The sequence below is a fragment of the Nocardiopsis mwathae genome (genome assembly GCF_014201195.1).
GTDB classification, from domain to species: domain Bacteria; phylum Actinomycetota; class Actinomycetes; order Streptosporangiales; family Streptosporangiaceae; genus Nocardiopsis_C; species Nocardiopsis_C mwathae.
The window spans coordinates 5620811-5676311 of the sequence record NZ_JACHDS010000001.1; the positions used below are offsets into that span (position 1 = coordinate 5620811).

57 protein-coding genes, 1 pseudogene and 1 CRISPR repeat array (2 of these 59 cut by a window edge) are annotated in these 55501 nt (G+C 70.7%); of the genes and pseudogenes, 33 read left to right on the forward strand and 25 right to left on the reverse strand.

The window, feature by feature from the left end:
* The 4 genes in view from HNR23_RS24655 to HNR23_RS24670 are tightly spaced (each overlapping or abutting the next) and all read left to right on the forward strand, a layout consistent with a single transcriptional unit that may run on beyond the window.
* A protein-coding gene (locus HNR23_RS24655; RefSeq protein WP_184079192.1) for a roadblock/LC7 domain-containing protein crosses the window boundary here: on the forward strand, nt 1-186 show its 3' portion. Its footprint begins 249 nt before the window's first position; only the last 186 of its 435 coding nucleotides appear in the window; its start codon lies beyond the left edge, outside the window; the stop codon is at nt 184-186.
* Nucleotides 183-542: a DUF742 domain-containing protein gene (locus HNR23_RS24660; RefSeq protein WP_184079194.1), complete on the forward strand. Its 360-nt coding sequence runs from the start codon at nt 183-185 to the stop codon at nt 540-542. Before HNR23_RS24655 ends, HNR23_RS24660 begins: the two co-directional genes overlap by 4 nt.
* Nucleotides 523-1146: a GTP-binding protein gene (locus HNR23_RS24665; protein WP_184079196.1), complete on the forward strand. Its 624-nt coding sequence runs from the start codon at nt 523-525 to the stop codon at nt 1144-1146. Before HNR23_RS24660 ends, HNR23_RS24665 begins: the two co-directional genes overlap by 20 nt.
* Nucleotides 1143-2423 (forward strand): cytochrome P450 family protein, encoded by a 1281-nt coding sequence (locus HNR23_RS24670; protein WP_184079198.1) that lies wholly within the window; start codon nt 1143-1145, stop codon nt 2421-2423. Before HNR23_RS24665 ends, HNR23_RS24670 begins: the two co-directional genes overlap by 4 nt.
* A gap of 78 nt (nt 2424-2501) precedes the next feature.
* On the opposite strand, the gene HNR23_RS24675 is transcribed toward HNR23_RS24670, so the two are convergent.
* The 4 genes from HNR23_RS24675 to HNR23_RS24690 all read right to left on the reverse strand — a co-directional run bounded on the left by HNR23_RS24675 (nt 2502) and on the right by HNR23_RS24690 (nt 6593).
* Entirely contained in the window at nt 2502-3719 is a 1218-nt protein-coding gene (locus tag HNR23_RS24675) for a cytochrome P450 (RefSeq protein ID WP_184079200.1), read from the reverse strand.
* Between the two features lie 264 nt (nt 3720-3983).
* Nucleotides 3984-5126 carry a fructose-1,6-bisphosphate aldolase/phosphatase gene (fbp, locus tag HNR23_RS24680; RefSeq protein WP_184079202.1) on the reverse strand — a complete coding sequence of 381 codons (1143 nt, stop codon included), beginning with the start codon at nt 5124-5126 and terminating at the stop codon, nt 3984-3986.
* Nucleotides 5127-5243: 117 nt separating this feature from the next.
* Entirely contained in the window at nt 5244-5618 is a 375-nt protein-coding gene (locus HNR23_RS24685) for a CBS domain-containing protein (protein ID WP_184079204.1), read from the reverse strand.
* Nucleotides 5619-5702: 84 nt separating this feature from the next.
* A complete protein-coding gene (locus tag HNR23_RS24690) occupies nt 5703-6593 on the reverse strand; it encodes a universal stress protein (protein ID WP_184079206.1) in 891 nt (296 codons plus the stop codon).
* Between the two features lie 264 nt (nt 6594-6857).
* Between HNR23_RS24690 and HNR23_RS24695 the strand changes: the two genes are divergently transcribed.
* Nucleotides 6858-7148 carry a hypothetical protein gene (locus tag HNR23_RS24695; protein WP_184079208.1) on the forward strand — a complete coding sequence of 97 codons (291 nt, stop codon included), beginning with the start codon at nt 6858-6860 and terminating at the stop codon, nt 7146-7148.
* Between the two features lie 302 nt (nt 7149-7450).
* Here HNR23_RS24695 and HNR23_RS24700 read toward each other — a convergent pair whose 3' ends face one another.
* The 8 genes from HNR23_RS24700 to HNR23_RS24735 all read right to left on the reverse strand — a co-directional run bounded on the left by HNR23_RS24700 (nt 7451) and on the right by HNR23_RS24735 (nt 10861).
* Nucleotides 7451-8047, reverse strand: coding sequence for an alkaline shock response membrane anchor protein AmaP (locus HNR23_RS24700; protein ID WP_184079210.1), 597 nt, complete (start codon nt 8045-8047; stop codon nt 7451-7453).
* Between the two features lie 61 nt (nt 8048-8108).
* On the reverse strand, nt 8109-8714 hold the full coding sequence (locus HNR23_RS24705; protein ID WP_184079212.1) for a DUF6286 domain-containing protein: 606 nt from the start codon (nt 8712-8714) through the stop codon (nt 8109-8111).
* Between the two features lie 109 nt (nt 8715-8823).
* Nucleotides 8824-9243: an Asp23/Gls24 family envelope stress response protein gene (locus HNR23_RS24710; RefSeq protein ID WP_184079214.1), complete on the reverse strand. Its 420-nt coding sequence runs from the start codon at nt 9241-9243 to the stop codon at nt 8824-8826.
* 76 nt (nt 9244-9319) lie between these two features.
* Nucleotides 9320-9490 (reverse strand): hypothetical protein, encoded by a 171-nt coding sequence (locus tag HNR23_RS24715; protein WP_184079216.1) that lies wholly within the window; start codon nt 9488-9490, stop codon nt 9320-9322.
* 18 nt (nt 9491-9508) lie between these two features.
* Nucleotides 9509-9802 (reverse strand): hypothetical protein, encoded by a 294-nt coding sequence (locus HNR23_RS24720; RefSeq protein WP_184079217.1) that lies wholly within the window; start codon nt 9800-9802, stop codon nt 9509-9511.
* The gene (locus HNR23_RS24725; protein ID WP_343070709.1) at nt 9783-10169 is read right to left on the reverse strand and encodes a hypothetical protein; all 387 of its coding nucleotides are present in this window, start codon (nt 10167-10169) and stop codon (nt 9783-9785) included. Before HNR23_RS24725 ends, HNR23_RS24720 begins: the two co-directional genes overlap by 20 nt.
* Nucleotides 10144-10632 (reverse strand): Asp23/Gls24 family envelope stress response protein, encoded by a 489-nt coding sequence (locus tag HNR23_RS24730; protein ID WP_184079219.1) that lies wholly within the window; start codon nt 10630-10632, stop codon nt 10144-10146. Before HNR23_RS24730 ends, HNR23_RS24725 begins: the two co-directional genes overlap by 26 nt.
* Before the next feature lie 31 nt (nt 10633-10663).
* Nucleotides 10664-10861 carry a CsbD family protein gene (locus HNR23_RS24735; RefSeq protein WP_184079221.1) on the reverse strand — a complete coding sequence of 66 codons (198 nt, stop codon included), beginning with the start codon at nt 10859-10861 and terminating at the stop codon, nt 10664-10666.
* A gap of 258 nt (nt 10862-11119) precedes the next feature.
* On the opposite strand from HNR23_RS24735, the gene HNR23_RS24740 reads away from it, so the two are divergent.
* The 4 genes from HNR23_RS24740 (at nt 11120) to HNR23_RS24755 (ending at nt 14245) form a co-directional block, all read left to right on the forward strand.
* Nucleotides 11120-11671, forward strand: coding sequence for an RNA polymerase sigma factor (locus tag HNR23_RS24740; protein WP_184079223.1), 552 nt, complete (start codon nt 11120-11122; stop codon nt 11669-11671).
* Nucleotides 11662-12210, forward strand: coding sequence for a hypothetical protein (locus HNR23_RS24745; RefSeq protein ID WP_184079225.1), 549 nt, complete (start codon nt 11662-11664; stop codon nt 12208-12210). The genes HNR23_RS24740 and HNR23_RS24745 overlap by 10 nt, the downstream gene beginning before the upstream one ends.
* Nucleotides 12211-12335: 125 nt before the next feature.
* Nucleotides 12336-12857, forward strand: coding sequence for a GNAT family N-acetyltransferase (locus HNR23_RS24750; RefSeq protein WP_184079227.1), 522 nt, complete (start codon nt 12336-12338; stop codon nt 12855-12857).
* 272 nt (nt 12858-13129) lie between these two features.
* Nucleotides 13130-14245: a DNA glycosylase AlkZ-like family protein gene (locus HNR23_RS24755; protein WP_184079229.1), complete on the forward strand. Its 1116-nt coding sequence runs from the start codon at nt 13130-13132 to the stop codon at nt 14243-14245.
* Nucleotides 14246-14367: 122 nt separating this feature from the next.
* Here HNR23_RS24755 and HNR23_RS24760 read toward each other — a convergent pair whose 3' ends face one another.
* The 5 genes from HNR23_RS24760 to HNR23_RS24780 all read right to left on the reverse strand — a co-directional run bounded on the left by HNR23_RS24760 (nt 14368) and on the right by HNR23_RS24780 (nt 21818).
* A complete protein-coding gene (locus tag HNR23_RS24760; RefSeq protein WP_184079231.1) occupies nt 14368-15534 on the reverse strand; it encodes an FAD-dependent monooxygenase in 1167 nt (388 codons plus the stop codon).
* Nucleotides 15531-16118, reverse strand: a complete 588-nt coding sequence (locus HNR23_RS24765) for a TetR/AcrR family transcriptional regulator (protein ID WP_184079233.1) — start codon at nt 16116-16118, stop codon at nt 15531-15533. The genes HNR23_RS24760 and HNR23_RS24765 overlap by 4 nt, the downstream gene beginning before the upstream one ends.
* Before the next feature lie 180 nt (nt 16119-16298).
* On the reverse strand, nt 16299-17279 hold the full coding sequence (locus tag HNR23_RS24770; protein WP_184079235.1) for a pirin family protein: 981 nt from the start codon (nt 17277-17279) through the stop codon (nt 16299-16301).
* A gap of 325 nt (nt 17280-17604) precedes the next feature.
* Nucleotides 17605-20826 (reverse strand): ATP-binding protein, encoded by a 3222-nt coding sequence (locus tag HNR23_RS24775; RefSeq protein ID WP_184079237.1) that lies wholly within the window; start codon nt 20824-20826, stop codon nt 17605-17607.
* Between the two features lie 146 nt (nt 20827-20972).
* Nucleotides 20973-21818, reverse strand: a complete 846-nt coding sequence (locus HNR23_RS24780; protein ID WP_184079239.1) for an ABC transporter permease — start codon at nt 21816-21818, stop codon at nt 20973-20975.
* A 122-nt stretch (nt 21819-21940) separates the two neighbouring features.
* On the opposite strand from HNR23_RS24780, the gene HNR23_RS24785 reads away from it, so the two are divergent.
* The 3 genes from HNR23_RS24785 to HNR23_RS24795 are packed head-to-tail and all read left to right on the forward strand — an operon-like array spanning nt 21941 to nt 24451.
* The gene (locus HNR23_RS24785) at nt 21941-22552 is read left to right on the forward strand and encodes an NADPH-dependent FMN reductase (protein ID WP_246421856.1); all 612 of its coding nucleotides are present in this window, start codon (nt 21941-21943) and stop codon (nt 22550-22552) included.
* 46 nt (nt 22553-22598) lie between these two features.
* Nucleotides 22599-23612 carry an ATP-binding cassette domain-containing protein gene (locus HNR23_RS24790; protein WP_184079241.1) on the forward strand — a complete coding sequence of 338 codons (1014 nt, stop codon included), beginning with the start codon at nt 22599-22601 and terminating at the stop codon, nt 23610-23612.
* Nucleotides 23609-24451 (forward strand): ABC transporter permease, encoded by an 843-nt coding sequence (locus tag HNR23_RS24795; protein ID WP_184079244.1) that lies wholly within the window; start codon nt 23609-23611, stop codon nt 24449-24451. Before HNR23_RS24790 ends, HNR23_RS24795 begins: the two co-directional genes overlap by 4 nt.
* 62 nt (nt 24452-24513) lie before the next feature.
* Here HNR23_RS24795 and HNR23_RS24800 read toward each other — a convergent pair whose 3' ends face one another.
* The 5 genes from HNR23_RS24800 to HNR23_RS24820 are packed head-to-tail and all read right to left on the reverse strand — an operon-like array spanning nt 24514 to nt 30523.
* Nucleotides 24514-25557: an ABC transporter substrate-binding protein gene (locus HNR23_RS24800; RefSeq protein ID WP_184079246.1), complete on the reverse strand. Its 1044-nt coding sequence runs from the start codon at nt 25555-25557 to the stop codon at nt 24514-24516.
* Nucleotides 25554-26390: an ABC transporter ATP-binding protein gene (locus HNR23_RS24805; protein WP_184079249.1), complete on the reverse strand. Its 837-nt coding sequence runs from the start codon at nt 26388-26390 to the stop codon at nt 25554-25556. The genes HNR23_RS24800 and HNR23_RS24805 overlap by 4 nt, the downstream gene beginning before the upstream one ends.
* The gene (locus HNR23_RS24810; RefSeq protein WP_184079251.1) at nt 26387-27556 is read right to left on the reverse strand and encodes a FecCD family ABC transporter permease; all 1170 of its coding nucleotides are present in this window, start codon (nt 27554-27556) and stop codon (nt 26387-26389) included. Before HNR23_RS24810 ends, HNR23_RS24805 begins: the two co-directional genes overlap by 4 nt.
* 4 nt (nt 27557-27560) lie before the next feature.
* Nucleotides 27561-29321: a prolyl oligopeptidase family serine peptidase gene (locus tag HNR23_RS24815; protein ID WP_184079253.1), complete on the reverse strand. Its 1761-nt coding sequence runs from the start codon at nt 29319-29321 to the stop codon at nt 27561-27563.
* Nucleotides 29321-30523 carry a hypothetical protein gene (locus HNR23_RS24820; protein WP_184079255.1) on the reverse strand — a complete coding sequence of 401 codons (1203 nt, stop codon included), beginning with the start codon at nt 30521-30523 and terminating at the stop codon, nt 29321-29323. The genes HNR23_RS24815 and HNR23_RS24820 overlap by 1 nt, the downstream gene beginning before the upstream one ends.
* Nucleotides 30524-30638: 115 nt before the next feature.
* Between HNR23_RS24820 and amiA the strand changes: the two genes are divergently transcribed.
* The 13 genes and pseudogenes from amiA (at nt 30639) to HNR23_RS24880 (ending at nt 43160) form a co-directional block, all read left to right on the forward strand.
* Nucleotides 30639-30737, forward strand: coding sequence for a streptamidine family RiPP (amiA, locus tag HNR23_RS27060; RefSeq protein WP_246421857.1), 99 nt, complete (start codon nt 30639-30641; stop codon nt 30735-30737).
* Nucleotides 30738-30825: 88 nt separating this feature from the next.
* Nucleotides 30826-31722, forward strand: coding sequence for a hypothetical protein (locus HNR23_RS24825; protein ID WP_184079257.1), 897 nt, complete (start codon nt 30826-30828; stop codon nt 31720-31722).
* Complete coding sequence (locus HNR23_RS24830; RefSeq protein ID WP_184079265.1) at nt 31719-32738, forward strand: CocE/NonD family hydrolase; 1020 nt, start codon at nt 31719-31721, stop codon at nt 32736-32738. The genes HNR23_RS24825 and HNR23_RS24830 overlap by 4 nt, the downstream gene beginning before the upstream one ends.
* Nucleotides 32735-34174, forward strand: a complete 1440-nt coding sequence (locus tag HNR23_RS24835; RefSeq protein ID WP_184079267.1) for a YcaO-like family protein — start codon at nt 32735-32737, stop codon at nt 34172-34174. The genes HNR23_RS24830 and HNR23_RS24835 overlap by 4 nt, the downstream gene beginning before the upstream one ends.
* A 175-nt stretch (nt 34175-34349) precedes the next feature.
* The gene (locus tag HNR23_RS24840; protein WP_184079269.1) at nt 34350-35282 is read left to right on the forward strand and encodes a nitroreductase family protein; all 933 of its coding nucleotides are present in this window, start codon (nt 34350-34352) and stop codon (nt 35280-35282) included.
* On the forward strand, nt 35279-36949 hold the full coding sequence (locus HNR23_RS24845; RefSeq protein WP_184079271.1) for an ATP-binding cassette domain-containing protein: 1671 nt from the start codon (nt 35279-35281) through the stop codon (nt 36947-36949). Before HNR23_RS24840 ends, HNR23_RS24845 begins: the two co-directional genes overlap by 4 nt.
* Nucleotides 36946-38637 (forward strand): ATP-binding cassette domain-containing protein, encoded by a 1692-nt coding sequence (locus tag HNR23_RS24850; RefSeq protein ID WP_184079273.1) that lies wholly within the window; start codon nt 36946-36948, stop codon nt 38635-38637. The genes HNR23_RS24845 and HNR23_RS24850 overlap by 4 nt, the downstream gene beginning before the upstream one ends.
* 401 nt (nt 38638-39038) lie before the next feature.
* Complete coding sequence (locus tag HNR23_RS24855) at nt 39039-39737, forward strand: alpha/beta hydrolase (protein ID WP_184079275.1); 699 nt, start codon at nt 39039-39041, stop codon at nt 39735-39737.
* Nucleotides 39715-40187: pseudogene (locus HNR23_RS27065) on the forward strand (transposase); the annotation flags it as partial. The gene HNR23_RS24855 and the pseudogene HNR23_RS27065, both read left to right, overlap by 23 nt.
* Before the next feature lie 267 nt (nt 40188-40454).
* On the forward strand, nt 40455-41717 hold the full coding sequence (locus tag HNR23_RS24865; protein WP_221308241.1) for a helix-turn-helix domain-containing protein: 1263 nt from the start codon (nt 40455-40457) through the stop codon (nt 41715-41717).
* Nucleotides 41718-41810: 93 nt separating this feature from the next.
* The gene (locus HNR23_RS24870) at nt 41811-42080 is read left to right on the forward strand and encodes a hypothetical protein (RefSeq protein ID WP_184079279.1); all 270 of its coding nucleotides are present in this window, start codon (nt 41811-41813) and stop codon (nt 42078-42080) included.
* Nucleotides 42077-42358, forward strand: a complete 282-nt coding sequence (locus HNR23_RS24875) for a hypothetical protein (RefSeq protein ID WP_184079280.1) — start codon at nt 42077-42079, stop codon at nt 42356-42358. The genes HNR23_RS24870 and HNR23_RS24875 overlap by 4 nt, the downstream gene beginning before the upstream one ends.
* Before the next feature lie 232 nt (nt 42359-42590).
* Nucleotides 42591-43160, forward strand: a complete 570-nt coding sequence (locus tag HNR23_RS24880; protein ID WP_184079282.1) for a thymidylate synthase — start codon at nt 42591-42593, stop codon at nt 43158-43160.
* 24 nt (nt 43161-43184) lie between these two features.
* On the opposite strand, the gene HNR23_RS24885 is transcribed toward HNR23_RS24880, so the two are convergent.
* Entirely contained in the window at nt 43185-44681 is a 1497-nt protein-coding gene (locus tag HNR23_RS24885; RefSeq protein ID WP_184079284.1) for an MFS transporter, read from the reverse strand.
* A gap of 95 nt (nt 44682-44776) precedes the next feature.
* Between HNR23_RS24885 and HNR23_RS24890 the strand changes: the two genes are divergently transcribed.
* Nucleotides 44777-45253 (forward strand): MarR family transcriptional regulator, encoded by a 477-nt coding sequence (locus tag HNR23_RS24890; protein WP_221308242.1) that lies wholly within the window; start codon nt 44777-44779, stop codon nt 45251-45253.
* Here the strand turns inward: HNR23_RS24890 and HNR23_RS27330 are convergent.
* Nucleotides 45228-45362, reverse strand: a complete 135-nt coding sequence (locus HNR23_RS27330) for a hypothetical protein (RefSeq protein ID WP_281381904.1) — start codon at nt 45360-45362, stop codon at nt 45228-45230. The two genes, HNR23_RS24890 and HNR23_RS27330, sit on opposite strands and share 26 nt — an antisense overlap.
* Before the next feature lie 760 nt (nt 45363-46122).
* Nucleotides 46123-46662 carry a class IV adenylate cyclase gene (gene cyaB, locus HNR23_RS24895; protein WP_184079286.1) on the reverse strand — a complete coding sequence of 180 codons (540 nt, stop codon included), beginning with the start codon at nt 46660-46662 and terminating at the stop codon, nt 46123-46125.
* A gap of 152 nt (nt 46663-46814) precedes the next feature.
* On the opposite strand from cyaB, the gene HNR23_RS24900 reads away from it, so the two are divergent.
* The 7 genes from HNR23_RS24900 to HNR23_RS24930 all read left to right on the forward strand — a co-directional run.
* A complete protein-coding gene (locus HNR23_RS24900; RefSeq protein WP_184079288.1) occupies nt 46815-47567 on the forward strand; it encodes a DUF2637 domain-containing protein in 753 nt (250 codons plus the stop codon).
* Nucleotides 47568-47720: 153 nt separating this feature from the next.
* Nucleotides 47721-48667: a CRISPR direct-repeat array (repeat unit 30 nt; unit sequence GTCCTCATCGCTCCTACGAGGAGCAACAAC).
* Nucleotides 48668-48920: 253 nt separating this feature from the next.
* Nucleotides 48921-49649: a CRISPR-associated endoribonuclease Cas6 gene (locus tag HNR23_RS24905; protein ID WP_184079290.1), complete on the forward strand. Its 729-nt coding sequence runs from the start codon at nt 48921-48923 to the stop codon at nt 49647-49649.
* 44 nt (nt 49650-49693) lie between these two features.
* A complete protein-coding gene (locus HNR23_RS24910) occupies nt 49694-51058 on the forward strand; it encodes a hypothetical protein (protein ID WP_184079292.1) in 1365 nt (454 codons plus the stop codon).
* On the forward strand, nt 51055-52083 hold the full coding sequence (cas7i, locus tag HNR23_RS24915; RefSeq protein ID WP_184079294.1) for a type I-B CRISPR-associated protein Cas7/Cst2/DevR: 1029 nt from the start codon (nt 51055-51057) through the stop codon (nt 52081-52083). The genes HNR23_RS24910 and cas7i overlap by 4 nt, the downstream gene beginning before the upstream one ends.
* Nucleotides 52080-52733: a CRISPR-associated protein Cas5 gene (gene cas5 / locus HNR23_RS24920; RefSeq protein ID WP_221308243.1), complete on the forward strand. Its 654-nt coding sequence runs from the start codon at nt 52080-52082 to the stop codon at nt 52731-52733. Before cas7i ends, cas5 begins: the two co-directional genes overlap by 4 nt.
* Nucleotides 52730-55189 carry a CRISPR-associated helicase Cas3' gene (gene cas3 / locus HNR23_RS24925; RefSeq protein WP_184079296.1) on the forward strand — a complete coding sequence of 820 codons (2460 nt, stop codon included), beginning with the start codon at nt 52730-52732 and terminating at the stop codon, nt 55187-55189. Before cas5 ends, cas3 begins: the two co-directional genes overlap by 4 nt.
* Nucleotides 55186-55501, forward strand: the 5' portion of a protein-coding gene (locus HNR23_RS24930) for a CRISPR-associated protein Cas4 (protein WP_343070711.1). 182 nt of this gene lie beyond the right edge of the window; only the first 316 of its 498 coding nucleotides appear in the window; it begins with the start codon at nt 55186-55188; the stop codon falls past the right edge of the window. The genes cas3 and HNR23_RS24930 overlap by 4 nt, the downstream gene beginning before the upstream one ends.

Below are 55501 nucleotides of genomic sequence, written 5' to 3' on the forward strand. Positions count from 1 at the left end.
ATGGTCGAGTTCGGTGGTGGGCTCCTGCTCATCGTGCCGGCCGGGGAGGGTGCCCATCTCGCCGTGATCGCCGACGCCGATGCCGACGTCGGCATCGTCGGGCACAACATGAACGAGCTCGTCGAGCAGATCGGCACGTACCTCTCCGCCGCGCCTCGCTCCGCCGGCCGCGGCCCCAGGCCATGAACCCGCGGCCCGTCGACCGCGAGGACCCCGACCGGCTCTACACGATCATCGGTGGCCGCGCCCGGGGCGACGAGCCGGCCTTCGACACGGTCACGCTCATCGTCAGCGAGTCCGAGCCGACCCCCGCGATGCAGTCCGAGCACGCGCGGATCCTCCGGATGTGCCGGCGGCCCACGGCGGTGGTGGAGATCTCCGCACAGCTGCGGCTCCCGGTGAGCGTGGTGAAGATCCTGCTGCGCGACCTCTTGGACACCGGCTACATCACGGCCCGCCACCCGCCGTCGACCACGGGTTGGGCGTGGCAGCCCACCCAGGAAACCTTGGAGCAGGTACTCATTGCACTCCAACGCCTCTGACCCAGCGACGCGCGAGAGCCCGGCCCCCCTCAGGGCGACCACCATGGACGCCCTGAAGATCGTGGTCGTGGGAGGGTTCGGCGCGGGCAAGACGACCATGGTCGGATCGGTCAGCGAGATCCGGCCGCTGAGCACCGAGGAGGTCATGACGCAGGTCGGCGTCGGGGTGGACGACCCCAGCGCCGTGCGACACAAGACCACCACGACCGCCGCGTTCGACTTCGGCCGGATCACGCTCACCGACGCGACGGTTCTGTACCTTTTCGGCGCGCCCGGCCAGGAGCGGTTCTGGTTCCTATGGGACCAGCTGTTCTCCGGAAGCCTGGGCGCGGTCGTGCTGGTGGACACTCGCCGCATCGAGGACTCCTGGTACGCCATCGACCGGCTGGAGCACCACCGGATGCCGTTCGTCGTCGCGGTCAACCGTTTCGGGCCCGGTCCCGGGGTCGAAACGGTGCGCGAGGCGCTGGCGCTGTCCGACGGTGTCCCCCTGGTCGAGTGCGACGCCCGCGACCGCGAATCCGCCAAAACCGTGCTGATCAGCCTCGTGGAACACCTGAGGCACCTCTATGTTCCATCGACCGCCCAGGAAGGCACGCCGTGACGAACGCCCCCAGCCCGCCCGAGCCCTCCCCACAGGCGCACGCGGGCCGCCCGCTGTGGGAGGACTACCCCGACCACCGCGACGCGGTCCGGTTCTACGGGCCGGAGATCGCCAAGGACCCGGCGGTGCTCTACGACGAGATGCGCCGACTCCACGGCCCGGTGGCGCCCATCCTGCTCGACGGCGACATTCCCGCCTGGTTCGTACTGGGCTACCGTGAGGTCCACTACGTCACCGGCAACCCCCGGTGGTTCGCGCGGGACTGCCGCCGGTGGAACGCCTGGGACCACGTTCCCGGCGACTGGCCGCTCATGCCCTACGTGGGCTGGACGCCGTCGGTGATGTTCACCGAGGGCGCCGAGCACCAGCGGCGCGCGGGCGCGATCGGCGACGCACTGGACGCCCTGGACCGCACCGAGCTGTCCATGATCTGCGAGCAGGTGGCCGACGGGCTCATCGACGGCTTCACCGGGGAGGGGCAGGCCGACCTGATCGCCGACTATGCCCACCGCATCCCGGCGGGAGTGGTGGCGCGCATGTTCGGACTGCCCGAGTCCGACGTGGCGAGCCTGGTGGAGGACGTTCTGGCCTCCCTGGACGTCGACGAGTCCGCCGCCCGGGCACACCAGCGTCTCCACGCCCGCATGCAGGCACTCGTCGCCGACCGCAGGGCCCACCCGGCCGACGACGTCCCCTCACGGCTGCTGGCGCATCCGGCCGGCCTCACCGACGACGAGGTCGTCATCGACCTGCTGGTGATGATGTCCGCCGCCCAGGCGCCCACCGGGAACTGGATCGGCAACGCCCTGCGCCTGATGCTGGTCGACGACGAGTTCTCGATCACCCTGCAGGGCGGGCGCAGCAGCGCCGGAGAGGCGCTGAACGAGGTGCTGTGGAAGAACACCCCCACCCAGAACTTCATCGGCAGGTGGGCGGTCCAGGCGTGCGAGGTCGGCGGCCGCCGTATCCGCAGGGGCGATCTGCTGGTCCTCGGCCTGGCCGCGGCCAACACCGACCCGCGGGTGCAGCCGGAGTGCCCCTCGGACACCTCGGTCAACCGGGCGCACATGTCGTTCGGGCACGGCGAGCACGGCTGCCCCTTCCCTGCCCCCGAACTGGCCGAGACCATCGCGCGCACCGCGATCGAGGTGCTGCTGGACCGCCTGCCCGACATCGAGCTGGACACGGCCGCCGACGATCTGCGCTGGCGGCCGTCGGTGTGGATGCGCGGCCTTTACGCCCTGCCGGTGAGGTTCAGCCCCGGGGTGCGCCTGTGAGGTCCGGAGGCGACGGGCGCCGCGCCCCGAGAGAGCGCGCGGCCGCGGCAGCCCCCGGACTCCGGCGTCGGCGGTCGGCTACGCGGCCGGGGTGAACACGACCGGCAGTTCGGCCGGGCCACGCGTGAACACGCCCTGCTCCACCGGGTGGGCGCCGTCGGCGAGCCGCAGGTCGGGCAGGGCGTCCAGCAGCTGGTCGGTCGCCGCCGTCACCTCGGCCTCGGCCAGCAGCGCCCCCACGCAGAAGTGCCTCCCCAGGGCGAACGCGAGGTGGTCGGCCGCGGCGGTGAACGCGGTGGCGGTGTTCAGCTCCTCGCGGTGGATATCGAAGGAATCCGGATCGGCGTAGCGATCCCCGTCCCGGTTGGCGGCCCCGATCAGGCAGGTGACCGTGCTGCCGGCCGGGATGGTCCCGCCGCTGACCTCCACGTCCCGGTCGGGCTGCCGCATGATCATGTGCACGGGGGGCGTGTAGCGCAGCGTCTCGGCGAAGGCGCGGGGGATCAGGCTCCGGTCCCGGCGGACGTCGTCGAGCTGGTCGGGGTGGAGCAGAAGGTTGGCGAACATGGCGGCCAGTGCCTTGTCGGTGGTCTCACCGCCGGCGGCGAGGAGCAGGCTGCAGAAGGACTTGATGTCCTCGTCGCTCATCCGTGTTCCGTCGATCTCGGCCCTGCACAGCGTGGACAGCAGGTCGTCGCCGAGGTGGTCCCGGCGGTGCCGGATGATGGGGAGCATGTACTCGGCGAACTCCTCCCTGGTCCGCATCCCCTCTGCGGCGACGCCGGGGTCCTGGGTGAGGTTGCCGAGGAACGCGATGATGGCCGTGTACCAGCGGTGGAACCGCGGGTGGTCGGCCTTGTCGAGGCCGAGCATGTCGACGATGACGTTGATGGGGAACCGCGTGGCGAACTGGCCCACCAGGTCGGCCGACCCGGTGGTGCGGAACCCGTCGATGAGGTCGCGGGCGTTCTGTTCGATGACGGGGAGGAACCGATCCCGCAGTGTGCTGCCCCGGAACGCGGGGGCCACCAGCGCACGGCGCACCGCGTGCTCGCGCCCGCTCAGCTGGAGGAACGTGTGACCGTGGACGGGCTCCAGCTGCCAGTCGTAGTTCGCCGTGGTGAACGCGTCGCTCTTGAAGGCCCTTCTCACGTCCTCATGGCGGGAGATGATGTAGCTCTGCGTGGCTTCGTGCCACAGCAGCGGAGCGTCGCGACGTAGGACGCGGTAGGCGGAATAGGGGTCAGTGGTGAAGCCGTCGGAGAGGATGTCGGGTATCTCTCGGGCGGTGGTCATAACGCTCCCTCATTGCGCGGAGAACGGGCGAGAACCGTCCTAAGGCTAAAGAGAGCCCGGAGCTCGAACCAGGCCGACCCCGGGCACGCCGTCGCACCGGTCGTCCGGGCCGCCCCACCGCGGAAGGCGGGCGGGCTTCGGCGGCACGGCGCGTGCCCCCGTACCGCCCGTGCCCCCGTACCGCCCGTGCCCCCGTACCGCCCGTGCCCCCGTACCGCCCGTGCCCCCGTACCGCCCGTGTCCCTGTGCCGCCTGTGTCGCCGACTATCGCGTTCTTCCGGCATCCGTCTGCGGCCCGGTCGTGACCAGGGGGCCGCTGATCGGCGTCCAGCGGTCCGCGATGCGGTCGGCGATCGCCGGCATGGTGGTGTACTCCAGATCCTCCAGTGGTAGCCGGTGCGGTTCGAAGGGGCCGTGGCGGCGCAGGTAGTCCATGGCACGGTTGGCCTGCCGACGGGCCTCGTCGAACGACGGGTCGGCGAACATGTCGCGCGGGCCGATCAGCTTGCCGTCCTTGATCTGGAAGCCGAGGGCGACCACGCGCGGAGGGCCGTCGAACCGCGCCGGGTGGGCGTCCTCGGCCGGGACCGGCATGATCGGAGCGTGGTGCGAGCCGCGCATCGCCCCGCCGACCGTGTAGCCGAAGCTGAACGGTTCGAGAACCTCACCCACGGCGGGCAGCCCGGACTGGCAGCGCACGAACATCACCGGGTCGTCCTTGCCGACGTACTTGCCGGCGATGAGTGACAGCCGCTGGGTGCTGGTCGCGGCCGCGACCTCGCCGAGCGCCTTCGACCGCACGCTGTGCACCACGTACCGGGCGGGTGCCCCGATGAACATCAGCATGTCGTAGAGATCGGTGGGGCAGTCGAAGAGGACCGCCTTCTCCTCGTAGAGGTCGTAGACCTCGAAGAGGAACCCGGCGTGCATCTTGGTGTCGATGACCAGGCCTGCGGAGTTGAACGGGTCGGCGAAGATCTTGTACAGCGGCAGGTTCCACGCCCCCGGCTCGGTCTTGTCGGCCAGGAAGCAGATGACGGGCTCGCTGGGCCGCTCCTCGAACTCCAACTCCGCGTACCCCGGCCCCATCCCACGCAGGTTGCCGGAGAACGCGTCGGACAGCAGGTCCTGGCCGGCGCCGTACAGCCCGAGCTCTCTGGCCACAGCGGTCGTGGTCTTGAAGGTGTCCCAGGCAAAGGAGTGGATGAGCTGGGAGTCGGGGCCATAGGTGTGGGTCATGATGAGCGAGATGTCGTCACCGCACGCGGCGACGTGGCCGTCCACGAGCAGTTCGCCGGCGACCGCCCGCTGCACGGCTCGGCGGGCGCCGTCCATCATGTCCGGGTGGACGGCCGAGTGGCCGACGAAACCTCCGGTGTCGGCTTTGATGATGCTGAGCGTGATCATGATCGGTTCCTCTCGCGGGGCACCTGTCGCCAGGCTGTCCCGCTGGTGCTCCCGGTCCCCGGGGCGTTCCGGCCCGCCCGGCCCGGACCGCCGCCGGCGGCCGAGGTATCACTGCGTCTAGGACGTCCATGCCTCCAGGGCGAGCAGGTCGCGCATGGAGACCATGCCGACCATCCGTTCGTCGTCGACCACCGGGAGGTGCCGGATCCCCGCGTCGAGCATCCGGCGGGCCACCCGCTGCGAGTCCTCGTTCAGGCCGGCGGTCTCGACCCGGGTCGAAGCGTAGGCCGCGGCGCTCTCGTCGGCCGGGGCGTGGGCCGTGGCCATCGCCCGCACCAGGTCGCGCTCGGTGATGATTCCGACGACATAGGCGCCGTCGAACACGGCCAGGGCGCCGACCTGCTCCTCCGCCATCCGCCGTGCGACCTCGGTCAGGCGGTCGTCCGCCTGACAGCCCAGGACCGTCGGACGGTAGACGTTGCTGATGATCATGGTCCCTCCTTGCCTTCGCGGTTTCCGGGCTCCGGGAATGAGAACGGTCGGCCGGGATCGGCGCCGCTCCTCGGCGGCGGCCTGTCACCCCACCCGCGGCGCGGGTACCACCGCCACCGGGCAGGGGGCCTGCTGCAGCGCGGCCTGGGTAACGGGCCCCAGGAGCGTCTGGGGCGCGGAGCCGATGCCGCGGGCGCCGACGACGAGCAGGTCGGCGCCTTCGGCGGCGTCGACCAGCGCGTGCCGCGGTGTGTCGAGGACGAAGGTCGTGTCGACCGGCACTTTCGGATATCGGGCCTGCCACGGCGCGACGGCCCGTTCGAAGCGTGTGTTCGCCTCGTGCTTGAGCGCGTCGGCGTCGATGAAGGCGCGGCGATCGGGTCCGGGGATCGCGGCCGGGTCCCACCAGCTGCACAGTGCCTGCACCGACGCCGTGCGCAAGGTGGCCTCCTCGAAGGCGAATCCGAGCGCCTGCTCGGCGGCCGGGGATCCGTCCACGCCGACCACGATGCGCGCGTCCTCTCCCCACGGGGGCTGCGGGGCGGACCGGACGATGACGGCCGGGATGTCGGCGCGGGAGGGGACCTGCACCGCGGTGGACCCCACGATGAGGTCGTCGAACCCGCCGTGCCCCCGAAGGCCGAGAACGATCAGGTCGGCCTGGCGGGACTCCCTCAGCAGGACGGCCGATGCGGGTCCCTGCTCCAGCCGCCAGCGGACCTCCAGGTCGTCATCGGCGAGGAAGCGGGCCTTGCGCACGCCTTCGTCGGCCACCACCGCGCCTATGCCACGCAGGATCTCCAGGGTGACGTCCTCCGGCGGGCGGGACGGGTAGGGCCAGTGCCACGCATGGCAGACGGTCAGGGGAAGGCCGCGGAGCCGGGCCTCCTGCACCGCCCAGCGCAACGCCTGCTCGCTGGCCGGGGATCCGTCGTATCCGACCAGGACGGGAAGCGTGCTGTCGTGTTCGCCCATGGTCCGCCCCCTCCACGGTCCATCTCGTGCCCAGCCTCCCAGGGGTGGCGGCGTCCCGGGAAGAGACGTGGGTTCACCGTCCGGGGGACCTTCGGCCCGTGGCCGGGGACGGCCCGGTGCTTCGACGGAGCCGTGCGAAACGCCCCGCGCAGACCTGGAACGATCGGGCGCGGTCGGCGACGATGATCGGGACGGTCGGGACGGTCGGGACGGCCCCGGCTGGGCCGGGCTGTGACCGGACAAGGTCGCGCAGAGGAGCTGACGATGGTGATCACCGTTCTCGAAGCCCTCGTGGCGGCGGATCGTGTGGGCGACCTTGAGCGGGCCTACCGGGAGGGAACGGCCCGACTTCCTCCCGGCATCGCGGAGACCTTTCTGGTCCGCGATACCTCCGACACGTCGGTGTTCCGGATCATGACCGTGTGGGCCGGCCGTGAAACCCTCGACGAGATGCGGGCGTCGGGGGTGACACCCAAGGGTGTCCGGATCTTCGAGGCGGCGGGCGCCTCACCGGCGCTGTCGGTCCACGACGTCGTCGTCCGACAGCAGAGGTGAGGGGGCGGTCCCCTATTTCGGGGCCATGCCGTGTCGCGGCCGTGCGGGCCACCCCTGTTCGGGCGGGGCGGCGGGCCGGTGGGTCTCCGCTGCGGTGTCCACGCGGACCATGCCGGAGGTGTGTCCGACGCCGTCGCCGCGGGGAACACGGCACCTCGACGGCTCGCGCACTCCTGCTTCCCGAAAGCAGCGGGAAGAGTGGTGCCCGGCCCCGGCCGGTGGGCCGGGGCCGGGCACAGTGCGGCGCCGAGGGGTCCCCCATCCCCAAGGTGCCGCTTTCCAGGGTGGCTTTCGGGGGCCGGTCAGGCCGGTCGATGCCGTCGGTCGCGGGGCGGGGCGGCCATGGAGAGCCGCACCACCGCGGGTAGTCGGTCGAGTTCCAGGGCGGTGCGCATGTCGCGCAGCGCCTCGGCGCGGACGCGCCGCCACACGTCCGCGACGTCGGAGTCCTCGTCCACCGTGATGTCGAGGCGCAGGTGCGGCCGCACGGGCGACTCCGTCACGGCGGCGTGGGCGCGCCGTACGCCCGGGAGGCCGCGGACCTGATCTTCGAAGGCCGTCCGCGCCGCCTTCGCGTCGAGCTCGGTGCGGCCGCCGGCGTCGCGGTCACCGAGTACGACCCGCGCGACCGCGTCGGTGCGCAGCTGGACCAGCAGCCAGCGCAGCGCCAGCAGGGCCAGGATCACCAGTAGGGCGGCGACCACCCACCCTGTCCAGGGTTCCGGTCGACCGATGAGGTCCGGCGTATCGGCGATCGCCGCCCGGGCGGCCGGTCCGCCGAACAGCCCCAGGCCCGCGGCGAGTGACACCGTTCCGCCGCAGAGCAGCAGCCCACCCAGGAGGGCCAGCCCCCACCGGTTGCCGCGCGCGGAGCGGCGCGCCCTGTTCCTCTCGCCCACTGCCCTCGCCGCCCTTCACACCTCTGTGCCTGCGTTTCTGTGCCTGAGTTCCCGGCTGCGTTCATGTCTGCGTGCGTCTGACGTCGACGGTCAGCCGGTAGGGGCGCAGCGGCGCGATGTCCGCCAGGCGCTCCTCGACCGCGGCTGTGACCGCCGCACGGAGTTCCTCGGTCTCGGCCAGTTCGGTGCGCACACGCACCCGGATCCGTCGGCGCCGCACCACCACCCGGGCCGATTCCACACCGCCGGCGCCGAGTACCGCCGCGGTCAGTGTCCGCCGGAGGGCGGTCCGCGACAGGCCGACGAGGAGGTCGGGGTCGTCGGTGCGCAGGGCCGCCCAGCGGCCCTCGCCGGGCAGCAGCGCCACCACGATCAGGAGCAGGCCGATCAGCGCCAGGACCGCCGAGGCGACCTGCACCTCCGGGTCGTCCCATCGGGCGTCCCCGACCTGCCGGGCCGCCGTGTCGACGATCGGGATGCCCAGCGGCACACCCGCCAGCGCGGAGATCACCTGGGACGCCGCCGCCCCCGCCACGGCGAGCAGCAGTACCGCCGCGACCACCGTCGGCCACATCCGGTACGGCCGGAAGGCGCGCACCGCGGCGCGGCGGGCCTGCTCAGCCACGCCCGGGTCCGGTGCCCGCCCCTCGGCGTCCGCCGTCGTCATCGGTGTGTCCTTCCCGGCCTTCGTGTCCTGCATGTTCCGCATATCCCGAATGTCCCGCCTGTCGCCCGGACTCCCGGGCCTGATCCGCGTCTCTGCGCAACGGCTCCGGTCATCTCGACTCCGCCCGTTCTCCGGCCGCGCTTGCGTGGGGCAGCTCGACGACCTCGATGTCGACCCGGCCCACGCGTATCCCGGTCAGCCGCTCGACCGTGTCCGCGACGTGCTCCCGTACACGCCGTGCGGTCGTCGCGGCGGGGCGCGGATAGCGCACGGCGATACCCAGACGGATGATCGCCGTGCGCTCCGCCTCCCTGCCGCTGAGCCGGACCGCGACCCGCACCGGCCCGGATCCGGCTCCGAACAGCCGCCCGATACCGCGGCCGACCTCGCCGACTCCCGGCACCTGCGACGCGGCACGGGCGGCGATCTTGGTGACGACCCGTTCGGGGATCGTCGTGCTTCCGCGCTCGGCCGCCGCTGCCCCCGTCCGCCTCGGCGCCGGGTACCGCTGCGCCGCGATCTCGGCCATGCCACCACCCCTCGTTTCCGCCCTCGCCCGTTCCCCGTCCCTTCGCGCCCCGGCGCGTCCCGCGCTCCCGCGGGCGCTACCTGCGGCGGAGGAACAGCTCGGCGAGGTCGATTTCGCCCTCATAGGCGCGGCCGGCCAGGAAGCCGACCATGCCGAGAACGAGCACCAGCGCGAACGCCCCGAAACCGCCGAACGCGGCCGCCAGCGCCAGCACCGTGCCGTAGGCCAGTCCCACGATGGGCCACATGGCCAACCCTCCTCACTCTCATCGCAGCCGCCGCGCCCGCGCGTGGCGGGCGGCCCGGCGGCGCAGCATGCGCAGCACCCACCCGGCGGGTCCTCGCGGCGCCCGGAACACCCGGACACCTCCGGATTCCCGGCCGTGTTCCGATGTCCGGGTATCCGGTTCGCCGAGTGCCCGGCGCCAGCGCGCCAGGTCTTCGGCGAAGGCCACCGGATCGCCACCCCGGTCGGGGTGGTTCTCGCGAATCCAGGACCGGTAGGCCCTGCGCCGGTCGAGCGGCCGCCCCCGCACCGGATCACGCCCTGTCCGGGACATCGGCGACCACGTCCTCGACGGACACGTCCACGCGCCGCCCCGGCGCCATCGGCGCGACCAGCGCGCGGATCTCCGCGGCGACCTCCGGGATCGGCCGGCCGCAGCGCAGCACGACCCCGATCGCGACGTCGTCTTCGCGTACCGCCACGCCCTCGATCCGGTCGCCCGGGGTGAAGGTGGTGATGGTGCGGAAGGCGCCCGCCGACAGGTCGGCGACATCGGAGAGGCCGCGCACCCGGTCGGCGATCTCCCGCGCGGTCCGCTCGCGACGGTGGCCTTCCTCGGCTCCGGTCGAGGCGTCCGCGCTTCCCGCCCCGCCGTCGGGGCGGGAAGCGTCGGCCTCACTTGACCCGCGGCTCGGATTCACCGTCGTCGACCTCGTCGCCGGGCAGGTGGATGTCGTCGATGGTGACGTTGACCTCGGTGACCTCCAGGCCCGTCATCCGCTCCACCGCGGTGATGACGTTGCGGCGTACTCCCGCCGCCAGGTCGGGGATGGACACCCCGTACTCGACCACGAGGTCGATGTCGGCCGCCGCCTCACGCTCGCCCACCTCCACGGAGACGCCACGTGCGGCGGTCCCGGACGTCGTGGCGCCGGGGATCCGGTCGCGCACGGCGCCGAAGGCCCGGGCGGCGCCGCCGCCCATACTGTGCACGCCGCCCACCTCCCGCGCGGCCATCCCCGCGATCTTCGCGACGACGTGGTCGGCGATCGAGGTCGTCCCCTTCGCCGTCACCAGCTCGCGGGCGTCGGCGTCACGGCCGGATCCGGGCGTCTTCTTCTCACGTGCTTCGGGCACTTTGGGCTCCGCTTTCGCATCGGTCACTGTTCGATCCCCCCGTGCAGTGCATGGCGGCTCAGCGCTTGAAAACGTTCTTGATCTTCTCGGCGGCCTCTCCGGCCTTCTCCTTGACGTCCTCCGCGGCCTCCTCGACCCCGGCCTTGGTCTGGTCGAACTTGCCCTCGGCCTCCAGCTCGGAGTCGCCCATGGCCTTGCCGGCGGTCTCCTTGGCCTTGCCCTTGGCCTTCTCGAACTTGTTCTCCATGTCGCCCATCGTTCGTTCCCCCTGTTCGTTCCTGTCGTCATCCGATTCGTTCGGCCCGGGCGGTGCCGGGCGGAGCGATCGTCTCTACGCGTTACCGGAGGTAGCGCGCACCCCTAAGGACACGCTCGACCCCCGGATGCTCACGCGGAATCCCGCGTGACCTGTGACACATTCGGGGTGGACGGCATCCCATCGGGGCATTGCGGAACGTATATATGGAAATACTATGCGTGACACTGCCGAGTCGCTGCAGACACAGGCGGATGAATGGCAAATACCCCGCATTCTGACGACACGCCGCTGGTCAAGCGCGCCCGCGACGGCGACGCCGCGGCGTTCGAAGCGCTGGTCCGGCTGCACCAGGACACCGCGTACCGGATCGCCCTGCGCATCCTCAACGCCCCGGCCGACGCCGCGGACGCGACGCAGGAGGCGCTCGTCGCGGCATGGCGCAGCCTCCCCGACCTGGACGACCCCGCGACGTTCCGGGCCTGGCTCTACCGCATCGTCACACGCCGCGCCCTGAACGCCGCCCGCGCGCGGACCCCGGAGTCGCCGACCGACCTCTCGGAGGGCGAGCGGCCCGGCCGGGCCGCCGGACCCGAACACCACACCGTCGCCGGCGGCCTGCGCGACGCCCTCGCCCAAGCCCTCCTCGACCTACCGCCGCAACAGCGCGTCTGCTGGATCCTGTACGAGATGGAGGAGATGAGCTACAGCGAGATCGCCGAGACCGTCGATGCGACGCCGGACGCGGTCCGCGGCCGGATCCACCGTGCCCGAGCCCACCTCGTGGAGGCGCTGAAGCCATGGCGATAGAGGACACCGACCACGAACGGCTGCCGTGCGGCTCCGACATCGACGCGGTCCTGGAACACGAGCGCGACGGCGCTCCGACCGACCATGAGCTCCACTGCCCGCACTGCCGCGCGGCGGTCGAGGAGCACAGCGTCCTGCACGCGGCCCGCACCGAGCTCGCCACGGAGCGCGTGGTGGCCCCACCGCACCTGCTCGACGACGTGATGCGGCTGGTCCGCGCCGACCCGAGGTCGCGCCGGGTACTGCCGGTGCCCGGAGAGGAAGAGGGAGTGACCCGGGTCAGGCGCTCGGCCGCGGCCGCCGTGCTGCGGACCGCGGCCGAGGACGTACCCGGTGTGGCCGACGCCCGCGTCACGGAGCTCACCGAGGGAGACGACGGGATCGAGGTCGCGCTGCGCGTACGGCTGTACACGGGCACGCCCGTCCCGCGGGTGGACACCGCTCTGCGCACCCGGGTGGCCGAGGTCGCCCGCGACCAGCTCGGCTGGAGTGCCGCCCGGGTGGACATCTCCGTCATCGACCTCGAAAACGGAGGCTGACGGGGCCCGGTAACGCGCGGACGTGCGACCCCCGGCGGCGGCGCACCAACCGGTCGCCCTGTACTCTGCGGTCCGCTTACGCTGCCGTCCGCGTCCGCCGACGGTCACGACCAGCAGGGGGTGGCATGGCCTTCACGCGACTGCTCTCCACCGATGACGCACCGGCTCTGGCCGAGGTGCTGAGTGGGAACCGCGGATTCCTCGCCCCGTGGGAGCCGGTCCGCGGGGACGACTTCTTCGGTGTCGAGGGGCAGCTGGACATCGTCCGGCGCGATCTGCGGGAGTATGCCGAGGGCAGGATGCTGCCGCTGGCCATCGTCGCCGGCGGTGGGCTGGTCGGCCGGATCAATGTCAACGGGATCACCCGGGGCGCGTTCCAGTCGGCGTCGATCGGCTACTGGGTCGGTGCGTCCCACAGCGGGAGGGGGATCGCGACCGGGGCCGTGGCGGAGACCAAGGAGAGGGCCTTCGCCGGCCTGGGTCTGCACCGCCTCCAGGCGGAGACGCTGATCGGGAACACGGCCTCGCGGGTGGTCCTGGAGCGCAACGGGTTCACCCCCTTCGGCATCGCGCCGAAGTTCCTGAGGATCGCGGGCCGCTGGCAGGACCACATCCTCTACCAGGCCCTCAACCCCGAAGAGGACTGACGGCGTCGGCGGAGCGGCGCGGATCGTCCCGGGGGCGCCCCCGCGGTCCGGCGCACGAACCGATGGGTTCGTGGACCTCCGCGCTTCGTGGGATACGCCCTGACCCGTTCCGCGCAGGTCGTCGCCACGCCTCTCAGGCGCGTCCTCACCGACCCTCCGGCCGTGCGCCGAAGCCGACGGGAGACACCGTAGGACGCACTGTAATGTGACCCGCACAGTCGAGTAGCCGCAGATCAGTCTGCTTCCGATCGTTCCGACCGAAGGGCCGCGCGGTGAGGATCACCTGGGATCAGGTTCTGGCATGGCGCCTACGGCGGCAGTTCGTCGCTCCGCGCGGAGACGCGGGCGCGAGCGAGATCATCGCCCGACTGGCCGGGGTACAGGCTCAGGTGGCCGCGGCGGCCGAGTCGGCCGTCGGGAACCGGCAGAACCACCCCCGGCCGGGCCAGATCGACGCCGCGCTCGACGAGCGTTCCGTCATCAAGACCTGGTCGATGCGGGGCACCCTGCACCTGATCGACTCCGGTGACGCCGCCGCCTATCTGTCGCTGCTCGCTTCGGGCAGGACCTGGGAAAAGCCCTCCTGGCAGAAGGCGTTCGGCGCCTCCCCTCAGGAGATCGAGGATCTGGCCGAGGCCGTGTCCGACATCCTGCGCGACCGGGTCCTCACCCGGGCGCGGATGGTGTCCCACCTGGTGGAGGACCCGCGGTTCGCAGGTATGGAGGAACACCTGCGGTCGGGTTGGGGCACCCTCCTCAAGCCCCTGGCCTGGAAAGGTGTGCTGTGCCACGGCCCGAAGCAGGAAGGGGCGACCACCTTCACCTCACCGGTCAACCTGCTGCCCGACTGGAGCGGGCTGCCCGGCCCCGATGAGGCCGCGCCGGTCGCGATCAGCGCCTACCTCGGTGCCCACGGCCCCGCCACCCCTGAGGGCTTCGACGCCTGGCTGTCCCGCAACAGCCTGCGCACAACCGTCGTCCGCCGTTGGTTCCAGGAGATGGGCGGCGCACTCAAGCAGGTGGAGGTCGACGGGGAACCGGCCTTCATCCTCACCGAGCACGCCGACGAGCTGGCCGCCATGGAACCGGACTCCTCGGTCCGCCTCCTCGGCGCCTTCGATCAGTACGTCCTCGGGGCGGGTACGCGGGAGACCCGGATCCTGCCCGCCCGGCATCGGGCGAAGGTGAGCCGGACCGCGGGGTGGATCTCTCCCGTGGTCCTGGTGGGGGGCCGGATCGTGGGGGTGTGGGACAGCTCGGACGGCGTAGCGACGGTCCGCCTGTTCGAGGACGCCCCGACCCCGGCGACCGACGCCCTGGAGGCCGAGGTCGATCGCGTCTCCCGCCTCGGAAGCGAAGGAGACCTCACCCTGCGGGTGGAGCGGTGAGGCGCGGCGCCGCCGAGGGCGCGGCCGGCGGCCCGGTCAGGCCTCGCGGGGATCAGGCCTCCGGATCACCCGGGCGCCGTGCTCCGGGCCCCGGCCCTCCACCGCTGCCGGAGCCGGCGGCGTCAGGCGCTCAGTTCGGTGACCGGTCGGTGGTGCTTCGGAAACAGAGGGCCGACGAGGACGCGGGAGAGGCCCGGGAGCCGCATGGCCCGGAAGCCCCAGCGGCGGAGGAGGAGCTTGGTCGCCGTGGTGGGCAGGAACCATTCGGTGACACGGTCCCGTGCCGCCCGCTGGATGTCGGTCGTCACCGGGCGCCAGCGTCGCTCATAGTCGGCCAGTGCCTCGGGCACCGGGACGGCGGCGCGCAGGCGTTCGGCGAGCAGATAGGCTCCGGCGACACCCAGCGACGCCCCCTGCCCCGCGATGAGCGACACGGCGTGCGCGGCGTCGCCGAGGAGTACCACCCGCCCCTCGGTCCACCGCGGCATGTCGATCTGGGCCACCTGGTCGTAATACATCCGGTCCGGTGGCGGGCAGTGCTCCAGTGCGCGTTCCGCCAGCTCGCCCAGCCCGGCGTGGGTGCGGCGTAGGGCCGCGCGCGGGTCCTCGGGCAGTGTCGGGTCGCCGGTGCGGTGCACGGCGAAGACCGCGACGCGACCCTCGTCGAGGCCGTAGAAGCCCATCTGGCGATCGAGCGTCTCGGTGAGCACGAACCGGCCCCGCACCCGCTCGAACATCCACGGGTCGGTGAACACGTACGCCGCGGTCTGCATGCCGAGGTAGCGGACGTAGTCGTCCTGGGGGCCGAAGGCGAGCTCGCGCACCCGGGAATGCACTCCGTCGGCACCGACCACCAGGTCCGCGTCGAAGGCGGCGCCGTCGGACAGGCCGACCCTGGTGTCGTCGATCCATTCGACCGTGGTTCCGTACCGCAGGTCGATGTGGTCGGTGACGGTCTCGCGCAGCAGTTTCTCCAGCTCGGGGCGCATGATGCTGACGACCGCGCCGTTCAGCGCCTTGGAGAACAGGGAGTAGTCGACGCTGACGGTCGCGCGGCCCCGGTCGTCGATGTACCGGAACTCCTCGACCGGGCCGGCGCGCTCGCGCAGCCGCGGCTGCAGGCCCATCGCGGTCAGGGCGTCGAAGCCGGGACCGAAGAAGTCGATCATGTAGCCCTGGGGGCGCGGGCCCGGTGCGCGTTCGGCGACGTGTACCTCCCAGCCGTGGTGCCGAAGCCGGTTGGCCAGGGCGAGGCCGGCGATCCCGGCGCCGCAGATGACGGCTCTCATTCGGGTGCTCCATCCGTGTCGGGTCGGGTGACCGCGCGCACCAGAGGTGCGATCTCGGCGGCCGACAGCTCCGGGTTGATGCCCTTGTGCAGCACGAATCCGTCGAGGAGGGCCAGGACCAGGTTCGCGGCGGCCTCGGGGGAGTGGTGCCCGGAGCGGGTCAGGGAGGCGGTGAGGTCGCCGCGGAACTCGGCCATGAGTTCGCTGATCCGCTCGCGCAGCCGCGCGTCTCGGGTGGCGGCGAGGTAGGCCTCGATGAACAGGAGGGATGTCGGGTCGCCGCCGCTGTACCGGTCGAGGAAGGACAGCATGGCCGTGACGCCCTCGGTCGGACCGTCCGCTGTGGCGAGCAGCGCGGCGGTGTCGTCGAGCGTGCGGCGCATCTCGCCCAGGGCGGCCTGGCGCAGCAGTGCCTGGAGCGAGTCGAAGTGGTAGTGCACCAGCCCGGGGCGCATGTCGGCGCGCTCGGCGAGGACGCGGGTGCTCACCGCGGTCCAGCCGACCTCTCCGATGAGCTCCCGGGCGGCCGCCAGGAGGCGCGCACGTGCGTCCCGGCCGCGTTCGGCGTTGGTCTGCCCAGCCATATCCGTTCCTTGGTCGATCGTATTGGACGGTTGACCAAGATGAGCGTATCAGGAGTGCGACGCGCCTGACAGGTGGGCCGGAGGCGGATACCGCCGTCGAGGTTCGCGGTGGTGCCGATGCCCGGCCCGCTCGCTCATCGGAGCGGCGGCGGCCGGTTTCCGGGGGCCTTCCGGGCGGAGCTAGCGGGGGTTTCCGCGCGGTTTGAGGGTGGCGTTGGGCAGGGCGGGTGCGGGGAGCCGGTCGCCCGGGTACCCCTCGACGGCGCCGAACCGCTCGGAGGCGGCCTCCCAGTCCTCCCTGGCCTGGACGATGTCCTCGTGGGTGCGGCCGACGAAGTTCCACCACATGACGATCTCCTCCCCGAACGGGGGGCCGCCGAGCAGGACCATCCGCGCGGGGGCGGACGACTCGTTGGTGATCGCCAGGGTGTCGGTCCCGGGGCGGAGGTAGCCGAGTTCCGCCGGGCGCAGCAGGGTGTCGGCCATGCGGACGTCCCCGCTGTCCACGAGGAGGCCGTGCTCGAAGGCGGGGTCCACGCCGAGTGTGATCGCGGCCTGCGGGTCGAGGGTGATCTGGGCACCGAGCAGGGGGGTGAACGTCCGTATCGGGGAGGAGTCTCCGGCGAGGGAGCCCAGGAAGACCCTGATCTCGGCACCGTCGATCCGCACGGGCTCGGGTGCGTGGTGCCGGAAGTCGCGTCGGGCGGTGCGGTGCCCTTCGGGCAGTGCCACCCAGAGCTGGACACCGTGGAGGACGGCGGTGCGCTCGGTGGAGACCTCCGAGTGGGCGATGCCGTGCCCGCCCGTCATGAGGTTGAGCTCACCGGGCCGGATGAAAGCGTGGCTGCCGAGGCTGTCGCGGTGTTCGACCTCCCCGCTGAACAGCCAGCTCACCGTCTGCAGGCCGGTGTGCGGGTGCGGGGGTACGACCATTCCCCCGCGCCCGGTGTCGTGGGGACCGTAGTGGTCGGCGAAGCACCAGGCCCCGATCATCGTGCGGGCCCGCTGAGGCAGAGTCCGCCGCACGGATATCGCCCGCGGCCCGCCCAGGGGCACATCCCGCGAGGTGAGCACGTCGACCCGCGGCGCCTCGGTCGGCGGTCGGCCGTCCGCCTTCTCACCGCATCTCAGCTCGACCGGCTGGGCTTCCACGTTGCTCACCGGAACCACCTCTCCACCCGTCCGGAGAACCGGAGTCGTCGTCGGCGTCGACGGCGAGCAGGACCGGCCCGCCCGCGCTCGGTTTCTCCAACGCGCCGATCATCCCGATCATGCCCGGGATCGTCTCCTCGGTCCACGCCACGTCCGGCGAGGCGATGGACTCCGCCCGGGCCCGAACACCGGGATCGGGAGGTCGTGCCTGTCCCGGAAACCCGGTCGGTCGGCTCGCGACGGCCGTCACCCGGTGAGGCCCGGAACCCGAGCAGGGAAGGCGGTCGTCGGCCGACCGCGCACAGACCGTGCGCGGCCGACCCTTCCGTCGTCCTCACAGGGCCCATACGGGTTGCTCGCGGGGAGCGTAGCTGCAGGTGATGCCGGTACTGACGGACGCACGGAGGTGCGCGGCGGCCTCGGGGTGAAGGGTTTCGAGGCGCCGGAGTGCGTGCCGGATCCGGGCGGTCACCGTTTTGCGGACCCGCTCGCCCTCGTCGCCGAGTCGCCGAGCGCGCCCACCGAGGCCGGAAGCCGCCCTGAGCTCATCGATCAGGATGTCGCGTTCACGGTCGATCTCCGCGGCACGCCGGTCGTCCTGGAGTTCGTGGGCCCGCTGCGCCTCCTCCTCCAACCGCGCCAGCCGCTCACGGTAGGCGGCCCGTGCACGGTCGTCGAGGACGTCGTCGGAACCCATGCTCCCGGCGGCCGCCACCTCCCCACCCTCCGCAGGCGCCACCAGGTCCACCGCCCGCACGTCCCGGTAGGGCAGGCCGATCAGCACATGCAGGTCGTGGAGGCCCTTCATATCGGGGACGTGCACCGTGTGCCCTCGGTAACCGATGGCCCACACCCCGCCCTCACGCCGGAAGACGCCCTCGTCCGCGGCTCGGGGCGGGGTACCGTTCGCTTCCGTCGGGGCCTGGTCCCGCAGGTCGGCGGCGCGCTCCAGGACACGGCCCATTCCGATCTCCTCCGCCTCCCGTTCCACATGGTCGAGGAGCTGCGCCGCGGTGTGGGCATCGCCGGGGCCGCCGCGCGCCTTGAGGACCTCGGCCAGGCGCACCCTGGCTTCGAGCGCCCACGGCCGGGCGCGGAGCCGGTCCGCCGCGGCCCGGGCGGCCTCGAAGCGCTCGGCCGCCTCGTCCCACCGCTGCTGTGCCGCGTCGATGAGGGCCGCCCAGTACACCACGGGCCCGTCGAGCGTGGCGCCGCCCACGACGACCCACTGCCCGGTGTAGGGCGCGATGGCCGAGCGCGCCCGCTCGCAGTGGTCAGCATCCCCCGACACCGCCGCCAGCTCGGCCTGGAACCTCAGCCAGAGGGGCATGAACCAGCGGGCGATGGCACTCTTGTCGGCCTCCGCCGCGTAGCGGACCGCGGAGGCCACCTCTCCACGGCGGATATGGGTGATCGCGTCGAGGAGGGACCGGTAGGGGTGTTCGGGGCCGGCCCCGGAACGGAGGACCGCCTCGGCCTCGTCGATGCGCCCCCGCTGCAGCTCCAGCGCCCAGCGCTGCTGGCGCCACAGGTCGGCGTCGCCGACCTCACCGATCTGCTCGCCGAGCTCCCGTGCCAGGTCGACGAGGTCACCTGCCCGCTCGAAGTCGCCGGTCAGAGCGGACACGGCGCCCTGGTGGGAGAGCGCCTCGAAGCGGAAGCGCGGCAGTCGGCTCCGCTCGGCGGCGGCGACGAACGAGGCCAGTTCGTCGAAGGCGCGTGGATCCCCCAACTCCAGGAGGTCCCATACACGCAGCGACGACGCGCGAAGCTCCATCTCCAGTGCGCCCGCCCGGCGCGCCACCACCGCCATCTCCGCTGCGAGGCCCGCCCTCCGCGAAGCGGTGTCCGGGCCCCACATCGATTCGTGCGCTGCCAGGAGGCAGGAACACAGCACGTCGGGGTCGTCCGTCTCCCGTGCCAGGTCGACGGCGCGCGCCGTCATCTCCCGAGCCTCCTCGTCACGGCCGTTGTAGGCCCGAACGAGGCCCGACGCGGCGAGCAGACGCACCGCCGCCGCGTCGCTCGGCGGAGTCCCGGCCGCGGTGAGGCCGGTGCGCGCCTCGTCGAGAAGGTCGAGTGCCAGCCGGTCGTCGTCTCCGAGGTAGGTGGGGCCGTACAGGCCGAGGACGGCGTCGGCCAGCAGTTCCGCGTCGCCCAGGACGCGCGCGGCCTCGACCGCCTCGGTGGCCGTCCGCCTCGCCTCGTGCAGGTCTCCGGCGCGCTGCTGCTCGGAGGCGAGCCTGAGCAGCAGGTCGATGCGCGTCCGCGGCTCTGCCGCGGGGGTGAGCTCCAGGGCGCGGTGGTAGTGGCCGACCGCTTCCTCGAAGGCGAGCCGATCGTCGGCCTCGCGCGCGGCGGTCAGCAGGTGCTCGCGCGCTTCCTTCGGCTCGATCTCGGGCACCGCGAGGTAGGCGTGGTTCGCCAGGTCGGCCGTTGCCAGCCGGGCACCGGTCCTGAGTCGGTCTTCGTGCACGCGGACCACGGTCGCGTGGTGGGTGCGCTGCTCGGAGGAGCTGAGCGCTTGGTACAGGCTTTCACGGACGAGTCCGTGAGCGAACGCGAACCGACCGTCGCCCAGCGGGGTGACCAGCCGTGCCGCGGCTGCTTCGTGGAGCAGCAGGTTCACCTGCGGCAGCGGGAGCGCGGCGGCGGTGGCGAGGATCCGGCGATCGAACTCCTGCCCGAGCACCGACGCTGCGGAAAGGGAGGCCGCGACCGCGTCGGGCAGGTGGGAGATCCGCCGCTCGATCACCTCCCTGACGCCGGCCGGGATCGCTTCGGGGGGACTCCCGCTGCGCCACAGCCGGGCGGTCTGCTCCACGAACAACGGGTTGCCGCCGGTGCGCCGGTAGACCTCCTCGACCAGTGGGTCATCGGGCTCGCGACCGGCTGCGTCGGTGATGAGTGCCCGGACACCGCCGGGGGAGAGGCCGGTGAGCGTCACCGTCGTGGCCCGCGCCGTGAGCGGGGCGAGCAGCGGCCGCAGCGGGTGGCCGGGAGCCTCCGCCTCGACGTCGCGATACGCGCCCACGAGGAGCATCGGCTCGAACCAGATGTGCCGGACCAGGAACTCCAGCAGTTTCACCGAGGCGGTGTCGGCCCGATGCAGGTCGTCGATCGCGATCACCAGCGGGTGGCTCCGCGCGGCCGCTGCGAGCAGCGTCATCACCGCGTCGTAGACCCGGAAGGCGCCACCGGGGGCGACCTGGTGCACAGGCCGCCCGCTCGCTTCGCCGAGGAGGATGTCCAGCCCCTCGCCCGCCGCGCTCCGGGCCGCGTCCCACTCCTTGGGTGGAAGGATCCTGCGGAGCCGGCGCACCGCCTGCACCCACGGCCAGTAGCCGGGTGCGCCCTCCGGCTCCCAGCACGTGCCGCTCAGCACCACGGCGCCGCGCCGGTCGGCCTCCTCCATGGTGTGCGCAAGCAGCGCGGTTTTGCCGATACCCGCTTCTCCGGCCACCAGCACCAGACTGCCGCGGTCCTCGAACGCGCGGTCCACCGCCTCTCCGAGCACGCGGAGGGGGTGCTCCCGCCCGATGAGCGCAGACGCCATCGCGAACCGCCCTATCCGACCGGAACCTGCAGAGCCGACCACACCGACGCGGACGCCTGCCGTCGCAGGGTCCGCTCCCTCCTTCCCAAGGCTAGATCAGGGGGCACGCCGCCGGACCGTCGGAGCCGGCGGCCCGCCCCTCTCCCCTACTGCCGCCGGTTGAACAGGTACATGGTCAGCGGGGCGAACACGCCCGCGAGCACGGCGCACCCGAGGAGCGCCGGGGCGATGTCGCCCCAGGTCGCCGTCGACCCGAGCAGGGCGCGGACCGCGCCGGCCATGTGGCTGACCGGGTTGAGGTTCACGAACCCCTGCAGCCACTCCGGCATGGTCTCGGGCTCCACGAACACGTTGCTCAGGAAGAGCAGTGGGAAAACGAACGGCATACCCCGGTAGAGGACCGCGTCCGGCGTCTTGGCCAGCATGCCGATGGTCGTCCACAGCCATGCCATGCAGAGGCCGAACAGCACCAGCAGCGCGAGCGCGAGCGCCGTCCCTACGGCGCCGCCCTCCGGGCGCATTCCCAGTAGGAGCCCCAACGCGAGGACGGCGAGCACAGCCAGGGCGTAACGCAGAGCTTCACCGATCAGCAGGCCGACGACGACCGCAGGGCGCCACATGCGCAGGGAGCGGAAGCGGTCGAATATGCCCTTGGAGATGTCCGCCTTGAGGGTTCGCCCGGTGTAGGCGGTCGTGAGGATCAAGGCCATGACCATGGTCCCCGGTACGAAGTACTGCACGTACTCGGCGCTCCCCCCGGCGATCGCTCCGCCGAAGAGGAAGGAGAACATCAGGGTCATCATGACCGGGAGGGCCAGGGCGTCCCACAGCTGGGCCGGCCTGTACCTGAGCTTCAGTAGCGCGCGCCAGCCGAGCGCGAAGGATGCGCCCGCCGGGCCGATCCGCTGTGGTCGGGGGCCGCGCATCAGCGCTGACCGGAGGGGGGTGTCGCCTTCCCGGGGCGGTGCCTGCCCGAGCCGCGTCTCGCTCATGGGTTCCTGCCTCTTTCCACGCGTCCTCGTCTTGATCGTCCTTGTCTGCTCTGAAGGCGCGATGCGCCGTCTCGCGGCCGCGAGACGGCGCATCGCGCCTTCAGAGCAGACAAGGACAACCGATGCAGGGGCAGGAGGAGCCGATGAAGCACGCCCGTGAGCGTCAGCGGTTGAAGATCGCAGTGATCCTCGGCAGCACGCGAGAAGGCCGCCACAGCGACGCGGTCGCCAAGTGGTTCGTCACGCAGGCGGAGCGACGCGGGGACATGGAGGTCGACCTGGTCGACCTGGCCGAGTTCGCCTTCCCTTCCGCCTACCCCCAGGAAGCCCACCCCGAGGTGGCCGCCTTCACCTCCAGGCTCGAACGGGCGGACGGTTTCGTCGTGGTGACGCCGGAGTACAACCACAGCTACCCCGCGTCGCTCAAGCAGGCCATCGACTACGCCTACGACGAGTGGAACGCGAAGCCGGTCGCTTTCGTCTGCCACGGCGGCGTCAGCCAGGGCCTGCGCGCGGTGGAGCATCTGCGCGGTGTCTTCTCCGAGCTGCACACGGTGACGATCCGCAACGTGGTGAGCATGCCGTCGCCGATGTTCTCCGAGGGGGCCGGAAGTACCGCCACCCCGGGGGTCTCCGAGAACCCGGAGCAGGCCGCCGCCGCACTGCTGGAGCAGCTCGCCTGGTGGGGCCGAGTCCTGAGCAATGCCCGCGAGACCTACCCGTACCCCTCATGACGCAGCCTGCCTCGTGCACGACAGCCCCGATTCCCAGGAGTCCGCAATGAACGTTGTGAAACCGTCTTTTCCCACTACCTCCGGCGGGAAGCCCCCGGCGGTCGAGGTCGAACGACTGGTGAAGGCGTTCGGCCGCGAACGCGCGGTCGACAGCCTGGACTTGACCATCCCCGCGGGCGGGGTGTTCGGCATCCTCGGTCCCAACGGTGCGGGCAAGACGACCACCATCCGAATCCTGGCCACCCTGCTGCGGCCCGACTCCGGGAGCGCGCGGATCTTCGGCCACGACGTCGTCCGCGACGCGGACGCGGTGCGTAGCCGCATCAGCCTCACCGGGCAGTTCGCGTCGGTGGACGAGGAACTCAGCGGACGGGAGAACCTCGTCCTGATGGCCCGGTTGCACGGCCACCCCTGGAACCAGGCCCGGGATCGGGCCGACGAGCTGCTCAGCGCCTTCGGCCTCACCGAGGCGGCCGAACGCCAGGCGAAGACCTACTCCGGTGGCATGCGGCGACGGCTCGACATCGCGGCGAGCATCATCACCGTCCCGGACCTGCTCTTCCTGGACGAGCCGACGACCGGCCTCGACCCTCGCAGCCGGAACCAGCTCTGGGACATCGTCCGCATGCTGGTCGACATCGGCACCACGGTCCTGCTCACCACTCAGTACCTGGACGAGGCCGACCAGCTGGCCGACCGTATCGCGGTGATCGACCGGGGAAGCGTGATCGCCGAGGGGACACCGAGCGACCTCAAGGCGTCGGTCGGCACCGGTTCGCTCCACGTGTACCTGCAGGATCCCGAGCAGCGTCCGGACGCGGAGCGGCTTCTCACCGCCGAACTCGGCATCCGCGCCTACTCATCGGCCGATCCGGCGTCGCTGTCGGCCGGTATCGCCGACCCGCGGCTGGCGACCCAAGCCCTCGGGCTGCTGTCCCGCGCGGGTATCGGCGTCCGGAACTTCGCGCTGGACCAGCCCAGCCTCGACGAGGTCTTCCTGTCCCTCACCGGCCGCGTCGCGGGCACCCCGGAGGACAAGAAGGAGGCGGGTGTGCGATGAGCAACCGCTCCACACTCCAGGAGAGCAAGGCACGGCCGGATCCGGTGCGGCAGGCGCTCGCGCGGCGGGGGGAGAACCTCCGCAGGCCCGGACCGCTCTCCGCGTCGGTCACCTTCGGCTGGCGCGCCCTGCTCAAGATCAAGTACAACACCGACCAACTCCACGACGCCTTCCTGATCCCGGTCCTGTTCACCGTGATGTTCACGCTGGTGTTCGGAGGGGCACTGGCCGGCACGACCGGCGAGTACCTGGAATACCTGCTGCCCGGCATCTGGACCTTCGTGATCCTGACGATGACGCTGTACACCGGGTCGGCGGTCAGCGCCGACATGGCCAAGGGGATATTCGACCGGTTCCGGACCCTGCGCATCTGGCGGCCTGCGGTCATCGTCGGAGCCCTCATCGGCGACGTGGTGCGCTACACCATCGGTTCCGTCATGGTCGTCCTGGTGGGTCTGGTCATGGGGTTGCGGCCCAGCGGCGGCCTCATCGGGGTCCTACTGTCGGCACTGCTCATCCTCTTGTTCGCGTTCAGTGTCTCGTGGATCTGGACGGCCGTGGGGGTGCTCGTCCGCAGCCCTGACACGGTCTCGTCGGTGGGGATGCCGGTCCTGTACGCGATGGTCGGACTGAGCAACGTGTTCGTCGACCCCGAGACGATGCCCTCCTGGTTGCGGGCCATCGTCGGCATCAACCCCGTCACCCACCTCGTCGACGCGGTGCGGGCACTGCTGAACGGGGAGGTGGCCGTCGCGCAGGTCGGATGGGTCCTCCTCGGATGCGGGGTGATGATCGCCGTGTTCGGCCCGATCACCATGTACGCCTACCGGAGAAGGTGAGCCGCCCTGCTCGACGCAGGGCAGGGACGGATCCGTCGGATGCCGTCCCTGCCCGGCCGGGCTCAGAAGGCGCCCGGGTAGAGCTCTTGGGCGATGAGTTCGACGGCGTCGATGTTGCCGAGGGTGCCGGGGAACAGGTCGCTCTTGGGAACGGCGATGAGGCGGTCGTTCTCCACGGCGGCCACGTCGGGGAAGGTCCGCTGCAGGTAGTCCCGGGTGTGCTGCTCGGACTCGGGGCCCGACACGCTGAAGACGATGGCGTCGGGGTCGCGGCCGATGATCTCCTCGGGGGTGATCTCGGCGGCGAAGAAGTCGGCGAACTCCGGTGCGTCGGGGTCGAAGACGTTCTCCCCGCCGGCGGTGGCGATGATGTCGGCTTCGATTCCGGCGCCGATCGCCTGCAGTGAGTTCCCGTCGACGAAGACCTGGGCGACCTTGAGGCGGGACACGTCGCCGATCGCGGTCTCGACAGCGGACAGCCGCTCTTCGGCGTCCCGGGAGAGCTCCTCGGCGACATCGGGGGCGCGCAGGATCGCACCGAGGTCGTCGATGTCGGTCAGCACGTCGGTGACCTCTGCGGTGCTGCGGCGGTCGAGGCAGCCGCCGGTCGCGACATAGGCCTGGGCGCCGTTCCGGTTCAGCTGCTCGATGCTGGCGAAGCCCTGCTCGGCGGTGAACTCGTACTCCGTGGGGGAGACGACGAGATCGGGGCCTGCGGCGAGGAGGTCTTCGCGTGCCGGTGGGACGTCGGTGCTGAGCGCCGGGATGCCGGCTGCCTCGTCGGCGATGTCGTCGGGCAGCGGTGAGACGCCCGTCTGCGCCTGGCCGACGAGGGAGTCCAGGGCTCCGAGGCGGATGAGCAGCTCGGTCTGCGAGGGCATCATGCCGACGATGCCGTCGGGTGCCGTCTCGAAGGAGAGTTCGCGTCCGCAGTTCGTGATCGTCACCGTCTCGCCCGGGCCATCGGCCGCGTCCGAGTCGCCGGTGACCCCCGTCCCACACGCGGAGAGCACCAGCGGCGCGGTCGCGATGGCGGCGAACGCGGTCAGGCGATTCCGGTGGCGCGAACGGTTCGCCGCGGCGGTGGGGGAGGCAGAGCGGATCATGGGAGGGTGACTCCTTCTGGGGCTGAGATGGACGGTTCTGAGGGCGTGCCTTCGTGATGTCGCGCGGAGCTGCGCGCATCGAAGATGAAGTGGCGCCGACCCGAATCCGGGTGGGCGACCGCGGTGGAGGCGACATCGAACGCCGAACGGATCAGATCGGTGTGCAAGACCTCGTCAGGCGGCCCCGCCGCGGTCAGCCGCCCGTCGACGAGGACGCCGATGCCGTCGCACGAGCGTGCGGCGAGGTTCAGGTCGTGGAGAGCCACGACGACGGTCTTGTCGGTGGCCCGGACCAGGTCGAGGAGCTCAAGCTGATGGGCGATGTCGAGATGGTTGGTGGGCTCGTCGAGAACGAGGACGGGGGTGTCCTGGGCGAGCGCGCGGGCGAAGAGCACCCGCTGCCGCTCGCCGCCCGAGAGCGCCGAGAAGGAGCGGTGGGCCAGGTGCGCGGCGCCGACCCGGGCGAGGGCGTCCTGCGCGAAGGCGATGTCGCGGGCGGAGTCGCGGCCGAAGCCGTGCCCGTGCGGGATGCGTCCGAGCAGGACCATGTCGAGGACGGGGATCTCGAATTCCTCGCTGTGCTCCTGCGCCATGACCGCCACGCGCAGGGCGATCTCCTTCCGGCTCAGCGATGCGACGTCCGTGCCGTCGAAACGCACCCGCCCCGACGAGGGGGCCGCGACGCCCGACACGGCGCGAAGCAGGGTGGACTTGCCGCTGCCGTTGGGTCCCAACAACCCGAGAACCGTGCCCGAGGGGACGGAGAGGCTCACGTCGGCCACGACCGGCCGACCGCCCCGATGCGCGTCGAGGTGCTCGATGTCCACTCTCATCGGCCCATCCCCACGCTCTCGGCGCGGTCGCGCCGCAGCAGCCACAAGAAGAACGGCGCACCGACCAGGGCGGTGAGCACACCGAGCGGAATCTCCGACGGCGCCGCCAGCGTCCGTGCGAGGAGGTCCGAACCGGCGAGGAACACAGCCCCCGCGAGCACGGCGACCGGGAGCATCTTCCGGTGGTCGGACCCGACGGCGATCCGTGCGATATGCGGGATGATCAGCCCCACGAACCCGATCCCGCCGGAGACGGCGACGACCGAACCGGTCAGCAGCGCCGCGCCCACGAGAACCACCGTCCGGAGGCGGTTCACGTTCACGCCGAGGGAAGCCGCCGCGTCGTCGCCGACGAGAAGGGCATTGAGGGTGCGTGCGTGGAAGGCCGTGAACACCCCGACGGCGAGCAGCGCGGCGGCCGGGAGGGCGAGATGCCCCATGGTGGCGGCGGAGACCGAGCCGAGCAGGAAGAACATGATGCTGAACACGTTCTGCGCATCGGTGGAGATGGTGAGGTAGCTGGTCACCGCGCTGAACAGGGACCCGAGCGCGACGCCCGCCAGGATGAGCCGCTGCGGCGCGATACGCCCGTTCTTGCGGGCGAGGAAGTACACCGCACCGGTCGCCACGAGCGCGCCGGCGAAGGCGGAGGCACCGATCCCGAGCGAACCGATGCCGATCCCCAGGACGATGAACGACACCGCGCCGACACCCGCCCCGGCCGAGACACCGAGGATGTAGGGCTCGGCGAGCGAATTGTGGACCACCGCCTGGATCAACGCTCCCGCCAGGGCGAGTGCGGCACCGGTCAGGGCGGCCAGCAGGACACGGGGCAGCCGGAACTGCCAGACGGCGTTGTCCTGCAACGTGGTCAGCGATCCGTCCGACATCCACGGCATCCCGGGCACGAGATGGCCGACGATGATCCGGAAGGCGTCCGCCGGCGATACCCCGATGGTGCCGATGCTCGTCGAGAGCAGCACCACCGCCACCAGCGCGAGTGTCAGTGCCGGAACGAGGAGGCGGACCGCGAGATCACCTCGGCGGCGGGGTGCGGCGGCGGGAGCGGGTGGGACGTCGGTGGAGCCGTCGAGCTCCGCACGCGTGGTGACGGGGGAGCGGTTCGGAGCCGTCGACCCGGGGTGTCCGCTCGTTGCTTCCGGCATCGCGTCAGAAGCCCTTTCCAGCCGTTGACGGGGTGGTGTGTGCCGATCGCGTCGCGATCGCGGCGAAGCCGAGGACGGTGGCTCCTAAACGGTGGAGGCTGTCGAGGTGATTGCTGCCGTGGCCGGTTCGGGGCGCGCGCCACAGGGTCGCGTCGCCGCCGGCCCGGCGCAGCGTGTCGGCGACGGCCTGGGTGTCGTCGGCGGTCACCCGGGAGTCGTCGTCCAGGACGATGCCGAGGAACCGGGGGAGGTCGGTTCCGGTAGGAAGTCGCCGGGCGCGGTGCAGGGGCGAGATCCGGCGGAGGCGTTCGACCCGCTCAGGGTCGTCCGGGCCGCCGAACTCGCCGATCCAGTGCTGCCCGAGCGGGTGGGCGCCGAGATGGAGCAGGTCGAGTGGGGCGGCGGTGCTGACGACCCCGGCGCACAGGCCCGGGGACCCCAGTGCGCAGCCGGTCACGATCACGCCGCCGTGCGAAGCGCCGGCCAGGACGAGCAGGTCCGGTCGGGTGAGTCCGGCGCTGACGAGCCCGCGTGCCACAGCGGCCAGATCGTCGATGCCGCGTGCCTTGTCGGCGCCCCGACCGGCCTCGCGCCACGCCGTGCCGTGCTCGCCGCCGCCCCGGATCTGCGCGATCGCGTACCGGCCGCCGTGCTCGATCCACGCCGGCACCGTCGGCTCGAACGTGGCCAGGCTCGGGACACCGAAGCCGCCGTAGCAGGTCAGGATCAGCGGAGTGGGACCGGTCGCACCCACCGGCGAGGTGACCACGACGGGGACGTCGGCTCCGTCGTCGGCGGTGAACGCGTACCGTTCGGTCCGCGCGAGGGCGGGCGGCGCGGTCGTGGCGGGCCGGTCGGCCAGGAGTTCGTCGGCCGTGACGACGCGCGGGGGAAGGACGGGGCCCTCGATGAGGACGTGGAACCGGTCGGCCCCGGCGCTCACATCGGTCGCGACGACCGGACCGCCCCGGTAGGTCACCGGCCGGTCGACGATGACCGCCCCCTGGGCGATGCGCAGCAGAACACTGCGGCCCGCGCGCACACCGGCCACGAGGACGTCGTCACCGCGGGCGGCGATCGAGGTGATCCGCAGGGACGGGTCCTCCCAGGACCACCGTTCGGTTCCGGTGCGCGTGTCGAGGACGTGGAGGCGTCGTCCGTCGTCCACCAGGGCGTCGCCTCCGGCGGCGAGCACCCGGACGATGGCGGTGAACGCACCGAGTTCGGTGCCGGTGGCGCGGTCGGTGAGGACGGTGGGTGCGCCGGTGCGGCTTTCGGCGAGCAGCCCCCGCACCCCGCCGGGGAACAACCTGAGCCGCACGTCCGGCGGCACAGCGGAGGCCCGCAACCGTCCGGTGGCCACGTCGAGACCGACGAATCGGCGCGACCCGTCGGCGACGAGTTCGACGCGGGAGGAGTCGCCGCTCCAGAGCATGGGGTCGTAGCGGCAGCGAACCTCCGGGTGCACCCGCACCCGGCCCGTGGCGGTGTCGACGAGGGCCAGAGCGGCGTCCTCGTCCGCGCGTCCGGCCAGCTGGACGGCGACGGTGCGCCCGTCCGGTGACGGGGCCATGCGCAGGATGTGCCCGTCGGGCTCGAACACCGGCGAGTCGTCTTCGACCCGGTAGATCCCCCGTCGCCGGCGGCCCGGAAGCCGGCTGAGGACGAAACCGCGGTCGGGAAGGCCGGGGCGCCCGTGGTGCTCCCATTTCGCCAGTGCGGTGTCGAGGGAGGGGACGATCGTCGGGGCGGGAGTGTTCGTCATTACCGGCCGATCGAGTCGAAGGCGCCGCCGTGCCAGTGCAGGTGCCCGCCCTCATCGAGTGGGCTCGGCATGCTGACGGTGTCGAGGCGGTCGTCGCGGATCAGGTGGAGTTCGGCGTCGCCGCCGCGGGTCACCGCGGCGGTCGTCCCGGAGGGATCGAGCGCGACGGCCCGTCGCTGCGCGGGAGCATCGCCCACCGGGTCCCAGGGCAGGTGTCCGGCGGCCGGTGGATGCGACATCGGGGGAAGCGGCCTCCGGTACAGCGCACGCAGCCGCGGCCCGGTGCGCTCGATGAGTGTCAGCTCGTCCCGATCGGGATGGATCGTCGCCACCGCTGCCCTCCCGCCGCCGAGCGCGAACCGGAACGCGAGCCCCGGCGGCAGCTCCAGGCAACGCGTGTCACCGGTGGACAGATCGACGTCGACCAGGTGGTTGGTCCACCGGGTCCAGGCGGCGGGGGAGGCCGGCCCACCGCGCACCACGCCCACAGCACGGCCGGTGGCCGGGTCGAAGCGCAGGTAGAAGGCGCGTCCGGGCACCGGCCAGGGAACGACACCGACCGTCCGCGGCACCCCGTTGTCGACGACGAACCGCTCCAGGCCTCTGCTCGTCGCCGTCGCCGCGATGCCGGTGCGCTGGTCGACGACATCGCCGTGGCCGTCATCGGCGATCCCGTCGACGGCGGTGCCGCTGATCGCCGGTACATGGGCACCGACGTCGAGGCAGCGGGCGAGGGGGAGCACCTCGACGGCTCCGGGCTCGCGATGGCGGAGCACGGCCGTCGGCTCGCCGTCGGCCTGGTCGGGGACCACCAGCGCCCCGGGCTCACCCGTCCGCGAACGGAATCGCACGGACTCGCCGGCCGACAGGTCGACGACGGTGACGACGTCACTCCATGCGGACCCGTTCGCGCCGACACCGGTCGTCACCAGCACGTAGCGCCCCGAGGCATCGCAGGCAAGGTGCTCGCCCGGAATCGCCACGGGAACGCGCTGCTCACCGTCGGGCCCGAGCGCCACGAGCGCCCCGGACCGGTCGTCGAGGAACGCCCACTGCGCGTCGGTCGCACCGTCGCCGGGGAGCGCCAGGACACCGGCGTGCTCGGCGAGGACTCCGCGGCCGAGTACGCGGACCTCGGCGCCGTCGACGGAGTAGGTGCGGCCCGCACGGTAGTCGGCCACGAAGAGCTGCTCAGCGGTCATATGGGGACATTATTGGAAATGATAACCATTATCAAGTACAGTGCGCGGTGCTCCCCGAGAGCACGTGTCGGTCCACACGGGTCGACGCGTCCCGTCATGCAGAGAGGACATCTCCATGGACCAGCAGATCGTCGCCGAGATCGAGGAGTCCGAGCAGCTGGCGCATCTGTCGGCCTCGCACTCCAACGCCCTCGTCGAGAACCCCTTCGACTGACCACGTCGCCCACGACGCCGTCAGTTCGGACCTGATCCCCGGTCGGGTGGCCTCCGTGCCGCCCGACCGGGCCGTTCGAGAGGCACAGATGACCCCACCACCACCCATCGCCCGTGTGCCGGGGAGCGGCGCCCATGTGCTCATCGAGCGCGACGGCACCGGAGTCGTGCGGACGTCCTCAGGGACGTTCCTCCGCCTGCGACACCCGCCGGCCGGTCTCATCGACGCGTTGACCGGCTCGCCGACCGATGACGAGGAGACCGGTGCGTACGCCGAGAAGCTCACCGCGGAGATGGCCGCTCGCGAGGACGGCGACGCCGAGCGTCGCTGGCCGACCGCGCGACGAAACGTGGCGCTGGTAGGGGAGGGCACGCAGGTCGAGGTCCTGGCCGATGCGCTGGCCGAATGGGGGGTGTCCCCCACCCGCTTCCCCGACGGCGCGGCGCTGCTCGCCACCGCGGGCGGGGAGCCGACCGGTGACGACCGGCGGGATGCGGCGGCGGTGGGCGGCCACGGACCGACCGCTCGGCCCTGGGACCTCGTGATCGCCTACGCGGACTCACCCGCCCAACGTGCACGGTGGGATGAGCTCGACACGCTGCCAGGGGACGGTGTCGCCTGGTTGCGCGGCTACCGGGAGGGCGAGATCTGCTATGTCGACCCCATCGGCGTCTCCAGCGGTGATCCCGCCGCGGAGCAGGTGCGCCGGCGCCGCCTGGCGGCGAGTCCCGTGCCCCGCGAACTCGACGCCTGGCAACGCGCCACCGCCGCCTCCCCCGAGGAACTCTCGTTCGCTGCGCGCACGCTGCTGACCGGCCGGATGCTCACCGTCGCCCTCGCGTGGGCACAACAGGCGGACACGCTGGCGGGCTACCGCAGCACGCTGTGGAAACTCGTCGCGACGACCGGGACGCTCAGCGAGCACCCGGTGCTGGCCTACGACGCGCCACCGGTCATCGACGGCGGGGTGGCTCGGCCGTCATGACGGCGGATCACGGACGCGACCACCACTGCCGGATGCCGGACGGCGCCGTCCTGCGCGGACGATGGTGGGAATGCGCGCGGTCGGAGGGCATCGTGCTGATCCGCACCCCCTATGACGCGGACCGGCACGCGTCGACCGCACGCTCGTGGAACGAGCGCGGATACCACTGCCTCGTGCAGGACGTGCGCGGACGGTACCGGTCGGAGGGACACTGGTCCCCCTACACCCGTGAGCAGGACGACGGCGGTGAGGTCCTGGCGCGGCTGGCCGCGGACCATCCGGGTCTCCCGGTGGTCCTCTTCGGAGCCTCGTACGCCGCTCACACCGCTCTGGAAGCCGCACGCGCCGCCGCGCGAACCGAAGCGGCCGACGACTCCACCGTTCCCAGCGCCGTGGCGGCGATCATCGCGCTCGTCCCCGCGCTGGGTCCGGCCGAGACCGCGTGGGGCGCCGACGGAGTCCCGCAGATCCGGCACCGGATCGGATGGTGGCACCAGCATGGACGGACACGGCACCCCGAACCTCCGCTGCCCCCCGCGGAGCTGGACCGGCGCGTCGGGCACGCGCGAGAGCACGGCGTGATCGAGGCCGCCGAAGGCTGGGGATGGTCACCGGAAGCACGCGCGGGCTGGCAGCGGCTGTGGACCGCCCGGCGGATCGACCCGCGGTCGCGCTACGGCCACATCACCGTGCCGCTGCTGGTGATCAGCGGCGACGACGACTTCTTCCACCATGACGCCTTGGGCCTCGCACGCGACTGGAACGCCGCGAGCCACGTCGTCAGCGGCCCGTGGGGGCACCGCCTCATCGGGGGGATCCGCGACGAGACCCTGCGGGCCCGCATCACCGCGGCCGGCGGACTGGCCCACATCATCGACCCCTGGCTGTCCGCCCAGGGGCTGCCCGGTGCCGCGGCGGCGTGGACCGACGTCCTCGTTCCCACAGCCGCGTCGCGCACGCGGTCGATCCTCGACCCCGCGTCAGGGACCTGGCGCCACGAAAGGACCTCCCCATGACCCCGACCGGAACCGCCGACCCCTCGCCACGGCAGGTCGCCGAGGCCGCCCGCACGCCGCGCGCCGATGAACACCCGCTGCCCGTGGAAGCACTGGTCGATCCCGAATGCGGAATCATCCGGTCGGTTCGGGCGGTGCCGCACCCCGCCGGGGCACCGGCGTCCTACCTGGCGATGACCGCGGCCGTCTCCGACGCGCGCCGACTCGGAGAGTGGCCCGCCGACCGCGTCTCACTGGGCACCTCCTTCGACGACGCCGGCCAGGCGAGGATCGCCGCGATCGCCGAGGGGGCCGAACGCTACTGCGGGAACTGGCTCCCCGCCGATCTGCCCGACGACGAACTGCGCATCGCCTCCCGTGCCGAACTCACGGCCGCGGGTGCCGACCCGATCGACCCGGCGGACCTGCCGGTGTACGCCCCGTGGCAGTACGCCCGGGGCGGATTCCCCTACCAGCGGCTCACCGAGGAAACGCCGACCCTGTGGGCACGGTGCACCGGTCTCGACGGCGCCCGGACATGGGTACCCGCCTCGCTGATCTACCTGAACTGGCGGCAGTCGCGCTTCCGGCACCTTCCCCGCACCCACCACCTCAACTACGCCGGCATCGCCACCGGACAGGGAACCGATGACGCCCGGGACCGCGGGGTTCTGGAGATCATCGAACGGGACGCCCTCGAACTGTGGTGGCACCTCGACGGCCCCGCCTTCGGCATCGACCCAGCGAGCGTCCCGGGCCTCGAATCGGACCTCCGCGGCGGTTCCCTTCGCGTCTTCCTGGTGGCCATGCCGTCGGAGTTCGCCCCCGCCGTCGCGGCACTCGTGCACGACGAGGAGCGCGGCCTGTACGCGGCGGGCTTCTCCGCATCGTGCGACCCGGTCCGCGCCGCCCGAAAAGCGGTCCTCGAAGCGGTCCACACCTGGGTGTACACCCAAGGATGCACCACCGCCGACGGGTGGGTGTTCCGCGCCGTCGAGCACGGGCTGCTGGCCCGCGGCCTCTACCTGGACTTCCGCGCCGACGCCACCTACCGCGACGCCGCCGGCGAACAGTGCGAGAACATCATCGACCTGGGCGCCCACGTCCAGCTCTGGCTCGACCCGCGCGTCCACGAGGAAGCCCGACGCTTCACGGCACCGGCCCTCGGAACCCGACCGATCACCGCGCTGGAGCCGGTGGCGATGGGCGAGGTGTACCGGCGGCTGGCCCGTCGCGGCCACCGGATCCTCACCCGCGACCTGACCACGACCGACATCCGCCGGACGCCGCTGCGCGTGGTGCGGACCTTCATCACCGGACTCGCCCCCAACGCCCCCGCCGCCTTCGCCTACCTCGGCATGCCCCGCTTCAGGGACGCGGCCATCGAACGGCGATGGCGCACGACCTGGAACGAAGGCCCGGAGGACTTCACCCTCGTCCCGCCCCCGCACATGTAAGGCCCCCGTGTTCTCCACAGATCATCCGCCCGGCCGGGCACGCCGCGCGCATCGCCCGGCGGGCTCGCCCGGCCTCCCCCCTCTCCTGGCGCGCGCGTTCGCCGCCGATCCCCCGGGCCCGGCGCTTCCGCCCGGGCCGCGGGTCAACCGCTGGCGCGGCGTCGGCGCCGCGCCGGTGGCCGTTCCCGGCCGTGAACGGGGCCTGTTCCACGGCCTGTGGACCGGTGAGGGGTTCCACCGCGCGGCCGACGGGACCGTGACCGGCATCCGCAAGCGCCCGGTTCCCTCGGCCGGCGGGGCCTACCCGGTGCAGACCCACCTGGTCGTCGGCGCCCCCGGCGGCACCCTGGAACCGGGTCGGTATGTCTACGATCACGAGCAGGACACGCTGCTGCGGCGTGACGGCGGTGCCGAGCGGGCGGCGGGTTGGAACACCGATGGCGCGCGCGATCGGGTGACGGGAACCCATGTGGTCCTCACCGTCCAGCCGGGCCGCGGCTTCGGCCGCTACCGCCACCGGGCCTGGCCGCTGTGGGTCGCGGACACCGCCTACGCGCTCGCCGCCGTGGAGTTCCTGATCCACGCGGATCCCGCCCGGATACGGCTCGGCCCGAGCACACCGTTGCGCGGGCTGCTCGGCGTGCCCCGCGCGGCCGAGCACGACCGGTGGCTCGGGCACGGGCTCGCCCCGGAGATCCCACTCGCGGCCATCGAGCTGCCGGCCTCATGGACGCCGATCCCCTGGCGCCGTGCTGCCCTGGCCGCCCGCCGATCGCCGGCGATCGACGAGTTCGCCGGTGCGGCGCGGCACCGGCCACACGCGGCCGGAGCCGAGCACGTCGCGGCGGCATGCGGGCAGGCGTGGGTCCTCGGCGCCCACCGCCTGGAGACATGGTCCGTCGCGACGGACGCCCCGGTCGCCGCCGTCGCCGACATTCTGTGGCGCGCCCACCGGGCCGCGGCCGGCCTGTGCTACTCGGGCGCTCTGTCAGGGCGATGGCGCTGTCGGCCGGTGTCCGGTTTCCGCGCGGTCCGCGGCCGCTGGATCGTGCATGCCCTGGCGATGCTGCCCGGTGACCCGAACGTGGCCGAGGAGACCGCACCATGATGATCGTCCGCGAGCTCTGGCGGGAGGCGGCCCGGTTCCCCGCAGCCCTGACGTGGAGTACCGCACTGCTGCTGCTCGTCTTCCTCACCCACCTCGCCCAAGCCGTGGCCATCGCCTGGTCGATGTCCGCGGTGCTGCGCGGACACCCGCAGGACGTGGTCGCCGCGCTCTCCCTGATCGTCGGCATCGCACTGGCGCGAACGGGACTCTCGCTCGTCCAGACCTCCGCCGCCGCCCGGCTGGGCGGCGATGTCCGACAGGCCCTGCGCCGCCGTGCGATGCGGGCCGCGCTGGTGCCCGAACGGCTGCACGACACCGCTACCCGGGACGGCGCGATGCGGGCCGGCCTGGGTGACGGAATCGACGGCACCGACGCCTACGTCGCGAAGTACATCCCCGCCGTCGCGCAGGTGTTCCTCGCCTGCCCCGTCGTCGTCGCCGCACTCCTTCTGCTCTCACCGGCGGCGGGGCTCTGCGTCGCGGCGGGGATCGTGCTGGCGCTCGTGGGGCCGATGGCGTGGAAACGGATGATGGCCCGGCGCGGACTCGACCACTGGGACAGCTACGAGGCACTCAGCGCCGACATGCTCGAATCCCTCCGTGGCATGGCGACCCTGCGCACACTCGGCGACGTGCCCGGCACCCGGCGGCGGCTGAACACACGCTCCGAGGCGCTGCGCCGCGCCACCGAACGCGTCATGCGGGTCTCCCTGGCCGAAACCGCCGTGATCGACTTCGCGGTTCAGGGCGGCATCGTCGCCGCGGCGACCGTCGCCCTCACCCACGCCGCCACCGGACAGGCCCCCGCGATCGAGACCTACCTGATCCTCCTGCTCGCCTCCGAAGCGTTCCGCCCGATCCGCGACCTCTCCCGGCACTGGCACGCCGGATTCCTCGGACTCACCGCCATCCCCGGCCTCGCCCGGCTCGGTGCCTTCACCCCTGACCGCGACATGGCACAGGGCGACCCGACGTCCGCCCCCGGAGGCGCCGCGCGGCGCGAGGGAACCAGGGGCGGCCGAGCGGAGGTGCTGCGTGTCGCGGGCTTGAGCTTCCGCTATCCCGATGCCCACGACGACGTCATCCGCGACCTCGGTCTGACCGCCCGGCGCGGATCGCTCACCGCGATCGTCGGGGAGTCCGGAGCGGGGAAATCCACCCTGTTCGACCTCCTTCTCGGCTTCCTCTCCCCGGGCGCCGGCCACATCACCCTCGACGGTCGGCCCGTGCGTTCCGATGACATCGCGGTGGTCTCCCAGCGTCCGGTGCTCTTCGCCGGAACCATCCGCGACAACCTCACCGCCACCGGCACCCCGAAGGAATCCGACATCGTCGCCGCCTGCCGAGCGGCCGGAATCCTCGACGAGATCCAGAACCTTCCGCGTCGGTTCGACACCGAGGTCGCCGAAGCGGGCACGAACCTGTCGGGCGGGCAACGTCAGCGCCTCGCTCTCGCCCGGGCCCTCCTCGCACACCGCCCCGTCCTCCTCGTCGACGAACCGACCAGCGCACTGGACGCCACCCGCGCCGCAGAGGTCATCGAGACACTCCACCGCGTCGCCCGCGACCACATCGTCATCATGATCAGCCACCGCCCCGAGACACTCGCCGACGTCCCCGACGTGCTGCGCCTGGACGCCGGCCACCTGGTCAGGAGCGCCCCGTGAACACCGTCGCCGCGCTCCGGACCTTCCGCGGCCTGCTGCCCGCCCTGCGCCCCGAGTGGCGCGGAATGCTCCACAGCTACCTGGTCGGCACCGCGAGCGCACTCGCGCTGGCCGCCCTCACCGTGCTCACCGCGTGGGCGGTCGGCCACGCCGTCGTCGACCGGACACCGCCCGGGGTGACCTGGTGGATCCTCGTGCTCGGGCTCGTTCTGCTGCGCACCGTCCTGACCTGGCGGGAGATGGACGTCTCCCACGCCCTGGCCTACCGCGTCCTGGCCCGGTTGCGGATGGCCCTGTTCGACGCCTACGCCCGCAGCGTCCCCGGACGCCGACGCGAGCACTCCGGGCGTGCGGCCTCCGTCGCCATGGGCGACATCGAGAAGCTCGAATTCTTCTACGCCCACACCATCGCCCAGCTCGGCGCCTCGATCACCGTGTTCCTCGCGACCCTGATCACCGCGGGCATCCTGCTGCCGGAGGCCGGGGCCGTCATGCTCGCCGGCAGCGCGATCGTCGCGACGACGGCCCTGTGCCGGGCGCGAACGGCACGACGGCTGGGCGAACAGGAGCAGCACGAGCGGTCGGCCCTGTCCGCACAGGTCGTCGACGCACTCGGTGCCCTCCGCGAAGTGCTCGCCTACGAACTCGCCCCCCGCATCATCGCCGACACCGATGCCGCGACCCGGCGCGCCACCGCGATCACGCGCCGACGGGAACTGCTGTCGCAACTGGTCACCGCCATCCGAGAACTCATCGTCACCGCCGTGGTCATCGGCGTCATCGCCGTGAGTGCCGCCGCCGCAGGGGTGCTCGCCGACGGCGCCGAAGCGCGGCTGTCCCCGCAGCTCCTGCCCGCCCTCGTGGCACTGGCCGTCGCCGGGGTCGCGGCGACCACGGACGCCACCACCACGCTCACCCAACTCCACCCCCTCATCGCCGGTGCCGACCGTGTCGCCGCCGGCATCAACCGCCCCCCGGTCGTGACCACCCCGCACGCCCCACGGCAGCTGCCCGACGGGCCGCTCGGACTCCGGTTCCGGGGCGTGTCCTTCGCCTATGACGACCGTCGGCCGACACTCACGTCCTGGTCCACCGCGATCGCACCCGGCGAGCACGTCGGACTCGCCGGTCCCTCCGGAGCGGGCAAGAGCACCGTCATCGCGCTCGCCGCCCGCCTCTGGGACCCCTCGGCCGGAACCATCGAACTCGTCACCGCGGACGGTGCGGGCATCCCCGTCACCGAAGTCGACGACTCGGCCCTGCGCAGCGCGGTCGCCCTGGTCGACCAGGACGCGACGCTGTTCCACGGGACCGTGCGCGACAACCTCCTGCGGGGCAGCGAACCGCGCTCCGACGGCGAACTGGCCGCCGTGCTCGACCACGTCGGGGCCACCGGCTGGATCGACCTCGACGACGACCTCGGTGAAGACGGCGTACGGCTCTCCGGCGGACAGCAAGCACGGCTGTGCCTCGCCCGCGCCCTCATCCGACGCCCCCGCGTACTCCTCGTCGACGAGGTGACCGCGAGCCTCGACGCGGGCACCGAACAGGCGATCTCCGACGTCATCGCCGACTTCGACGGCACCGTCCTCATCGCGTCCCACCGCCCCGAAACCCTCGCGCGCTGCGACCGCGTCATCGCCATCGCCCCACCCACCGGCCGCGATCGGCAACCCGAGCTCCTCTGACCACCCGAGCCCCCGGCCGAACCGGACAGGGAACGAGCAGCTGATCGCGGGACCCAAGTATCGGACAAGTATCGACAAGGCCGTCCCTCTCACGGATGCGAGATGGATGCGGTCGCCTGGCCGTGCCCCGTCGGCAACCGCTGGGGTGCGGGATGCTCGGGCTGCTCGGGCTGCTGCCGCCCGTCCTGGGGCAGGGGGTGACGGTCGCCGAGCATGGCGGAGCGCCGTCGGGGTCATTAGCATTGCCGACCACGGCGGTTCCTCTACTGTCCGCATCCGGCCGCTGTACACGACGACCGTGTCACCGGCCGCCACGTACGCCGACGTCGACCCACTGGTGGCCGTAAGCCCGGACTGGCCGGTCCTCGCCGAATACCGACGGAGAATGAGATGAACCGATCATGAGCACTTTCGTGTTGATCCACGGTGGGGGAGACGGCGGGTGGGGCTGGCACCTGGTGGAGGCCGAGCTACGCGATCGGGGACACGACGTGATAGCGCCCGACCTGCCGGCCGATGACGACTCGTTGACCCTGACCGACTACGCCGACGCCGTCGTTGAATCCGTCGGCGAAGAGCAGAACCTGATCGTCGTGGGCCACTCGTTCGGCGGATTCACCGCGCCGCTGGTCGCCGATCGACTCCACGTCGACCAGCTGGTCCTGTTGGCGGGGATGATCCCATCGCCGGGTGAGCCACCTGGCGAGTGGTGGGACAACACCGGTTACCGCAAAGCGGTCGACGAGCAGGCCGAAACCGATGGCGGCTTGACAGGAAACGCGGACCCGTACATCAGTTTCCTTCACGACGTACCGCGCGAGCTGGCCGAGGAGGCCGTGAGCAGGGAGCGGGTGCACCCGTCGGCGGCTGCGATGGCCGCGCCGTGGCCGTTGGATGCGTGGCCGGACGTGCCGACGAGGTTCGTGCTCTGCAGCGAGGATCGCTTCTTCCCGCCCGCGTTCTTCCGCCGTCTGGTGCCGGAGCGGCTCGGGATCGTCCCCGACGAGATCACCGGCGGCCACTGTGTCGCTCTGAGCCGACCCGCTGCTGTGGCGGACCTGCTGGAGGGCTACGCCGCGGCCGCGAGGAACGCGCCGTGACCTCGCCGGCCGCATTGCCCGGATCCGACGCATGGACGCGCCCCCGTGCACACCCGCCGAGCGCCAGGTCCGGCTGGCGGCTGCTGAACGGGGGCGTTCCCGAGGCGGACTGACCAGCAAGATCCATCTGGCGGCAGACCGGCGCCGCCGCCCGCTCTCATTCGTCCTCACCCCTGGACAGGCTGGCGGCAGCCCGCAGTTCGTCCCCGTCCTTGAGCGGGTGAAGGTGCGCGGACCGATCGGCCCCCTGGGCCCCGACCGGACGCGGTGGCCGCCGACAAGGCGTACTCGTCCCGGCACAACCGCCGCTACCTGCGGCGGCGCGGAATCCGGGCGGTGATCCCGGAGAAGGTCGACCAGACCGCAAGAAGCGCGGCAGCACCGGCGGGCGGCCGGTCTCGCACGGCGACGCGCTGTTTAGGGAGCCGCAATACCGTCGAGCGGTGCATCTGGCGCAGAAGCCTCAGCCCGGGGCCACGAGCCCGCTCCGGCCGCGCAGACGACAAAGTCCCACGTCTTCAACCTGGGAAAACGTGGGACTCTGAGAGTGTCCGAGGGGGTAGACGGACTATTGGCACATGTCGTGGGTCTGTCCACGTCGTTCGCGCTGGGAGACCGGTCGGCCGCGTGGGGTGTTTGACGGATTCAACCGGTCCGTCGGTGGAGTGATCAGGGATTTCTGACAGCCGGGATATCGCCGCCATATGCTGGCCGAAGATGGGCAGACCGCAAGGGGCAGGGATTCTTGTGCACAATGGCGGCGCGATCGGGGACCGGCTCCGGGGCATCCGGCGTAGCCGGGGACTGACTCAGGAGCGTCTTGCCGAACTGGCCGGGCTCAGCCCCGGCGTGGTCAAGAAGATCGAGCGCGGCGGGAACGCCCGGCTGGAGACCTACCACGCCCTTGCCCGGGCGATGGAGGTCAAGACGTCGGCCCTGTTCGACTCGACCGGTCCCCGGCGGAACACGAATGCCGACGCCGACAAGCTCGACCTGCTGGCCTTGCGACAGGCCATCTCGCCGCCGGTGACCATCACCGGGCGGTTGGGTCTGGACACCGTCGACGAGGAACCCGACCTCGACCGGCTCCGCACCTCGGCCGAATCGGTTGCTGTCGCCTACCACCGGGACAAGTACCCGGCCATGGGCGAGCTGCTGCCCGAACTCGTCCGCTCGACCCATGCCGCCGTCGACCATTTCGCGACGGGGACCGAGCGGACGACGGCGCTCACCGTTCGGTCCGAAGTCCTCCAGATGGCCGGGCGCTACCTCACCCAGGTGCGCGCTTACGACCTCGCCCATATGGCGTTACGGGACGCCGTCCGCGACGCGGTGACCGTAGGCGACCGGCTCAACGCGGCGTCGGCGATCATCGGCCAGGCATGGATCCTGCTTCGCCAGGGGCGTCTTGACGAGGCCGAACAGCTCGCCAGTGAAACGGCCGACCAGGTCGAACCGCGCATGTCGCGCGCGTCGCGTGAGGAACTGGCCGCGTGGGGCTGGTTGCTGCTCCGGGCGTCGGCGGCAGCCGCGCGCAACAACCGCCCCGACGAGGCAAGGGAACTCGTTCGACTGGCACAGACAGCCGGTAGCGCGGTCGGCACCGAAGTCACCGACCACCTTCGCGGCTGGGGCACCTTCGGCCCGCTCACCGTGCGCTTGAAGGCGATCGAGAACCAGATGATCGCCGACCGGCCGACCAAGGTCCTGGCCATGGCCGACCGCCTTCCTGACGGCGTCGGCCGCTCCACATCCGACAACTGGAATCGGCACCGGCTCGACGTCGCCCGCGCACACGCGATGCTCCGCCACGGAGACGAGGCGACACGCGTCCTGGTCGACCTGAGGTCGGCGGCGCCCGAGTGGCTCAGGCACCAACGGCAAGCCGCAGCAACGTTCCGGGACGTGTTGAAGACCAGGAAGCGCACGTTGACCCGGGATCAGCGAGAACTGGCCGGATTCCTGGCCGTCGAAGAATAGAGGGCACGCCCCGTACACCCTTGCCCGGACGCCGGAGCAAACGGACACGTTCCGTGCCTGTTCCGGCTCTGTGACCGGCCGTAACTTCGCGGCATGGCTCATCCAACACCCCCCGACCCCGACGTGCTCGCCCTGGTGCGGCTGAACGACAAGTACCCGGACTGGAAGGTGTGGCGCTCGTTCGACGAGCGCGGCCGTCCGGCCGCATGGGTGGCGACCAACAAGACGGCAGGGTCGGACATCGCGCCGACGCTGCACGCCGACACCGCCGAGAAGCTCGAAGCGCAGTTGAAGAACCCCGGCTACGCACACGGACTCGCGCACGCCGACGCCGTCGCGCGTCGGAGGGGTGAGCTTCTGTGACCGCAGTTGCCGATGCCCGATGGGGGCGCACCCCGGCTCACGCCGAACGCCATGCGCAAGCCGCGCGGCTGCAAGCCCGCTTTCCGCAGTTCGTCATCTGGCACGGCGAGTACACCGGGGCGTGGTTCGCGATCACCGCCACGGGCCTCGTCGAGGCACCGACGGTGGAGGCGCTGGAATGCACGGTGCGCTCGCTGACCGCTGCGGCCGTTGTTTCCCGGAACCGCCGAGACTGCACGCTTTCGCGGACGGGCACCGGCTTCCAACGGCTTCGCTAGGGCCGTTGGAAAGGGCTGGCCCCTACGGAGTCCGTTGGCTTCCCGGGCCATCCCCTGGCCCCGAGCGGCGTGTACCCGGGCGAGGGGTCCGGGCGCCCACAGTTCGGGGCTACCCGGCCCGGCCTCTTGACCGCTTCGAGGTCGGGCTCCAACCCCCCGTTCGGCCTGCCGAGACGGTACAGCGCTATCCCGACGCCACGTCCAGGGAGCTGAGGAAAGGACTCGTGCTCACATGATCCCGGCATCGTTTCCCTCATTCCACGACGCCTACGCCGCCGTCCTCACCCGCCTCACTACAGAGCCCGACCACTCCATTTCAAGCCGGGGCAACGCCGCGGGCGAGTCCCTCGACGTCTCCTTCCGCATCACCGACCCGCGACGCCGTCTCCCCTACGTGGAGGCCCGGCCGGTCAACGTGGTGTTCAATGTGGCCGAGGTCCTCTGGTACCTCGCGGGCAGGCGGGATCTCGACATGATCGGCTACTACGCGGCCGGTATGGCGACGTCGTCGGCCGACGGCCGAACCCTGACCGGCACCGCGTACGGCAGCAAGTTGTTCGCTCGTGACGCCGCTGGCCGGACGCAGTGGGAATGCGTCCTCTCCCTTCTGCGCTCGGATCCCGACAGCAAGCGCGCCGTGCTCTCGATCCTGGACGCGGACGAACCACGCGACCCGTCCCACCCTGACGTGTCCTGCACCTTCGCCGCCCAGTTCTTCCTGCGCGGCGGGCATCTGCACCTCACCTGCTACCTGCGCGGCAACGATGCCTACCGGGGCATGGTCTCCGACGTCTTCGCGTGACTTCGCCGGGTGTCGTGGCGGCGGTCAGGGGCGGTCGGCCGCGGGCTCGGGGAGAGCCTCTTCCTCGGGCCGGGCCCCCGGCTCCGGCTGGGCGGCCCGCGGCAGCAGGGGCACCATGACCAGTGCGATCAGGAAGGCGGCCGCGTTGTACCAGAGGGTGGTCGCGGCGGCGTCGGAGAACACCTGCCCGCGCTCCGCTCCCGCGGCGTCGCCGGTGGCGAGCCAGAAGAAGAGCATGCCGACCACAGCCACGCCCATGGCCGTGCCCAGCTGCATGACGGCGTTGGCCACGCCCGAGGCCGCTCCCGCGCTGTCCTCGGAGACGTCGGCCAGGACCACGCTGGTCAGGATGGGCACGCACATGCCCATGCCCAGGCCGGCGACAAGCACCGGGAGGGCGGCCTGCCACCAGGTGGCCGCGGGGCCGATGGTGGACAGGACGGCGATCAGGGAGAGCACGCCGGCGAGCATAACGGCCAGGCCGATGCCGATGACTCGGCGTCCGTGGGTGGTGGCGTAGCGCTGGGCGACTCCGGACATCAGGGTGATGCCGATGGGCCAGCTGACGATGGCCACCGCGGTGAGCATGGGCGACCAGCCCTGACCGAGCTGGAAGTTGTAGGTCAGGACGAGGAAGAGCGATGCCAGGCCGGAGAAGAGCACGAACATGACGACGGCCCCGGCCGTGAAGGAGCGGTGGGCGAAGAGCGACGGCGGTACCAGGGCCGATCCGGTGGTGCGGTCGCGGTGCCGCTGATGCACGACGAACAGGAGCAGGAGGGGCACGGAGGCGACGAGAGGGACGATCGTCCAGGAGTCCCAGCCGCGTTCGCGTCCCTGGATGAGGGGGAACATGATCGCTAACATCGCCAGGCTGATGAAGACGATACCGACCAGGTCGGGGCGCAGCGGGTCGACCGCCTTGCTCTCGGGCATGAGCCACAGGGCGAGGACGATGGCGAGCACGCCGAGCGGGATGTTGACGTAGAAGATGGTCCGCCACTCCAGGCCGAAGAGGTTCGCCTCCGTGAGGACCGCGCCCAGGAGTGGGCCGCTGACGTTGGCCAGGCTGAGCGTGATGCCGTAGAAGACGAAGGCCTTGGCGCGGTCGGCATGGTCGAAGAGTACGACGATGATCGACATCACCTGGGGCACCATCAGGGCCGCCGTGGCGCCCTGGAGAAGCCGTCCGGCGATCAGGATCTCGGCGGTCGGTGCCGCGCCGCACAGCACCGAGGCCAAGGTGAACCCGGCCATGCCGATGATGAACATCCGTTTGCGGCCGAAGATGTCGCCCAGCCGGCCGCCGGTGATGAGGGCCAGGGCGAAGGTCAGCGAGTAGCCCGCCAGGACCCACTGCGCCGCCGCGTACTCGGCACCGAGGCTGCTCTGCATCCGGGGCAGGACGATGTTGACGATCGTCGCGTCCGCGAGGTCCATGAACAGGGCGAGGAGGACCACTCCCAGGACGCCCCACTTCCTGCGGCCGCGGTCCGAGGAGAGGGCGTGGACTTCCGTCATGGTGGTCTCCGGTGCGGAAAGGTATGATCAGCGAAAGGACGCATAAAGAGATTCACCAATAGAGTGTCTCTCTATTTCAGAGAGACTAGGAGGGGGTGAGCGCAGTGTCAATGTCCCAGGACGACGTCCGGGCCCTCTATGAGGAACTCCGTGTGGGAGCGTCGCTGGCCGTCCGGTTCCACGCGGCGCTCGCCGCCCACGCCGGTGTCAACATCACCGACGTCACCTGCCTCGGCGCCCTGGACAAGAACGGCCCCATGACCCCGGGAGAACTGGCCGATCACACGGGGCTCTCCCGCGGCGGGGCCATCACCGCGGTCGTCGACCGTCTGGAGCGGGCGGGGTTCGTCCAGCGCCGCCGCGACTCGCGGGACCGTCGGAAGGTCATCGTCGAACTCCTCCGCGACGGCGCGTACGCGCGGCTGGCCGAGACCTTCGACTCGCTTGGACACGCGTACGCCGACGTCATCGGCGGCCACACCAAGGAGGAGCGGGACCTGCTCCTGGAGTTCAACCGGCGGGTCAACACCAGGCTCCAGGAACGAATCAGCGAACTCCAGGAGCGTGCATGATGACGACGTGCCCCTCCGTGCCGTAGCCCAGGACGTCTGGAGCGTACTGGTCGTCGTCGAAGGTCACCATGACCCAGTCGGCACCGGGATGGGAGGAGACGGGGAACACCTGGGGATGCGGGCCCCGAGACGTAGACGGCGTCGAGTTTCCCCAGCCTCCGCAGGCCCAGGTCGTAGACCTTGTACACGCGCTCGGCGTCGTCGGTGGCCAGCGCCCACCAACCGCCCGCGCGCCGCAGCACACACCCCCTCCGTGCGCCGGGCACCCGGGTCCACGGCGGCCACGGTCATGGGCTCGAAGAGGTCCGCCCCGGCCTCGGAAACGGCGAGCACGGGACGGAACTCCAGTTCGGGTGAGAATCGCACGACGTCGGCGTACAACACGTGCCAGCGCCCCTCGATCCTGGCCAGGGAGGGGCTCCCAGGCGCTCAGCGTGAAGGGAGCGGCCAGCCTGGTGTTAGGGATGACGTGCACACCCGTGAGCAGGTCCGCGTCGGTACGCGCGCACCGGATGTGCACCCCCGGCGAGGGCAGGTCGCCTCCGCAGACCACCAAGGCGAAGGCTCCCTCGTCCTCGTCGGTTTCTTGGAGGAGCTGGAGCGCCTTGGGTTCTTGGATGCCTACGAGCGCCTCCACCCGGGCGGCCGGGCCTATTCCTGGTCGGCCGGACGGGGGACGGCTATCGGTCTGACTACTTCCATGTCGGTCCCGACTTGGCCGACCGCATCACAGCGTCGGAGTGCCTCGACGAGCCTCGCAACGGGGGCCGGATCACCGACCACTCCGCGGTCACGCTGGCCCTGAGCCTGGAGGTGGGACGCCTGTGGGACACGCGAGACCTGGCTGTGTCCGTGACGCCGATGTTGTTCTAGCCGGTGGTGGCGGCGCGGATGAGGGAGTCGTAGGTGTCGGTGGTCCGCTCGGTGTGGATGCCGAGTTCTTGGACGAAGGTGTCGAGGTGGGCTTGGGCGTCCGCGCCGTCGCGGTCGTCGTCGACGGTCATCTCGACTTCGAGGAAGTAGCCGGCGTGCTCGACCTCGTCGAGGCAGAGTGTCATTCCGGCCGTGGTGGCGGTGCGGCGGGTCTTGGTGATGCGCACGGTGGGCCGGAAGCCCATTTCCATCACGGCGGCGTGCATCTGGTCGCGGTCGGCGACGGGTGTCTCGTGTTCGACGCACTCCATCTCGTTGGAGAGGGGTCGTTTGACGGTGAAGGTGTGGCGGCCGTCTTGGGTGCGTAGCCGGGCGAAGACCGAGCCTGTCTTGGGCATGCCGTAGTCCCAGCCGGGTTGGGCGTAGGCCTGGTCGTCTTGGCGGACCGGGTCGGAGAACTCCAGTCCTCGCTGTTTCAGGGCGGCCAGGAGCGCTTCGATGTCGCCGACCCGGTACTTCGCCTCGATCTCCCGCACTCCACGGCTCCCACTACCGGAAACGACAAAGTCCCACCGTCTTCACTGGGGAAAACGTGGGACTCTGAGAGTGTCCGAGGGGGGAGTCGACCCTTTCGTACATGCCATTGACCCTCTCCGCGGACCTTGCGCTGGACGGGCGGTGACCCGAGATGGACTCCTCTCGCTGGTCCCGCTGGATCACCATCGCCACCGTCCTGATGCTAGCGGCGATCGCCGCGGTGGTCTCCTACTCCCACATGTACGAGCTGGCCCAGCGCCACGGCGAGCCCGAGTGGCGCGCGGCCCTGTTCCCTCTGTCGGTCGACGGAATGATCGTGGCCTCCTCGATGGCGCTGTTGGCCGATGCGCGCCAGGGTCGGCGGGGTGGGTTGTTGCCGTGGACGTTGCTGGTCCTGGGCAGTGTCGCGTCGCTGGCCGCCAACATCGCGGTGGCCGACCCGACCGTGTGGTCGCGCATAATTCATGCCTGGCCGTCGTTCGCGCTCATCGGTGCCTACGAACTGCTCATGCGCGAGTTCCGTGCGCACGCCCATGGCGTTCGCAATGCGATCGCAGAAGATGAGCAGGATCGGCGCGACCAGTCGGCCGTCCCGACCGACATTCAAACGCCGGCGAATGCTGAAGAACCCGGCGAAGCGGAAGAGCGCGATGACGCCGCGCGTGCGCAGTTGCGGGTCGTTTCGTCAGCGGACGGGCGGGATGTGGTCGAGGCTCGGATTGGGCCGTTCTCCGACTCGGTTTCTCCGGTTCAAGCGGAGGCGTGGCGGTGGGCTCTTGCCCACCGTCGTGGCGACGGTTCGCTGCCCAGCGGGAGGGAGATCGCTGAGCGGTTCGCTCGGAAGGAACGGTGGGGGCGTCTGGTCAAGCAGTGGGGGCGGCAGGGCCTGCTTGACTACGCGTAATGGCTGGAGGGGCCGTCGGCGCGGGATCCGCTTCCTTGCGGTAGCGTCGGTTTCAGCGACACGCCGGGGTCGGTTGCGTGACTGGGGGATTGCTGAAATTCCTGAGCCAGGATGGCCACTCGTGGGCTCCCCCAGCTGCGGCTTTACCTTTGGGTCCTCATCGCTCCTACGAGGAGCAACAACTGGAAGCCGACCCCGCACCCACCACCGGCCAGACGGTCCTCATCGCTCCTACGAGGAGCAACAACTGTACTGGTACTGCGCCTCCAGGTCGACGATGAGCGTCCTCATCGCTCCTACGAGGAGCAACAACGTGAGCGTCAGGCGGTCCAGGAGGTGCTGTCGCGCCGTCCTCATCGCTCCTACGAGGAGCAACAACGTGCGGATACAGTGCCGCATTCGCGTGATCACACGGTCCTCATCGCTCCTACGAGGAGCAACAACCACTGCGGTGGAGGCGGCGTGGGAGCACGTCCGTGGTCCTCATCGCTCCTACGAGGAGCAACAACTGAACGATTCGTGCGGCGGCGCACGGACGCGGATATCGTCCTCATCGCTCCTACGAGGAGCAACAACGCGTGGTCCATGCCGTCCTGCAGGTCCCAGATCGAGGTCCTCATCGCTCCTACGAGGAGCAACAACGTAGGCTGCAGCGTCTGCGCACGCACCGAGGCCAGGTCCTCATCGCTCCTACGAGGAGCAACAACTGGGTAGCCGAGATGAGAACGCGCACAAGAAAAGTCGTCCTCATCGCTCCTACGAGGAGCAACAACCTGGCGTCCATCGGGGCGGGCGGTTTGCTGCCCGGGTCCTCATCGCTCCTACGAGGAACAACAACCGAAGCGGGACGCACCGCGTGGTGATGAGTCCAAGGTCCTCATCGCTCCTACGAGGAGCAACAACGGATGATCACCACAGCGGCGACGCGGAGAGAGGTCTTGTCCTCATCGCTCCTACGAGGAGCAACAACATGGACTCGGCGGGCGGCAAGCCCATGGCCCGCAGTCCTCATTGCTCCTACGAGGAGCAACAACTCCTTGACGCCCTGGACGCCTACGACCCACCCACCAGTCCTCATCGCTCCTACGAGGAGCAGCATTCGTTACGTCAGGGGCCATTGCTGTGCGCTGCTTGGCACGGCATCTGAGACCGGAATCTGTTCTCGGGTACATCGGATGACCGTACGAAATGGCTAGCGGAGTTCATTGCCGCTACCGCATTTAGCAAGATTCTGGAGTGGAAATTCGGAAACTGGCCTGATCCGGTCGCGTGTGCCCTAGCTGGTTCAGAGTGTCTCTTGTCGGTCGTAGCGTGATCGCCGTTACGAAATATCGGAGATACGAAAGGTCCGTCATGCGGCTACAGCTCACGGTGCGGACGACGGCATCGTCGCTGCCGTGGGAGCACGTGCTCAAGCCCGGCCGGGGCCTGGTGTATGAGCTGCTTGCTCGCGGCGCTCCGGAGTTGGGGGCGCGTCTTCACGAGGAGGGGTGGGGCGATACCGGGATGGTGCCGTTCGGGCACAGCTCTCCGGTTTTTCCCGCCGCTAAGCGCAGACGCGGCAGCTACGCGGTGGGTGGGGTCGGGCTCCTGGAGTTCGGCAGCCCCCTGTTGGAGGTGGTGGAAGGCCTCGCGAAGGGCCTCTCGGAGCAGACGGTGATGGACTGGGGTGGGACCGCACTGCGGGTCCTCTCGGTGGACCCTGTCGAGCCGCCTGAGTTCGAATCGGGTATAGCCCGGCTGCGGACCAAGACCCCCGTGGTGATGAAGGGCTCCGGCCGCGATGACGAAGGCGTGCGGACGACCCGGCAAGCGTGGCTGCTGCCGACCGAGCCGGAGTTCGCCGCCTACTTCGAGAACAACCTGAGGCGTAAAGCCCTCACACTCGGGCTGGACCCTGATGTGAGCGTCGACGCGATCACCTGGGTGGGGGCGAAGCGTTCTTTCGCCGTCGGAAACGGCCTCTACCCAGGGGCGCCTCTGGAAGCGGAGCTACGCGGAGCCCCGGACACTCTGCGCGCGGTCTGGAGCTGGGGGCTCGGGCAGGCGAATTCCGCTGGTTTCGGGTGGGTGGCCGCATGAGCGCTGGCCAACCGGAGCTGTCAGTGCGGTTGACAGCTCACCCGATGCAGCGGATCGGTGCCTTCGCCCTGACATCTCTGGCACATCAGCGCTCGGTGCGAACCAAACACCTCAAGCATCCCGAGCAGCTGACCCCCGATGAGCTGCGCGCGGCGAACGAGAACATGACCGCGGATCTCGAACGCACGACGCGCGTCGCCGACTCCAAGGCGCCGGGAGGCTTCTGGCTTGGGGTCAGCTACCTGTTCTGGCCCAATTGTCCGATCAACACCACCAATCGCAAGAGCCTGGTGGGCGCTCAGCTGCAGGAAAAGCTCCATGAGTGGCGTCGCATTCCCGAACGTGATGTTCCCATCGGTGCTCACTGCGTGCTCTGCGACCACGCTGCATGCGGGTACTTCGGCAAGACCGGTGTCCCATTGGCGGAGAGCGCGTCGTACCGAAACACCACGATCCCCGGGCACGACGGGATGGCGCTGTGCCGCGGTTGCCTGCTGAGCCTGTATGCGCTGCCTTACGGGTGCGAGATCGGCGGCGGTCGGGCTACGGCGCTTCACAGCTGGGACGACGACTTCCTGCGTGCCGTGACGACGTTCCAGGTCCGACGGACGCGGAAGCGGGCACTGACTCCTTTCTCCGGCACGACGATGTACGCCTATGCCCGCCAACTCGCGGGGCTCTCCCGTCTACGCGGCTACGAGGAAACGGTCACCGAGGGCGTCGAGCTGCTGGTCTTCACCAACAGCAACAAGGAGCAGGACCTTCGGTCGCACACGATGAACCAGCCCTCGTCGGAGTGGATCCGTACGCTGACGAGAAAGCAGACGGGGCTGCTGGGCCGTGCCCATCGTTGGGAGAAGGTCCCTGGCCGGTCGGTGCTGGCCCGCAACCTCTTTGACTACCCCGACCGTGTCCTGCAGACGACGGCCCGCCACTTGATGGCTTGTGCTGATGACTCCGGCATGCCTCCGGCCTCCACACCAGAGCTAGCCGAGGTGTGTTCTTCCTACGCAGAGAAGGTGCTCATGGTCCCCGATGCCGACCTCCGCCATATCGATGGGCTTGCCCAGCGCATCGCCCACCATGTGAACCGCGCGGACGACAACACGGAATTCAAGAAGTTCCTGCAGGCCCGCCGAAAGCTCTCCACCCTACGGACGTGGTTGCAGAACCAGGCGATTCACCGAACGCTGCGGACCGATGAGGCCGAGCCGTTCATCACAGAGTACCAGTGGCGACTGCTGTTCGACGCCGATGACCAGGTGTTCTTCCACAGGGACCTGCTCGTCATCGGCGTACTGAACCACCTCCACGAACTCGACCCCAAGTGGCGGGCAGCCGAGCCCGAACCCCTTGCCGACGAAGACCACCTGCTCGACGACGACCTGGATGCGGAGAACAACCAGTGACCTACCTGGTGGGCAAGATCGCCCTGGACATCACCGCAGGTGCCCCCAACAACGGCCGCGGCGAGGACAACGTCGCCAGGGTCAAGTCCCTGTTGGTGGGCAGGGAGCGCTTCCCCTACGTGTCGGCCCAGGCTTTCCGGCGCTGGCTGCGCGACTCGTTGCCCGCGACCGAGGAACGCTCGAAGGTGACCCGCTCCGGGACGGGTAAGAAGCAGCAGGCCTACACCGACGGGCGCCCGGACAAGTACCTCGACGACGACCTGTTCGGCTACATGGTCGCGGTCAAGAAGGAGAGCTATCAGCGCGACACCGTGCTGGCGACCGGGACGTTCGTCTCGCTGGCGTCGAAGCGGATCACCCAGGACTTCGGCACGATGAGCCGCGGGTTCTCCTCGGGTGAGGACCCGGTGATCCACGAACATGAGCACTACACCGCCGAGCTGGCCGCCGACGTCCTCTTCGATCTGCCTCGGGTGGGGACGTTCGAACAGAACGGCGGTGGACTGCGCCGCGCCCTGGGAGAGAAAGCCGCCGCGGAGGCCAAGACCTCGGCGGGTGCGGTCGCGACGACGCTGCGCGGCGTGGAGTGTCTGCGCCTGCCCATCGAGGAGCGACGTCGCCGTACCGGAGTTCTCCTGCGCACATTCGCCCAGATGCAGGGCGGGGCCAATCGCGCCCTGCACTACGGCGACCGCTCGCCGGCACTGGTGCTGCTCGCACCTCTCAAGGGCGGCAACAACCCCTTCACCCGGGTTCTGACCATGGGTGACAAGAGCGCCCGGTTCGACCTGACCACCTTCATCGAGGAGAAGCGCGCCTGGCACGAGGAGCTCGATGGGCCCATCACCATCGGATGGGCACCGGGTTTCCTCGGTGATCAGCGTGAGAGTGTGCGCCGCGAGCTGGCCGAGGACATCGCCGCTGGCGAAGTCGTCATCGACCACCCCCGGGTGGTCCTGCAGGCTCTGGCCAAGCAGATCGAGGCCGGGCAGCTCGACTCCTGGTTCGAGGACGAGTCGGCGTGATCCCTGCACTGGAGATCACGATCACCGCCCCGGTGGTCTCGTTCCGCAACCCGCTGTACGCAGGTGTGCAGGTCACCCTCCCGTGTCCCGCCCCCTCCACCGTCGCTGGGCTGCTGGCTTCGACGGTCGGCGGATGGGACGCCATGCCGCTCGACACCAGGGTCGGTGTGGCGTTTCACGCGCGCGGGCAGGGCACCGACCTGGAGACCTACCACCCGCTGGACGCCAAGGGCGCCAAGACCACCCCGAATCCGAAGGACCGGGAGTTCCTGGCCGACGCCACGCTCACCCTGTGGTTCATCGATCACCTGGAGATGTGGGAGAAGGCCATCCGTCGGCCCGTGTGGCCGCTGCGGTTCGGGCGCAGCCAGGACCTGGCATCCGGCCGGGCCCGCTGCGTCAGCCTCCAGGAAGAGTCCGGTCGACAAGGACACGCGCTACTGCCGGCCCCGGTGTCCAGGTCCGGGCCGCTGCTGCGCATGCCGCAGGCGATCAGCCGCGATCGGGCCCGGACCCGGTGGGGCACCTACCGCTACGCCACATCGGGCAGCTCGACGGTGGTGGAGTCGACCTACAGCACCGAGACCGGCCAGGCAGTGGTGCTGCTCGACGGGCTGCACCCCGACACGATCGCACAGAGCGCGCGATGAGCGAGCTGGAACGTGTCTGGGCCAAGAGCCCCGAACAGGGAAGCGGCCGGGGTGAGCTGCTCACCGAGCACCTGAGCCTGACCCGAGACGCCTTGGAGACGGTCCGCACCCGCCTGGGCCGGATCCCCTCAGCGCCCGAACGCTTCTGGACGTGGGCGCTGCTCGCCTGTCTCTTCCACGACCCTGGAAAGATCCCCGACGGGTTCCAGCGCATGGTCGGCAACCCGCCCCCGAAGCAGCCGTGGGGGAGGCGCCATGAGATCTATTCCCTCGGGTTCATCGAACACGTCCTCGCGCAAGTCTCTGAAGAAGAGCGGATCTGGGTCGGCCTCGGCGCCCTGACCCACCACCGCCCACTGACGGGCGGTGAACGGTCGATCCGCAAGGAGTGCACTGCCCTGCTCAGCCCAGAGCAGGTGCAGCAGCACTTCGGACCGATCAACGAGCGCGCGGCCACCGAGCTGGCCGTCTGGCTCGCCGATCAGGCGGGTGTGGCCCCTCCACAAGGCCCGCTTACCGCAGAGCAGCTCGCGCACGACACATACCGCCTGCTGCACCGGGTCAGGGACGAATGGGAAGACGAAAGCCCGGATGATGCCGCCGGCATGGCGGCGGTCCTCCTCCAGGGAGCCGTCACCCTCGCCGACCACGTGGCCTCCGCACACAGCGAACTCCTGATCGACCACCCGCTCCCGCCCGACTACCCCGACATGATCCGGTGGAGCTTCCTCGCCCAAGGCCGCACCCTGTTCTCCCACCAGTGGAAGGCTGAACACGTCCACGGCCACACCCTGCTACGCGCCCCGACCGGGCGCGGCAAGACCGAAGCGGGCCTGCTGTGGGCCGCCACCCAGATCACCGACCTGACTGATGACGGCCGCGGACTTCCCAGACTCTTCTACACGCTGCCCTACCTGGCCTCCATCAACGCCATGTCCACCCGCCTCGGTGAGGACCTCGACGATCCCCGCCTCGAACGGATCGGCATTACCCACTCCCGCGCGGCCGCCTTCCACATGACCCACGCCTCGTGCGACGAGCACGACGAACCCGATGGCGACCACGGCGAGGACCGCGCCGGCCACAGCCGAAAGGGCACGGCACAGCGCCGTCGTGCTTCACGGGCGATCGCCAAAGCCAACGCCAGCCGGCTGTATCGAGAGCTGCTGCGCGTGACCACCCCCTACCCGCTGCTGCGCGGGGCACTGGGCGGCACCACGCACTCCGCCACCCTGCTCGACGCCGCGAACTCGGTGTTCATCTTCGATGAACTCCACGCCTATGACCCCCAGCGCCTCGGAATGGTCCTGGCGATGATGCGCCAGTGGGAGCAGTTGGGCGGCCGGATCGGCATCATCTCAGCGACCATCCCCGAAGCCCTGGAGGAAGCCATTGGTGAGGTCCTTGAGGGCACACTGCACTGCGTGGAGCCCGATGACGCGCATCCGTGGCCGGTCCGGCACCGCCTCGCCTTGCGCGAACCTCACCTGACCGACCCGAAATCGCTCCAGGAAATCGAACAGTCCCTGCGGTCGGGGAAGAGCGTCGCGGTCATCGCCAACAACGTCGCCGACGCCAGCTTCCTGTATGAGCAGCTCGCGCCCGTGGCTCGGGACCTGTTCGGGCCTGATGCGGCGTTGCTGCTGCATGCGCGCTTCAAGAACCAGGACCGCGCAGAGATCGAGAGGAAGCTGCAGGGGCGTTATGGGGCGGGGGCCTGTCCCCGCCGACCAGGGCTGCTGGTCGCCACCCAGGTGGTCGAGGTCTCGCTCAACGTCGACTTCGACCTCCTGCACACGTCCGCGGCGACTTTAGAAGCGCTCATCCAACGTTTCGGACGCACCAACCGCCTCGGGTGGCTGAATGAGCCTGCGCCGGTGATCGTGCACCACCCCCACTACGCTCCCCGACACAACGGTCCTGACGAGTTCGCAGACAAGGTCTACCCGAAGGCCCCCACACAGCTGGGCTGGGAGATCCTCACCCGCCACGACGGCCGATGCCTGGACGAGCGGCTGTTCACCCACTGGCTCAATGAGGTGTACTCCAGCGACTGGGGCAGCGAATGGCGCGCCCAGGTGGAGGACGCGCGGAAGCTCTTCCATGACAGCTTCCTCACCTTCCTTCAGCCCTTCGACGACAACGCCGAACTGGCTCGGGCTTTCGACGGCATGTTCAACGGAATCGACGGGATTCTCGAAGGCGACGAGGCGGAGTACCGCCGAGCTCTCAGCCGAGCGGAGCGCACCCCCGGCGAGCAGCCGGGCACCGGTCGCCTGCTGGCCTCCCAGCTCCTGATTCCGCTACCGGACTACGCCCGTTCGTGCGGACGATGGGCCAAGGACCTCGACGTGCTGGTCATCGACGCCACATACGACAGCGAGTATGGCCTGCGGTCGATGCAAAGGGCGACTGATCCGCGCCGACCGACCTACGTGCCGGGGGAACTGGTGTGATTACGAACGGGGACGTCGGTGGCGTCCACATCAAGTACCTCCACCACTGCCGCCGCCAGCTCTGGTTGTACGCGAGAGGCTTGCGACCCGAAGCTCTCAGCACCACGGTCCAGCTCGGGGAAGCCGTCCACGCCACCTCCTACCGCCGAGCGAGCCCCATTGATCTCGGCTCCGCCCGGCTCGACGACCTCGATGGTGAGCTGTGGGTACACGAGATCAAGTCCTCCAGCCGGCCCTCGTCGGCGGATGAAGCCCAGGCCATCCACTACTGCTACCGGCTACGCAAGGTAGGAGTCCAGGCTCAAGGGGCGG

Excerpts from the sequence above, each read along its gene's own strand:
- HNR23_RS24660 (WP_184079194.1), top strand. The coding sequence starts at position 183 with ATGAACCCGCGGCCCGTCGACCGCGAGGACCCCGACCGGCTCTACACG.
- HNR23_RS24675 (WP_184079200.1), bottom strand. The coding sequence starts at position 3,719 with ATGACCACCGCCCGAGAGATACCCGACATCCTCTCCGACGGCTTCACC.
- fbp (WP_184079202.1), bottom strand. The coding sequence starts at position 5,126 with ATGATCACGCTCAGCATCATCAAAGCCGACACCGGAGGTTTCGTCGGC.
- HNR23_RS24685 (WP_184079204.1), bottom strand. The coding sequence starts at position 5,618 with ATGATCATCAGCAACGTCTACCGTCCGACGGTCCTGGGCTGTCAGGCG.
- HNR23_RS24690 (WP_184079206.1), bottom strand. The coding sequence starts at position 6,593 with ATGGGCGAACACGACAGCACGCTTCCCGTCCTGGTCGGATACGACGGA.
- HNR23_RS24695 (WP_184079208.1), top strand. The coding sequence starts at position 6,858 with ATGGTGATCACCGTTCTCGAAGCCCTCGTGGCGGCGGATCGTGTGGGC.
- HNR23_RS24705 (WP_184079212.1), bottom strand. The coding sequence starts at position 8,714 with ATGACGACGGCGGACGCCGAGGGGCGGGCACCGGACCCGGGCGTGGCT.
- HNR23_RS24710 (WP_184079214.1), bottom strand. The coding sequence starts at position 9,243 with ATGGCCGAGATCGCGGCGCAGCGGTACCCGGCGCCGAGGCGGACGGGG.
- HNR23_RS24715 (WP_184079216.1), bottom strand. The coding sequence starts at position 9,490 with ATGTGGCCCATCGTGGGACTGGCCTACGGCACGGTGCTGGCGCTGGCG.
- HNR23_RS24720 (WP_184079217.1), bottom strand. The coding sequence starts at position 9,802 with ATGTCCCGGACAGGGCGTGATCCGGTGCGGGGGCGGCCGCTCGACCGG.
- HNR23_RS24735 (WP_184079221.1), bottom strand. The coding sequence starts at position 10,861 with ATGGGCGACATGGAGAACAAGTTCGAGAAGGCCAAGGGCAAGGCCAAG.
- HNR23_RS24740 (WP_184079223.1), top strand. The coding sequence starts at position 11,120 with ATGGCAAATACCCCGCATTCTGACGACACGCCGCTGGTCAAGCGCGCC.
- HNR23_RS24745 (WP_184079225.1), top strand. The coding sequence starts at position 11,662 with ATGGCGATAGAGGACACCGACCACGAACGGCTGCCGTGCGGCTCCGAC.
- HNR23_RS24750 (WP_184079227.1), top strand. The coding sequence starts at position 12,336 with ATGGCCTTCACGCGACTGCTCTCCACCGATGACGCACCGGCTCTGGCC.
- HNR23_RS24760 (WP_184079231.1), bottom strand. The coding sequence starts at position 15,534 with ATGAGAGCCGTCATCTGCGGCGCCGGGATCGCCGGCCTCGCCCTGGCC.
- HNR23_RS24765 (WP_184079233.1), bottom strand. The coding sequence starts at position 16,118 with ATGGCTGGGCAGACCAACGCCGAACGCGGCCGGGACGCACGTGCGCGC.
- HNR23_RS24775 (WP_184079237.1), bottom strand. The coding sequence starts at position 20,826 with ATGGCGTCTGCGCTCATCGGGCGGGAGCACCCCCTCCGCGTGCTCGGA.
- HNR23_RS24780 (WP_184079239.1), bottom strand. The coding sequence starts at position 21,818 with ATGAGCGAGACGCGGCTCGGGCAGGCACCGCCCCGGGAAGGCGACACC.
- HNR23_RS24785 (WP_246421856.1), top strand. The coding sequence starts at position 21,941 with ATGCAGGGGCAGGAGGAGCCGATGAAGCACGCCCGTGAGCGTCAGCGG.
- HNR23_RS24790 (WP_184079241.1), top strand. The coding sequence starts at position 22,599 with ATGAACGTTGTGAAACCGTCTTTTCCCACTACCTCCGGCGGGAAGCCC.
- HNR23_RS24795 (WP_184079244.1), top strand. The coding sequence starts at position 23,609 with ATGAGCAACCGCTCCACACTCCAGGAGAGCAAGGCACGGCCGGATCCG.
- HNR23_RS24800 (WP_184079246.1), bottom strand. The coding sequence starts at position 25,557 with ATGATCCGCTCTGCCTCCCCCACCGCCGCGGCGAACCGTTCGCGCCAC.
- HNR23_RS24805 (WP_184079249.1), bottom strand. The coding sequence starts at position 26,390 with ATGAGAGTGGACATCGAGCACCTCGACGCGCATCGGGGCGGTCGGCCG.
- HNR23_RS24810 (WP_184079251.1), bottom strand. The coding sequence starts at position 27,556 with ATGCCGGAAGCAACGAGCGGACACCCCGGGTCGACGGCTCCGAACCGC.
- HNR23_RS24815 (WP_184079253.1), bottom strand. The coding sequence starts at position 29,321 with ATGACGAACACTCCCGCCCCGACGATCGTCCCCTCCCTCGACACCGCA.
- HNR23_RS24820 (WP_184079255.1), bottom strand. The coding sequence starts at position 30,523 with ATGACCGCTGAGCAGCTCTTCGTGGCCGACTACCGTGCGGGCCGCACC.
- amiA (WP_246421857.1), top strand. The coding sequence starts at position 30,639 with ATGGACCAGCAGATCGTCGCCGAGATCGAGGAGTCCGAGCAGCTGGCG.
- HNR23_RS24825 (WP_184079257.1), top strand. The coding sequence starts at position 30,826 with ATGACCCCACCACCACCCATCGCCCGTGTGCCGGGGAGCGGCGCCCAT.
- HNR23_RS24830 (WP_184079265.1), top strand. The coding sequence starts at position 31,719 with ATGACGGCGGATCACGGACGCGACCACCACTGCCGGATGCCGGACGGC.
- HNR23_RS24835 (WP_184079267.1), top strand. The coding sequence starts at position 32,735 with ATGACCCCGACCGGAACCGCCGACCCCTCGCCACGGCAGGTCGCCGAG.
- HNR23_RS24845 (WP_184079271.1), top strand. The coding sequence starts at position 35,279 with ATGATGATCGTCCGCGAGCTCTGGCGGGAGGCGGCCCGGTTCCCCGCA.
- HNR23_RS24855 (WP_184079275.1), top strand. The coding sequence starts at position 39,039 with ATGAGCACTTTCGTGTTGATCCACGGTGGGGGAGACGGCGGGTGGGGC.
- HNR23_RS24865 (WP_221308241.1), top strand. The coding sequence starts at position 40,455 with ATGGGCAGACCGCAAGGGGCAGGGATTCTTGTGCACAATGGCGGCGCG.
- HNR23_RS24870 (WP_184079279.1), top strand. The coding sequence starts at position 41,811 with ATGGCTCATCCAACACCCCCCGACCCCGACGTGCTCGCCCTGGTGCGG.
- HNR23_RS24880 (WP_184079282.1), top strand. The coding sequence starts at position 42,591 with ATGATCCCGGCATCGTTTCCCTCATTCCACGACGCCTACGCCGCCGTC.
- HNR23_RS24885 (WP_184079284.1), bottom strand. The coding sequence starts at position 44,681 with ATGACGGAAGTCCACGCCCTCTCCTCGGACCGCGGCCGCAGGAAGTGG.
- HNR23_RS24900 (WP_184079288.1), top strand. The coding sequence starts at position 46,815 with ATGGACTCCTCTCGCTGGTCCCGCTGGATCACCATCGCCACCGTCCTG.
- HNR23_RS24905 (WP_184079290.1), top strand. The coding sequence starts at position 48,921 with ATGCGGCTACAGCTCACGGTGCGGACGACGGCATCGTCGCTGCCGTGG.
- HNR23_RS24910 (WP_184079292.1), top strand. The coding sequence starts at position 49,694 with ATGCAGCGGATCGGTGCCTTCGCCCTGACATCTCTGGCACATCAGCGC.
- cas3 (WP_184079296.1), top strand. The coding sequence starts at position 52,730 with ATGAGCGAGCTGGAACGTGTCTGGGCCAAGAGCCCCGAACAGGGAAGC.